This is a genomic window from Brachybacterium sp. HMSC06H03 (genome assembly GCF_001807385.1).
GTDB classification, from domain to species: domain Bacteria; phylum Actinomycetota; class Actinomycetes; order Actinomycetales; family Dermabacteraceae; genus Brachybacterium; species Brachybacterium conglomeratum.
Map to the genome: position 1 here is coordinate 1 of NZ_KV788909.1, position 51,565 is coordinate 51,565.

A 51,565-nucleotide genomic window follows, 5' to 3' on the forward strand; every position below is an offset into this window, starting at 1 on the left:
GCGCTCGTCGGCGTCCGGTCTCGTCGTGCCCCAGGCCTGAGCCTCTCGCACCTGACGCCGACGGGCGGGCCTGGTGGTCCGCGTCCCGGCGGCACGAGCGGCCGGTCCCTCCTCGGAGGGATCGGCCGCTTCGCGTTCTGACGCCGCGGTGCTCCGTGTCCGGGCAGACCACGCCCCGCATCCTGGAGGCCTGCCGCTCCGGGTGCGGGCTCCGCCCGTGACCGTTCCTCCCCAGCCCCCTGCCGTCCACAGGATCGGCCCCGCCCTGGAACGGGCGGCACCGCCCGGCGACGCTGAGGTCACTCGGCAGGGTGCCGAGGCCGGGGAGCTCCCCGGCAGCCAGGAAGGACAGCGCCATGCGCGACATCCAGACCACCGTCACGGTTCGCCAGCACGTACCAGCGCCGGGATGTCCCCACCAGGGGGCAGGATGCCGCCCACGAACGATGACGACCACGAGCTCTACTTCGCGCACCAGCGCGCCGTGCAGACCGTGCACGGCATCGCGATCCGGTACCGGCTCGCGCTCATCGGCCCACGCGTCGACGTTGCCCACTCCGAGCTCGACCAGTCCCTCCCCGAGCACTCCATCCGGGTCCGCGCTGGCGGCGCCGAGCTGCTGATCGACTCCGCGGACTGGGTCGGGCACCGCCCCGAGCTCGAAGAGCACGTCCTCGCATGGTTGCTCGAGCACGTCGACCTCCGCGCCGCCCGGCCCCGCCCCGCAGCGCGCCGCTACGACGAGGTGTGGATGCGGGCGTGGAGGGACGCGAACCCTGGACGCCGCGGGAGCCGGTAGCCTCCGGCCATGAGGAAGATCCTGGTGCGCGCCTCCTGCGCCGTCGCCCTGCCCCTGCTCGCGCTCACCGCCTGCGCCTCGACCCAGAACGAGCACGAGGCGTTCCGTGAAGCCCTCGAGGAAGGCGCGTCCTGTGCCGAGCTGTTCGAGCTCCGCAACGACATGGACCGCAGCGAGACGAACATCGACACCGTGAACGCAGAGCTGCGGGAGGTCGGCTGCTACAGCTCGTCGTCGATGCGCACGGACTCGTAGACGCACGAAAGCGCCCCCACCCGGCCGTCTAGGCCGGGTGGGGGCGTTCTCATCGTCGTCTCGCGGCGCGGTCGTCTTCGTCGTGCTCGCGCTGGCACATGTTCCGCGCCCACTCCGAGGGGTAGGTCGCGGTGCAGCCCCGGCACTGCCAGGACAGGCCAGCAGCCCACTCAGGCGTCGGCATCGTCACGGCCCTCCCCGGCGAGGAGCTGGCGGCGCTTCTGCTGCCGCTCGATCTCCTCGGAGACCTCGTCAGCGCTCAGGCCCTCCACCATGACGTTGTAGACGCCGTCGGCGCCCTGCTCAGCGGGGAGGGTCTCACGTCCATCCGGCACGGCACGGCCGAGCAGCGCGTAGGCGGCGCGGGACATCAGCGCCACGCCAGCGATCACGACCACGGCGGTGGAGACGACGTCGACGAAGCTGTCGGGGAACACGGTCGCGACGCCGGAGACGACGTACGCGACCAGCCCCAGCACCACGCTCACGGCGAGCGCGACGGTCTGGGATCGGGCCGCGGTCCAGCCGGGGCGCTTCGCGATCTGGGTGAGGATCGTCGCGGCGACGCCGGCGAGGATGACGATCGCGGCGATCGGGGAGAGTTCGGACACGGTCTGGATGGTCTCGGTCATGGGAGCTGGGGTCGCTTTCTGGTGAGGGCCTCGAGGCGGGCGTAGATGTCGGTCAGGGCGATCGGGGGTGAGCCGTGCGCGCCGGCCTCCTCCCACTCGACGAAGCGGCGGAGGTCGCGTGCGATGGACTCGAGCTCGGCGAGGACGGAACGCAGCTCGCCTCGGACGAGCTCGAGGTCCGCGGCGGTCTGCTGAAGCGCGGTCTTGGTCTGCTCGAGGTCGGCCTGGGTCGCCTCGAGGCTGCGCTGCGTGCCGTAGGCGAGCTTCAGCGCCATCACGCCCGGGTCCTCCGCGCCGCGCACCTGCTCGTTCGTGACCGGGGCGGTGCCGTCGCCGTCGGCCGAGGAGCGGGCCTTCACGGTGATCCATGTGGTCATCACGCCGATCAGCGCGATGAGGACGGCGGTGATCCCCTGCACTGCGGCGTCACTCATCCATCCCCCTCGACTCGTACGCGTGCACCTGGACCTTTGCCTGCTCGACCTTCTGCCACAGCACGAAGAACCGCGCGAACAGGGCGAGGGACAGGGCCGAGATGTCCGTGGCACGGGGGAGGTGGCCGAGCCCCTCCCCGCCGACGGCCATGTAGGAGACGAGGGCGTAGAGGAGGATCCCGCAAGCGACAGGGCCCGCGATCCGCCACTCCCACAGCGGCTTCCCCGCCGCGACCGCGATCACGCCGACCACGGCGAGGAGCTGCAGCACCCCCCACCCGGTCGTGAGCACATCAGCGACCTGCCCGTAGGAGCGAGGGGGATGCAGCAGCACCGTTGCCCCGGACACCGTGATCAGCGCGTACATCACGCCGCGGACCACGGCCTCCGCGCGGGAGAGCCACCGGGTCCTCATGCGACCACCGGCAGCAGCCAGCACGCATACCAGGTCGTGGGCCCGCACTTCTTGTCGCGGGTGAGGCCGGCGAGGCGCTGGATGTTGTCGATCGCGTTGTCCATCTGGGCGCCCCATCGCCCGTCGACATCGACGCTGTAGCCGCGCTTCACGAGTTGCCGCTGCAGCGTCATGAGGCCCTTCGAGCGGGTCTTCCCGCCGATGGTCTCGATCTCGCCGGGGTTCAGGGAGTTCGCGGACTTCCCGGACACGGACTCGATCGGGCCCGACGCGTCGCCGTAGTAGCAGAGGTGCCCCGGCGTGCGCAGGAGCGGGAAGTCGGGCACGTTCTTGAGCTGCATGAGAGCTGCCTTTCCGGAGGGGAGCTTCGACGAGGACGAGCCGCCCCCGCCAGACGGAGGGGCGATCACTGCGGTGGGGTCCCCGCCGGCGGCCGCAAGGATCTCCGCGATCGGGATGTCGCCGGGGTCGCCGTGGTCGTTCTCCGGGGCGTGCTGGTGGCCGAGCCACCCCGTGTACGCCTCCCACTGGGCGCCGGTGAGCCGCTGCGCGGCCTTCTCCCCGTACGAGCCCGGGTAGTTCGCCCAGACCACCGAGGACGTCAGCGGGATGCCCAGCGACTCCGAGACCGCGGCGAGCACGGCGGCGAGCGCGTCGCGCGCCCACGCCTCCTCGAGGAGGTCGGGGAGGTAGAGGTAGCCGTGCTTCTTCGCGAAGGTGAGGTCGCACGAGCCGATCAGCTCGATCTGGAAGACCCGGGCGTTGTTGGTCTGGACGCCGCCGGCGCGGTTGACGAGCGCGCGGGAGGGGCGGGTCGTGGAGTAGTGCTGCCGCGCCGCGATCGTCCTCGAGGCGGGGTCGAAGCGGACCGTGAGGTGCGGGGCGGAGGAGCCGGCGCCGTAGCCGGGCCAGGTGCCGGTCTCGGTGGAGTGGAGCAGCCCGATCGGCTTGCCGCCGGTGTAGGTCTGGTTCGGGTACTTGTCGTCCCAGAACTGGGTGGTGGCGTCGGCCCAGGGGAAGATCCCGTCGGCTGCGGCGGCGAGCGGCGCCGGCTTCGGCTGTGCGGCTGGGGCCGGGGCGGGGGCGCTGGTGCCGCCGCCGGCGGTCACGGGGACCGCGGGGGCGGCGTTACCTTTTCCCGTCAGGCCCAGGCCCTTCTTCGTCGCGGGGCCGACCTTGCCGTCGGGCTCGAGGCCGAGCTCCTTCTGCTTCGCCTTGATCAGCTGGACGGTGCCGGTGCCGATCTTCCCGTCGACGGTGGCGCCCACGGCGCGCTGCACGGCGGCGTGATCGAGCCACCCCTCGGCGGTGTACTGGTCGGTGCCGTTGTAGACGAAGTGCCAGGGCTCGCCGTTCCGCCGACCCTCGTCCCAGGTCCAGCCGAAGCGGGACCCGTTGGCCTGGATCCAGGACTGGATCGCGGAGGGAGCGATGTCGATCGCGATGCCGCGGGTGTGATTCGCGCCCGTGCCAGTGCCGTAGAGATCGGGGGACGCGACCGCGACGTTGGTGACGTGCCGCCACGCGGTGCCGCCGAACATCCGGTCCGACGACGCCTTCTTGCTCCTCGTGCCGCGGTCGCGGTAGTTCGCCTTGAACAGCGCCACCTGCTCGTCGTAGGACCGGTAGGCGTCGTTGAGCTGGAAGTTCACGCCGGTCTCTGCGACGGCGCGGGCGATCATCCTGGACAGCGAGCTGGCGGCCGCGGGAGTGAGCTTCTCGATCTGGTCTCGGCTGCCCCAGGACGCGGGGAGCGCTTGCAGGGTGGGTGTCATGCGGTGCCTCCTCGGGCATGGGGCGGCCCCGCACACCGTGAGGGTGGGCGGGGCCGTGGAAGGGCGTGCAGCGTCAGGCGGCGTCGGGGTCGGGGAACTCGGCCGCGGCGATCTCGTCCCACGAGTTGGAGACGACGTAGAGGATGTCGGTGTCCTGCACGTCGGGGTAGCCGCAGTCGACGCAGGCCGCTGCGGCGATCGCGGAGTTCGTCGCGATGCGGACGAGGAAGCTCGTCACCGCGAACTCGGGGTTCTGCAGCGCGGCGGACGCGAGTCGCCCGGCCGCGCCCTCGTCCCCGGCCCGTTCCGCGGCGGTCTGGCGGACGGCCGCGGTGGTGCGGGCGCGGACGGTCTGGTTGTCGATGATCTTCGAGGATCCGATCAGGTTGGACACGAGGGGGTTCTCCTTCAGGGGACGTCGAAGAGAGGACTGCGCGGGCAGTCCCCTCTTCGTGGTGGTGTTCAGTCGAGCCAGGCCCACGTCGTGCGGTGCACGACGTGATGGATGGTCACCTTGCCCACTCCGTACTCGGCCGCCAGCTGCTTCTGCAGCACGCCGCCAGCCGCGTAACGACGGCGGATCTCACGGACTTCGTCCTCGGTGAGTCGGTGGGCCGGCTGTCTCTCGCCGCGGAGCGAGGTGCCATGCATGATCGTGTCCGCGTGGTTCGCGGCCTCGGTGTCGTAGCGGAGGTTCCCGAGCCGATTGTCGGATCGCACCCCGTTGCCATGGCAGACGTGGAACCCCGGACCGGGATGCGGTCCGACGAATGCCTCCATGACGAACGAGTGCACCGTGCGTTGAGTCTTCTTCCCGTCGCGACGCAGGCTCACGTAGAGGTAGCCGTTCGCGGCGGGCTCCGAGCGCAAAATGCGCTCAGGCCATACCCGCGGCCCGGTGGTGCCGGGGCCGGTGCTGATTGTTCGGGTGAGCGACTTGACTCGTCCGAGGTCGCTGACCTCGTAGAAGCCCTCATAGCCGGGGATGGGGAGCCATCGTTCTTGGGTAGCATTCACTGCTATCCCCTCCTTGCTCAGATCAAGGTCTGAGGGTCAGGTCCCGGCTGGTGTTGGTAGCACCGCCGGGACCGACCTATTCTACCTGGTCAGCACACTATTTCCGATATGTGACTCGGAACTTGGTGGGGGAGCCCTTGAACTGGCCGTAGTAGGTCAGGCCGGTGTTCGTCGTGTAGACGCTGACGCCCTTGTAGGTGCCGTTCGCGATCTGGGTGTGCCACGACGAGGGGACGGTGACCCAGCGGCCCGCGTAGCGGGGCCAGTTCGCCGAGGTCGTGCCCGAGCCGAGGATCCCCTTGTAGGTGCCGTCGTTCGGGTAGAGCACCGCGGTGCCGCCCGATCCGTAGTACCAATGGGCGTTCTCGAGGTAGACCTCGAACTTCTCAATCGTCGAGCCTGCGAGCGCGCTCCGCATCGCGGGGTAGAACACCCAGCCGCCGTAGCGGTTGCCGTACGAGCTGTAGGTGCCCTGGTAGACGGTGCCGTTGCGGGTGTCCCCGCCGTAGGATGCGGCGTCCCAGGTCTGGGTACGGCGGACGACGATCGGGGTCGGGTCCGCGGGCTCGGTGGCCCCGCCTCCGCCGTCGCCGTCGTTCCACCGCTTCAGAGTCGACGGCATCGAAGGACCCACGTCCTCGATCGAGAGGACGGGCGAGTAGAACGAGGTCGCGAGGACCCGCACCGGACGGCCGGCGACCTCCGGGCGGATCATCCACATCAGCCAGAACCCGCGCCCTGAGGACCAGGAGCCGGTGTCGAGCATGAACTCCATCCCATTGACCGCCGTGGCGCTACCGGCGAAGACGGGATTGCGGGCGAAGATCCCGCGGTAGGTCCCCTCGTTCGGTGTGGTGCCGTGGAGGATGGGGGTGCCGTCGAAGGAGTAGCGGAGCTCCTCCACGATGTTCGTGTTTGTCCCACCGGTCACCTCGACGAAGTGCTCGGAGAGCCGGATCCGGTAGAGGCGTCCCGCCTCGAGCGTTGTCTGGATCTCGCCGCGGCGGGCGTAATCGGAGGTGTCACCGTCGAGCTGCGACGTCGAGGTCAGCTGCCCCCAGGCCCGCATCCCGCGCGGGTACTGGGCGAGGATGTCGCCGAGGGTGTCGCCGCCCACGGCGAGGCTGTCGAAGGATCCCGCCGGTGCCTGCACACCGGACGGCGAGATCATCGTGGACCCAGCCGTGATCAGGTTGTCGCCCGACGGGCCGATGCGGACCATCTCGTACTCGGCGCCGTCGTCATTGATCCCGTACAGGGTGATGCCCGTTGAGTCGATCACGACCCGCTGCCCCGACTCCGCAGTCCGGATCAGGCCCGCCGTCACCATCCGCGCGGCGAGCGCGACCGCGTCGATCAGGCCCGCGTCGACGGTGCCGGCGACGAGGCGGCCCGCGTCGAGGCCGACCTGGACCCAAGCACCGTCGACGAGCTGCCACCGGTCGGTCTCGACCATCGGGGGGCCGAGCTCGACGATCGTCCAGAACGCTCCCTCGGGGTACCCGTCGGTCTCGGCGGGGGTAGAGGTCGCGACGGTGTTGAACTTCGACGCTGTCGCGATGCCCGTGACAAGCTCCTCCTGGAGCCGCTCGAGAGCGGAAGGGATCGTGCGGACCGACTGCTGCTGCCCGTCGCCGTCCGTCCACACGGCGTCGCCGTGTTCGCCGAAGTCCTTCACTCCGGTGGGGCCGGTCTTCGACGAGCGGGCCTCCTCCCGCATCCGCTCCACGGTGGCGCGGAGTGAGTCCTTCGGGCGGGCGTTGAGGTCCCGGTACTCCATCAGGCGACCTCCTCGTCCTCGTAGTCGATCGGTCCGTCGTCCTGGAACTCCAGGTCGACCGTGGCGGAGGTCCAGTTGCCCTTCGCGGCGATGATCCGCTTCGGGGTCGTGCCCTTCGGGACGGTCAGCCAGTCGTCGCCCATCGTGAGGTTGGCGGCGTCGCCGACGTGCCAGTGGCCGATCTGGCAGCGCGGGTCGGCGCCGTCGATCTTCACGGAGATCTGGGTGACGGGAGCGCGGGCCGCGGCGAGCTCCGCCTCGGCGTGGGTGCGGATGAGATCGCCGTTCTCGGAGTCGCTCGTGGACCCGACGACTTCGAGGAGCGGCATCTGGTCGTCGAGGCGGGAGAGGTCCTGCACGACTCGGGCGAGGATGCCCGCGCCCTCGCCGGCGCCGGTCCAGTAGACGCGGTTCGCGATGCGGGCCGCGTCGGTCTTCACGTCCACCTTCGAGATCGGTGACCTCGTGGAGGTGGTGTCGAGGTCCATCGTCCAGTCCTGCGCGATCTGCGGCTGCGCCGCGGTGCCGTTGACCATCACCCACTCGAGATGGGTGCCGTCGTCGGTCCAGCGGGGCCGGAACATGATGTCGGGTCCGTTGCGGACCTTCGTCAGCTCGGTCAGGCGCTTCCATGCGCCGTTGTTCGAGAGGTTGAAGCCCTCGTAGTTGCGGCGGTTCAGGGTCGCGCCGGTCTCCCGCGGGGTGCCGTAGACGATCGGGAGTGTGCCGCCGACCTTCGCGACGGCGTGCTTCACGACCTCCTGCGCGATCGTGCCGAGCGACATCCCAGTCAGGGACACCACCGACTTCATCAGCGCGGTCTGCGGATCGTTCGGCGACGCGACCGGCTCCTGGGCGAGGACGACGCGCTTCTCGAACACGGCGCCGATCCCTCGGCAGGCGAGGGTCGCGGTCGTCTCCGACTCGGCGGGCGGGCCCATCACCGGGCCCGCCACCCAGGCGTCGAGCGTGCCGTCCTCGTGCTGCCAGGACACCGCGACGCTCGTTCGCATGTGCGACCACCACGCCCGCTCGAGCTGGCGCAGCTGGGTCTTCGAGGTCGCGACCGAGAAGTCCTCGATGCCGTTGAGGGGGATGGACCAGCTGCCGGGCGCCGCGAGGTCGAGCTGGGCGCCCTTCCGGCCGTCCATCGTGCGCACCAGGTGAGCGACCCAGGTCACTGCGCCACCCCGACATGCCAGACCTCGAAGCGGTTCCCGGGGTAGCCCTGGTTCGTGCCCTTGTGGTGCATCCAGCCCGGTCCGGACAGGCCCTCGATCTGGTCCTGGATGTAGTGGACCTTGTGCACTCCCTCCGACAGCTGCTTCGTGAAGCTCATGAAGTTGGTCTGCGGCGCGGCGCGGGTGACGCGCGTCGTGAACGCGAGCTCGAGGACGTCGTCGATGTAGACCCGCCACCGGATCGCTGCCGACGGCTGATCCGTCGTGCCCTCCTGGATCGCGGAGAGGCAGTGCGTCATGTCGAACCGCACCCAGGAGTCGGACGGCAGCGGGCGGGTGCGGCCCACCCCCAGCGTGATCGGGGAGACGTTTCCCTTGATCGCGTTCGCCGGATCATGGAACTGGTGCAGCAGCCCCAGCGACCCTCCGGCCGGGACCGCGAAGTTCCGGTCGACGGACTGCTGCGCCGACGTCGTCGCGGTGATCCCCGCGGGGACGACGAACAGGCCGAGGGTGATGCCGCCGCCCGGAGCGGCGCCCTGCGTCACGTACACCAGCCCGTCCCGGTCCATCACAATCCGGTCCTCACGCGTCCCCGTCGAGGGGGCGGGGAGGGTGTTCACCGTCTGCTGCTCGACCGCGTACTCGAGGCCGAGCCCTGCCGCGGTCTTCAGCACCACGGAGCCCGCCGTGACGAGGTACGCCATGCTCGACGTGCCCTTCACGGTCACGCCGCCCGTCGGCTTGATCCCGGAGGTGTGCCAGTTGGCGCCGATGATCCGCTGCAGCTCCGCCGGGGAGGTGCCCTGCAGGATGTCGACGACCTCGGGAGCGGGCTGCTCGCCGAGCTTGATGGGGGCCTTCGGCCAGGGATGCACAGCCATTGCGTGCTCCTCTCTCAGACGTTGATGTCGCGGTGGCGGACGATCGCCCAGCCGGTGCCGCCCTGCAGGAAGCTGAAGTGCACGGATTCGATCGACCGCGGCGGGACGGACGCCCAGCCGCGCTCACCGAGGAGGTGCGACTGGTCCACGCCGCCGACCGTGACCGCGCCGGCCATGTCGACGGTCACCGGGATGTCCATGAACGTGGGCCACGGGTAGGTGACGCGCTTGTCGCCGACCCCGACGGCGAACCCCGGCGAGTCCGCCCAGACCGTGAACTGCGGTGGCGACGCGGTGTTCCCGTCGTTCCAGATCCAGTCGTCCGTCGCCACCGCCGTGCCGAACGAGATCACCCCGCCCCTCGAGAAGGGGGCGAAGTCGAACCCGACGCCCGCCCCGGCCGGATGCAGGTACGTCTCCCGCCACGGCGTGTACAGCTCCGGATCCGGGGCCGTCAGCGGGATCGAGACCGTGAACGCCGACGGCGAGGTCCGAGCGATCAGCACCTCGCCGGTGCGCTCCACGACGGTCGTCAGCGCCGGCACCCCGGTCTCCTCGACCGTCAGCTCCCCCGCCTCACCATCGGCGAGCGCAGCGGACAGCTGCCGCTTCACGTAGTTCGCGTGCTCCCAGGAGTCGAGGGCGATCTTCGCCTTCACCTCGAGGGTGCGGGAGGAGCGGGTGCGGGTCGTCGGGAACGAGCCGTGGCCGAGTCGTTCCTCGTTCTCGCCCCGCATGGAGAACCCGCCGTACCAGCCGGTGGGCGTGCCGTCGACCCAGAACTCGGCGTGGGGGTCGAGCTCGCGGGACGACGCCGCCAAGGCGATGTCGCCCCGCGAGTTCGTGAGGAGGACCTTCTGGATCATCGGGGCCTCCTCACGCGCTCTCGAGTTCCATGGCGACGCGGCGCATGATCTCGTCGGCCAGACGGTCCACGTCTGCGTCGGAGAGCTGCGTCGCGGTGATCGGCACCGTCACGGACGGGCCGCCGGTGCCGCCGGCCTCGAGCATCTGGATGATGCTCTGGCCCTGCTTGCCGGTGAACACCGGCTCGGGCACCCCGGACTTGTTGTGCACGAGGGACAGGCCGGGCTTGAGCCAGCCGCCCTCGTCGTAGACCAGGGGCTCGATCCCGCCGACGAGACCGCCGTGCGCGTAGCCGCCGCGCCGGTTCCACCCCGCCGCGAGGGAGGGGTAGGTGGCGCGGGTGTACCGGATCGACGCGAGGATGTTCGACAGGGGGTCGAAGATGTCCTTGTCGTAGCCCGGTCGGGCGTAGGCACGGAAGGTCGGGCCGATGACCTGCATGAGGCCCTTCGACGGGGTGCCGCGCTTCGCGTTGCTGTCCCAGTTGTTCACGGCCCTCGGGTCGAAGCCGGACTCCTGGTTCATGCGGCGGAGCAGCGCCTGGAGGTTCGCTCCGGAGAACGCGCCCTCCATCGTCAGCGCCCGAGTCGCGGTCGGGGTCCAGCGCGTGGCCTTCACCCCGGCGACAGTGGTGTCGACCTGGTCCGAGGCCCAGTCGCCGATCTCGCCGAGCTTCCCGGTCGCCCAGTCGAGCGCCGAGCCGATCAGCTTCTTCGGCATCCCGAAGAGGATGTCGCCCCACAAGGTGTCGCCGACTCCGGCCCGGACGGTCTCCTTGATGGAGTCCCACAGGCCGGCGAACGGGTTCCACCATCCGCCGCCGTCGCCGCTGCCCGCCGCGCCGCCGGCGCCCAGGTAGGGCAGCGGGTCGACGTACTTCCCGTCCTTGCGGAGCGAGAAGTGGAGATGCGGGCCCGAGCTACGGCCGGTGGATCCGGCGTAGCCGATCACCTGCCCGGCCGTGACCGCTGCGCCCGAGGGCACTGCGAAGTCGGACAGGTGGTGGTATCCGGCCGTGAGCCCGTTCCCGATCGAGAGCTCGAGCTTCTTCCCCGCCGCAGGGTTCCGGGTCCGGGACGCGGACCCAGCTCCCACCGCGACGAGGCTCGTGCCCGACGGCATGGGCCAGTCGATGCCCTTGTGCCGGCCGCTGCGCGCCCCGAACCCGTCCCCGCGAGGGAACGAGCCACGGAACGGCATGCCGATCTTCACCAGGCCACCGCCGGCGAAGCCGGAGACGAAGTCCGCGAACGACCTGCCGGACGTGCGGGCCTCGTGGTTCGCGCGGAGGAACAGCGACTGGGACTCGCGGTCCCGCAGCCCCTCCGACACGAGCACGCCCTCACCACGGCGAGCAGCGATCAGCTGATCATCACCATCCCGCCAGGACGACTGCCCCGGCAGGATGCCGCCCGTGGTGTACCCCTTGAGGGCCGCGGGCATCTCGAGATGCTTCACGTCCTCGTAGTTCGGGTCGAACCACGCGCCGACCTTGTTGAACGGGTCGATGACGGACTTGTTGATCACGTCCTCGATCACGAACCGGACCGGCTTCGCGGCGAAGCCCTTCAGCTTGTCCCAGGCCGTGCCGATCGCCTCGACGCCCTTCTCGAAGCCGGGCGCGACGTCGTTGGAGATGAAGTTCTTCAGCGGCGTGAAGACCTTGTCCCGCACGAAGACCCAGCCCTTGTCGAGGACGTCCTGCACGTTCTTCCAGACCGGCTTGATGATCGACTCGTACAGCCACGAGAACACCGGGCCGACGACGTTCCGCACGGTCCAGTCGATGATCGAGAAGATCACCTTGATGACCTTCCAGGCCGTGTCGATGGCCCAGGAGATGCCGTTCCATGCCGGGACCACGACGTTCTGCCACAGCCACACGATCGTCGGACCGACGATCGCGGTCAGGAACCACTTCAAGGCGTCGAGCGCCGGGAAGATCACCGAGTTCCAGGCCCACGAGATGATCGCCCCGATGGTGGTGAAGGCCGGCGAGACGATGTTCTGCCAGAGCCACACGATGTTGGGGGCCAGGGTGTTGGTCAGGAAGCCGTAGAACTCGCCCAGGGCGGGCTTGATCACGGACTGCCAGGCGAAGACGATGAACGCGCCGATCGCGGCGAACACCGGCTGCACGTAGTCGGTCCAGAGCCGCTGCACGATCGGGAACATCTCGTCGCGGATGTAGCCGACGAGCTGCTGGATCGCCGGGACCACGACGCCCATCACGATCTGCGACCAGTAGTCGCCGAGCGTCTGGACCCACTGGACCACGACCGGGATCACCTCGCCGGCGACGGCCGAGAGGACATCCCACCCGGTCTGCAGCGCAGGCCAGAGCGTCGTCGAGAACCACTCCCCGACGGCGCCGACGGCCTCCTGCAGCCACTCGAAGCCCGCGACGATCACGGGCAGCGCCGTGGTGGTGAACCACTCCGTGACCGCGCCGATCGCGATCTGGATGCCCTCCCACGCCGTCTGCAGCACCTGCGCGCCGAGCTCGGTCTCGGTGAAGAACCACGTCAGCACGCCGACCGCGGCACCGATCGCGAGGGGGATCCAGCCGATCGCGGCGAGCGCCCCGGAGATCACGCCGCCGAGCGACATGATGGCGCCGACGACCGCGGTCCCGCCGAGGTAGAGCAGGAACCCGCCGACGCCGGACAGGATGGGGATCAGGTTGTCGCGCAGCCAGCCACCGACCTCGATCGCGGCGTCGCGCAGCATGAGGAGCGCCCCGACGGCGGGGTGGTCCTCCTCCCAGCCGAACGCGTCACGGAGCGCGCCGGTGAAGTCCCCGCCGACGACGAGGTCCCAGATGCCCTTGATCCCGTCCCGGACCCGGAACAGGAAGTCGACGGCGGCGGAGTCCTCTTCCCAGCCGAACGCCGCGGTGAGCGCGCCGGTGAAGTCCCCGTTGACCAGCAGGTCGTAGATCCCACGGACTCCCTGGGAGAACGTCTCGATGTAGGGGGTGACCTTCTCGCCGAGCCCGTCGACGAACGCGGTCACGCCGCGCAGCGCCGGGGCGATCAGGGGGTAGAAGTCCTCGAGCGCGGACGCGCCGAGGCGCGACACCGCGGCCTTCAGGTTCGCGAAGGAGCCGCGGACGGTCTCGCCGGACTTCTGGGCGGCGCCGCCGAGGTTCTGCTCCATCGCCTTCGCGAAGACGTCGAAGCCGACCTCGCCCTTGGACCCGAGCTCCTGCGCCTCGGCGGCGGTGACGCCCATGACGTCGCCGATCATCTGCCAGATCGGGATGCCCGACTCGAGCAGCTGCATCGCGTCGTCGCCCTGGAGCTTCCCCTTGGACGCGACGGACGACCAGATCAGTCCCATGTCGCCGATGTCGCGCTTCGCGATCGTGGCGGAGTCCGCGACGAGCGAGAGGGTGTTGGTGAGGTCCTCGCCCGGCTTGATGCCGGCGGCCGTCATCGTCGCGGCCACCGAGGCGGCCTCGCCCATCCCGAACGCGGTGCCCTTCACCGAGGCGAGCGCCGACTCCATCACCTTGTCGACCTCGGCGCCGGACATCTGCAGGCCCTCGAGCGAGGCCCGAGCGTCCTCGATGTCGGCGAGGCGGTTGAAGCCTCCGACCAGCGCACCGCCAGCGAACGCGGCGCCGCCGGCGGCGAGGCCTGCAGCGCCCCACTTCACGCCCTTCCCGATGCCGCCGAGGAGCGCGTCGCCGCGGGACCGGATCCGCTCGGCTTCCTTCTCGACCTCGCGGCCGATGCCCTTCATGCCGTTGACGATCTGCTTCTTCAGACCGCCGGTGCCGTCCATGCCGGACCAGAGCCGCTTCCACGCGGGGAGCGCCTTCTCGGCCTCCTGCGCTGCCTGGCCGGTCTCGCGAGCGAGGTCGTCCTGGGCGCGGGCGTGGTCGGCGGCGGCGTCGCGCGCTTCCTGGTGCGCGACCTTCGACTCGGTGATCGCGGCGCGCAGCGCGATGTCCTCGTTCTCGACCTTCTCGGTGGCCTGGCCGAGCTTCGAGCGCGCACCCTCGAGCTTCGCGGTGGAGGCGGTGACCTCGGCGTCGGCCTTCGCGGAGTCCGCGCGCTTGCCGGCGAGGTCCAGCTCCGCCTTCGCGAGCTCGTCGGTGGATGCCTCTCCGCTCGCGCGGCGCGCAGCGATGTCGCGCTCTGCCCGCTCGACCTCGGCGCTCTTCGACGCGGCGGTCGAGCGGCGCTTCTCGAGGTCGGCCTCGGCGCGCTCGACGTTCGCCGCGGCGGAGCGCTCCTTGTCGCGGGCGTCGATGATGCGGGTCTGGGACTTCCCGACCTCGGAGGCGGCCTTCCGCGCGGCGGTGGCCTGCTCGTCCGCGGCCTTCTTCGCGGCGCGCTCGACCTTCTCGAGCTCCTGCACGACGGGGGAGACATCGGCCTTCTTCGTCTCGGAGTTGATGCCGTCGACGAGCGCCCGGCCACCCTCGGTGCCGGCCTTCTTCGAGGCGTCCTTGACGCCCTTCATGAGGGGGGCGGCGAAGCCCTTCATCTGCGGGAGAACGTCCACCCATGCGGCATCCGAGCGCGCCATCGCCGCCCCCTCTCTATGAAGTTGTGGCGGGGCTCAGGGGCCCCACAAGCGCTCCAAGTTCGCGCTGATCTCCTGCTGCTCGACCTCGTCGAGCACGTCCCCGTCGGAGAACCCGCCATCCACCCCGGGGGCGGGAAGGAGGTCGGGCTGGACGGGCGGTGCGCCCTTCTCGCGAAACAGGTTCGCGAGCGCGGCGTTGAGGACCCGCAGCTGGGACGAGACGTCCCACGACAGGAGCGTCTCGTCGGTCCAGCCGTGGCCGGCTGCGGCGCGGTATGCCGGTGCGTTCAGGGGCAGGTGCTCGACCATCAGCCGCAGCTGACGCAGAGACACCCGCCCCTGGAAGTACTCGCGCAGAGGGTCCCTCGGCGCGTACGCCTGGAGGAGGGACGCCTCCACCGCCTCGGGGTGATCCCCGAGGAGGCTCAGTGCCGAGTAAGCCGCACCTTCTGGGCTTTTTCCTGCGACTCGCGGGAGATCACGCCGAACAGCATCCCCAGGTCATCGAGGCTGTTGCCGTCGGCGACGAACTCCTCGTACTGGTCGCCGAGCAGCACCTCGCAGATCTCGTACTTCGAGGACGCGTCGTCCATCGCCTCCTGCTGCTCGTCGTTCATGAAGAGGGGGTGCGGGAAGGTGTAGACCTTCTCGTTCTTCCCCTCGAACTCGACGGTGCCGCCCTCGGTGCCGACCGCCTCCTCATAGGCGGGCCGGACCTCCTCGAGGCGGTAACGCTTGCGGTTGTTCTTCTTCGACATGCTGGATACCTCCGGGATGCTGGTGTGCTGGTTGTTGAGTCGGCGCGCGCCGCACCAGCGAACGACGCGCGCCGACGATCAGGGGGAGCCGGCGGCGTCAGCCGCCGACCGGGGGCTCCGCGGGCAGGTAGAACGGGCCGTTCTGCGCGCGGCGGTAGGTGAGGTTCGTGGCCGGGTCCTTGTAGAGCCCGAACGTGAACTGGAAGCCCTCCGCGTCGGCGCGGGACAGGGTCCGCTCTCCGAGGTTGGTGACCTTCGCGCGGTACGCCTGCTCGACGCGGTACTTCGTCTGCGAGCCCGTGCCGTCCTGGGTCAGCATCAGCAGCCGGTAGAACGGCGGGTCGGACACCTCGCCGAAGCTGTAGTCCCAGGCCGCGGACTTCGACGCGGGCCACTCGGAGACGGGCAGGCCGTGGTACAGGCCGTTCACCCAGGCGTTCGCCTCACCGAACGTCGCGGCGAGGGTGCGAGCGATCGACTCGATGTCCGACCGGACCGGCTCGACGTCCTGGTCCATGTTGGTGTCGGTCGAGGAGACGTCGTTGCCCTGGGTCACGCCGTCGGTGGTGACGTAGCCCATCTGCCGGAAGTAGTCCGGCAGCGGAGTCGGCTCACCCTCCGAGGTGAAGAGCTCCTCGACCGGGGGCTGGTCGTAGTCGGCGAGCGCCAGGATCTTGTTGCCGTGCTTGAGGACGAGCCGGTTGTCGGTCTCGATGTTGTCGGTCACGAATGCCATGACAGGGGTTCCTTCCACGTGAAGAAGCCCGCCACGGGGATCGTGACGGGCCGGGGCGCCCGGGCAGGGGCGCGCTGAGGTGGGTCTACTGCGGGAGCGGGTGCGGGCGGACGGTGATGTCGAACGTTCCGACCTGCCGCTCGAGGTCGACGTCGTCCGCGGGGACGTCCGCGAACTCGGCCGTGCACTGCACGTCGTCGACGTGCGCGGTGGTGTCCGACTCGGACGGGAGGGTGAACATGTACACCTCGAGCATCTGGACCAGGGAGTTCAGCTCGTCGAGGTCGGGGTGGAACGCCTCCACGTCGAAGGTGTACGTCTTCGAGAAGCCGTCCGAGGGAGGGCCGGGGAGCCGGTCGACCCAGATGCACGGAGCGACCGACTGCCAGCCGTCATCAGGGCGGCGGGAGTAGACCGGCAGCCCCGTGCGGTCCGAGAGGTAGGCGATGAGGAGCCGTGTGGTGTTCGGCCACGCGCCGATGATCTTCGTCATCGCGAGCTCACCGCCCGTGCCGCCCGGAGCATCAGTCGGTACTTGTCGAACCGGGAGGTGCCCCGCTCGTACTTCGCGGCGCCCGGCGCGACGACCCGCGCGTAGGGCCGCTGGAACCCCTGTGCCTTCGTGCCCGGGCGAGTTCCCTCCTCGACCCGGATGTCGGCCGAGAGCTGACGGAGACCCTGACGGGCCGCCGTCGCCTTCGCCCGCGCCGCGACCTGAGTCGCCCGCGCCCGCAGCCGCCGGCGCACCGCCGGGGTCTGCGACGCCTGCTGCACGATCCTTCGCACGTCCACGCCATCACCCCCGATCGAGCTTGAGGAAGAACTCGGTGTGCGGGAACGCGCCGACGAACAGCTGAGGATGCCCATCGACCTGGTACTCGGTGCCGCGCCAGGTCACCCTGTCGTGCGCCTCGACCACGTACGTGAGCGGACCCGAGACCCGGTAGCGGGCCGTGATCACCTTCTCGTTCCCGACCGACTCGGTCGACCCGACCGGCACCACCGAGTAGCCCTCGAGCAGCGTGTCGACGGGCGTCCCGGTCGCGCGACCGTTCGCATCCGGGCGCCCGGTCGCCACCTGGTGCACCGTGAGCGTCTCCCCATGGATGTCGCCGTCGAACCAGCTCATCGCCGACCCTCCGGCCACTCCGGAAACAGACCCTCGAACGGGCCCGGATCCGGGAAGCTCCCCAGCGGGGTCGCCTGTCGGGCCGACGCCGAGCCGTCGAGGATGTCCAGCATCCACGGCGCGTACACCCACGGGTCCCGCGGGTTGCCCGCCTGGTCGAGGGTGATCGATCGCGACTCGGACCCGGAGGTCACCTGCCACGACTTCGCGCCCGGCGTCGGCGGGCCACCGAGGACCGGGAGCACCAGCCACGTCACCACATCGGCGACGTCGGCGGCGTTCACGGTCCCCGCAGCGACCCGCGCGCGCAGCGCCGGCCACCGCCGATCGATGTCACGAGACACCGACCCGATCAGCGCCTCGGCGCGCTGCTTCTCCGCGGGGGAGAGGGGACGCCACGGCGCCGACACCTGGTCGGGCGTGGCCCACGGATCGAGCTCAGCCATGACGCCCCCTCCCGGTCACTTCGCGGCGGCGCCGCGCGCGGCCGACTTCTCGGCCGCCGACTTCTCCGCGGCGGCCTTCTCGGCGGCCGCGCGCTCGGCTGCAGCCTTGTCGGCGGCGGCCTTCGCCTCGGCCTCGGCGACGTCCTGCGGAGAGTCCGCCTCGGGCACCTCGACCTCGGCGATCAGGCCGTTGTTCTTCAGCCGGGTCACGTCCTTGCGGTCGACGCCGGACGGCAGCACCGCGCCCTTGTAGAGGTAGCGCTCCTGCCCGGAGACGTTCACGACGACGCACGCCGCGATGACCTTGATCTGCTTCGCCATGATGATCAGACTCCCGTTCCGGTGATGCGGATACCTGCGTTGGGCTCGAGCACCACCGGGACGGTGATGCGGCGGGCCTGGACGGTGTACATGTCGCGCTCGTCCTTGCGGATCGACTTCCCCTCGAGGCCGTCGTAGCCGACGTAGCCGGGGGAGGTGATCTTCTCGTCGGCCATGCCGCCGAGCTGGTCCCGGTCCACGAGGATCGGGTCCGAGAAGGGCACGTGCTGGGACGTCACCCAGGTGAGGCCCAGGTAGTCCGGGATCACGCCAGAGAGGACGAAGTTCCCGGACTCGCGGGGCACCAGGTCGCTCTTGATGAGCGACGCGGCGACCTTCGCGAACTGGGTCGGCTTCAGCGCCACGACGGAGTAGTCGAAGCTCTCCTCGATGTGGTCCTCCTCGGCCTTCGCCTTCGCGGACAGCACGGTGTCCACGATCGCCTCGCCGCTGGTCCACTGCGCGGGCGCGGCGAAGGTCTGGGCGACCTTCGAGGCGATCACGCCGAGGGCGGTGCCGTCGATGTCGCGGATCATGCCGTTGGCGATCTTCCGCAGGCCGCGGTCGACGGGGTTGATCAGCAGGCGGCTGATCGCTTCGTCGGTCACGTCGGAAGCGAGACCCGTCTTGCGGGTCTTCGCCGAGGCGAGCTCGCCCGTGGTCATGACCGTCTTCGGGTACTCGCCGCCGGGAGCGATCGCCTCCGGGGAGTCGGCGGGGAAGATCTCCTCGCCGGTCTCGTAGAGGATCGCGCCGCCCTCGGCGGTGAAGCGGCCCGCGAGGAGGTAGTCCGCGATGAACTTGTGGTCGAGGATGGTCGCCAGCCGCTTCCGCAGGAGCGACGGGGTCTTCATCAGGTGGTGGATCTCCGTGGTGGTGAGGTCGGAACCGACCTTCACCGGAGTGCCGGGGTAGCTGTAGGCCACGATGAGCCCTCCTTTCAGGCGAGGTGGAAGCGGACCGAGGCGGTCGCGCCATCAGCGGCCGCCGCGAGCGCGAGGCCGATCGTGCCGGTCTCGGCGGTCGCGACCTTGCCGTCGGTGGCAGCCGCGACCCGATCACCCGCCGCGATCGCGCCGGCAGCGATCGGACGCTGCACGGCACCGGAGTAGACGGTGACGAGCTCACCCTCGGCGGCGTCGAAGCCGGCGACGCCGGCGACCTTGGTGGAGCCGGCGGCCGCGTGGGCGACGGTGCGTTCGCCGGTGATCTCGACCAGGCGGCCACCGGTCACGTCCGCCGAGGCGGTGAAGGTGACGGCGTCGCCGGGGCTGAACTGGGGCAGGTAGTCGGCCATGCTCAGGCCTCCTTCTCGGTGGTGGGCCAGTACTTCGCGTACACGGCGTCCTCGTCGGTCGACTCGTCGACACCGCCCGTGAAGCCCGCGGGCGCCATCGGGATCGTGCCGGGAGCCAGGGAGGCGAGCACCTCGGTGGCGCCCTCCTCGTCGGCGGCCAGCTGCGCGAGCCAGTGATCCCGGCGCGCCGGAGCGACCCGGCCGTCCTGGATCGCGGCATCGACGACGCCGGCGCGGCGGTCGGAGATCTGCTGGGCGCGGGCCTCGGCACCGGCCCGGGCGTCAGCGCGCAGCTGCTCGACCTGGTCGGCGTCCATGAGCACGGTGCCCTCGGGCGGGGAGAAGCGGGGCGCGGGCTCGGCACGCTCGGCGAGCGCCTCGTCGACGGCCGCGAGGATCGTGTCCTCGGTCGCGTCGGCGTCGGTGATGCCGAGCCGGTCGATCAGCCCCTTCTTGATGGTGTCCGACATGGGGTCGGGTCCTTCCTTCTGGGTATGGGTGGGTTCCACCGGCTCGGCCGGAGGCTTGTGGTCGCCGTCGGCGAGCGCCGCGGCGAAGTCGTGGTGATACGGATGCCCGAGAACGGACGCTCCGCCATCACGCTGAACGGCGCTGGCTGCTCGGCCAAGCGGCGGTGCGGGGGCGTCGGCGCGGCCGGCATGGGCGAAGATCGACAGGTCCAGGCTGTTCTTCACGTCGGACTTGTCGCGGTCGGTGTCGACGCGGTCGGCGAGACCCGCGGTGACGGCTTCCTCGGCCGAGTACCAGGTCTCGGCGAGCATCGCCTCGCGCCAGGTGGCAGGTTCGCCGCCGGCCTTCTCGGCGTAGATCGAGGCGATGTTCTCGCTGACGCGCGTGAGGTCGTCGGCCATCTTCTGCATGTCCTCGGCGGGGCCCCAGCAGAGGCCGGAGGCGTCGTGGATCATCAGCTCGCTGTTGCGGCCCATCACGACCTCGTCGGCGCCCATGGCGATGAAGCTCGCGGCGGACGCGGCGATCCCGTCGATGTGCGCGACGACGTGGGCCTCGGTGCGGCGGATGACGTTCAGGATCGCCATCGCGTCGAAGACGTCACCGCCGGGCGAGTTGATGAACAGATCGATGCGGTCGGAGTCGAGCGCGGTCCAGTCGCGGACGAAGTCCTTCGCGGTGACCCCAAACCATCCTCCGATTGCGTCGTAGAGGTAGACCTGCGCGGTGCGGGTCTCCTCGTCGGACGCCATACGGAACCAGCGCTCGGAGCGCGGGAGGGGCGGGGTGCGGCGGGTGTCGGTCATGTCCCCTCCTCAGGGGTCGGAGCGGGCTTGTACTCGCGCGCGGTGTCGGCGTCGGCCGGCGGGAAGGAGTACATCGTGCGGATGTGCTGCTCGAGCTTGTCGTCGGCGGTGAGCGCACCGCACTCGATGAGCGCCCGGATCCCCTCCGCCGTGGCGGGGTGGCGGGACCCGATCTCGTCGAACACGATCCGCGGGGCGGGCTCCTGCTCGCCCCAGTTCAGATCGACGAGGTCCTCGACGATGTGCTGCGTCGCGACGGACGCGATGTCCTGCGCGACGGTCTGCAGCGAGAGGGTGAAGAAGTCCGCGAACGTCTCGCCGAGCGCGTAGGAGCCCGTCGAGTTGTCTCCGCCGAGGTTCAGGAAGTTCGCGAGCACGGCGCGGGCGATCTGCTCGTCGTAGTAGCGGATCGGCTTGTCCGCGTCGGGCAGCGCACCGGACACCCCGGCGAGGGTCAGCTTCGCCCCGTGAGGGATCGACGCTCCCGCGTTGTTCCCTGACCGGACCGCCTTCGAGATCTGCAGGCCCGCGGTCACGTCGTTCTTCGCCCAGTCCTCACGCTCGGCGAGGGTGCCCATCACGGGCGGCTCCGCGCCCTCGTAGACGGGGATGCCCATGCCGTTGCGGTCGACGGTCTGCGCCTGGACCCGCAGCAGCCGGTCCTTCAGCATCCAGAACTTGTACGCCGGACGGAGCAGCGACGAGCCGAGCCAGTTCCCGCCCTCGCGGTCGTTGACGTAGACCACGAGCCGCTCGATGCCCATGCGGGAGTCGGTGCGGCGGTTGCCGAGGCCGTGCTGCTCGAGCGCGATCAGACCACCATCGGCGGCGACGTCGACCTTCGAGATGGTCCGAGGCGGGCGCCATCCCAGCTTCCGCAGCCGGGCCCGGCCCTGCTCGTCGAGCCGGTAGACCTGCTCGAACGGGGAGTGCCCGAACACGAGCATCAGCAGCGCGAGTCGGAGATGCTCTGACCACGCGAAGCGGTCCCTGGTGCGGACCACCGGCCGCGCCGGCTCGCCCTGCACCTGCAGGCCGAGGTCGTCAGCGATCAGCTGCACCACCTCAGGCCGAGCGCCGTTGGGGTCGATCCGCCACTCCGTGCGCCGGATCGGGAGCGTCACGGCGCGGAGCACCGAGATCACCTGCGCGTCCTGGCGACGCATCCGGTCGTACACCTCGAGGTTCTTCGGCCAGATCAGCTCCGGCGTCTCCTCGAGGTCGTCGATCGCCGACCACCACGAGTTGCTCGTCGAGGCGTAGCCCTTCTCCGTCTGCGGAACCGTCACGCTCCACCTCCTCTCAGAATCCGATCGTGTTCAGGTCGTCGGCCGGGTCCCACCGGTCGCCGACCTCGGCGAGTCCCGCGTCGTCGAGCGCGAGCGCCGCCGGCGGCGGCGGTGTCTCCTGGACTCGCTTCTTCATCAGCCACAGCGCACCGATCCACGCGATCAGCGGCGCCACGTCCACCGGCGAGCGCTTGCGGTCGATGACCCAGCCGTCGCCGAGCTCCTTCCGCTCGGCGAGCGCCGCAGCGTTGTCGAGCGGGGGCTGCTTGTTGTGGCGGACCTTGCCGTCGCGGACGTCCTCGAAGGAGTCGCCGTGCGCGATCAGCAAGTCGCCGCCCTGCCAGGGCTCGACGGGGATGTCGAAGCTGGGGTCCTCGTCGAAGTCCTTGAGCAGCCCGGAGATCGGGGCGCCCTTGGTCTGGCCGGTGACGGCCTGGAAGCGGGGCCGCCACTCGTGGGTGAGGAGCCAGTCCTTCACCCAGTCGTCGCCGTGGCGAACAGCGCGGACCTCGACCTGGGCGGTGCCGTCGGCGCGGGTGCCGGCGAACGTGACCCAGGTCTGCGACTGGTTCGCTGACTTGTCCAGGCCGACCCAGACCGGTCCGACGAGGCGGTCCGCGTCGGCGACCTGCTGGGTGCCGTCCGGCAGCGTCTCCGGCTCGTTGGTGGTCTCCTCCCACGACCCGGGCGGGAAGATCCCGTCGACGGTGCCGTCGGGCCACTGGCAGAGCACCTCGGTGCGGAACACCCACTCGGGGTCGGTGCGGCAGTCGGAGGCGAGCTTCTTCTCCCGAATGCGGTAGCCGAGGAGGGGGTTGGACTGGGCCCATCCGTCGCGGTCGCGGCGGTCGATGCCCGGCGTCGCGGAGTACTCGGCAAGGAACAGCGTCTCCTCGTCCTGCTCCCAGTCCTCCGGGTCGTCGTCCTCGTAGAGCTCGTCGTCGTCCTCGAGCGAGGCCTCGATGTCGAGCTCGGTCGGGCCGGCGGCGGGCAGGACCTTGTTCAGGCCGTCCGGGTCGCCGACGACGGCGTGCGCCATCTTCCGGAGGTACGAGAGGACGACGGAAAGGGCGTCGCCCGCGTTGGACAGGCCGAGCACGAGCGCGTAGTCCTGCGCCTGGGTCGTCTTGGTGATCGCGCCCCAGGCCGCCCAGTTCTTCTGCTCGCGGAGCTCGTCGAGCATGATCAGGTTCCCGGAGAGGCCACGGCCGGCGGAGCGGGATGCGGCCTTCACCTTGTAGCGGGAGCCGTTCTCGAGCACCAGGGTCTTCTTGCCGTTGACCCGGATGACGTTCGCGACGAGGTCGGAGAGGTCGTCGTCCTCGTCCTCGGTCTCCTCCAGGAGGAGGTTGACCGCGTCCTCCCAGATCTCCTCCGCCGTCTCGAGGTCCTGCGCGGTGCCGAGCACCAGCGGCCACTCCATCTCGAGCATGAACCACAGCGCGAGGACCTTCGAGATGGTGCTCTTGCCGTTCTGCCGGCCGACGAGCAGCACCGCGGTCTGGAACCGCAGCGACCCGTCCTCGTTCCGCTCCAGCAGCCGGATCACGAACGACCGCTGCCACGGGTACAGGTGCACCCGCAGCACGTCGGTCGCGAACTCGATCACGCGGAAGCCCCACGACGTCGCCGGGGTCAGGAGGCGCTTCGGCGGCGTGACGATGCGGGGCTCGGTCGAGCCGTAGCGCTTCCCGTCCGCCGGCGGGCCGCCGACCGCGGCACGGTACTCGGCGCCCACGTTGATCTCGTGGAGCGGCACCGTCGGCCGGTCGAGCACGGCGGTCACGCCGAGTCCTTCACGATCCGCATCGACGACGCGCGCCCGCCCTTCTTCGCGGGCTTCTTCGTCGCCTCAGATGGCGGGGTCGCTGGTGTCACCTGCAACGCGGCGCAGCCCTTGAGGTAGGACGGGATCGTGCCGTAGGCCGCGGACTGCATCGCGTGGAGCCCAGAGCGCTGCGCCTCGTCGATCAGCCACGCGAGCGTCTTCACCGCCTCGATCGTGCCGGCGTACTCGGCGCGCCCCTTCAGGTGCTCCGCCGCGGCCACGGACTTGCAGGTCGCGTCGTACATCGTGCCCCGACGCCGCTTCGGCATGCTGTTCGGCGGCGCGAACTCAGCACCCCACGTGTTCAGCTGCTTCGTCATGTCCTGCAGCGTGCTGATCGAGGGGTTCCGGACCATCCGCCCGGTCGCATCCTCGATGCGCACGCCGTTCTCCTGGACGTCCTCGGCGGCCTTCCGGAAGGCGTGCACCTGGGTGCAGTACACCTCGAACCGAGTAGCGTCCACCGAACGGCCCTCGGGCATGCGCCCCATGACCTCGTCCCAGATCGCTCGGACGTCGTCAGACAGGTGCTCGGGGGCCTCCATTCAGCACCTCCCGTCGAACGTGCCGGACACGAGCGGTGAACGCCGACATCGGGCCCGAGTAGCGGATCCTCCGCGCCACACCGGTCGCCGGCATCCGCGGGTAGGCATCGAGAGACTCACGGATCAGCGGCTCGAGCTCGTCGAGCCGGTCCATCGCATCCCGCCGGTACACCACCGGCCGAGACGGATCCAGAGCACGGCGCACCGTGTTCCGCGAGATCCCCAGGTCCCGAGCGATCGCCCGGATCGGAGTCCCCTCGGCGGCGAGCGCTCGGATCGGCAGCCGATCGTGCACCACGATCACCTCCCTGCCCGGGTCCACATTCCTGCATGGTCACTCATGACCAGGCATACCCCCTCACGCCCTCCGGGGGGAGAGGCCGGTCGCGGCGGTCCCCGGCCGGGAGGCGGGGGGCCGGATCTTCCGGCACCCCCTGCATGACTATGCATGCATGCGTGGGTCAGGTCACAGCTCAGCTCAGGTCATCAGGCCCAGATCGTCTGGCTCGTCCAGGACGCTCCACGAGACGAAGCGCGGCGCTGCGTCGTCGTGATCGAAGGCGGTCCACCAGCGGTTGATGCCCGCGAGCGTTCGGACCATGTCGTCCCGGCCACGAGCCCGGACCCGAGCAGCCGACACCTCGGCCGGCTCGAGCACGAGCATCACGTGCGTCGCGCGCACCAGCTCCGCCCAGCGGCGCCGAGCCGACGACGTCGCGCCCGCTCGGATCACCACCGCGTCGGCGTGCCGGCGGCGGCCGAGGTCGTCGAGCGCAGCCTGGAACTGGGACTCGGTCGTCCACGCCGCGTCGTCCCGATCGAACACCTCGAGCCCCGAGGCCCGGGCCGCGGTCGTCTTGCCCGCACCCGGCGGGCCGCACAGCAGCACCACTCGACGCACCGCTCCACCTCCGTCCATCGACCGGCTCGGCAGCAGAAGGAGTGGCCGCCGCCGAGCCGGCCGAGACGAGGGAGCACGACCGGGCGCGCCGAGCGAGGCGCCGCGACCAGGTGCTCGACCCCGAACCCCGGAGCAGGTAGCAGCACCCCGGGGCGATCAGGAAGACATGACCCCGAGGTCCGCCGGGTCCCCGGGCCCCAGCCCCGTGTTGCACAGCAGGTGGGCCGGGGCCCAGTTCGACGGCTCCCACCTCAGGTGAGGGAACGCGCTCTGCGACTTCACGTGCTGGACCGAGCACGACGACGGGTGCGGGTAGCGGAGCGAGTAGTCGATCGGCTGCCGGCAGATGCAGCACGGCGAGCCCTGGGCCTCACCACGCCGACGCACGAACTCAGTCGCCTGCTTCTTCCGCCGACCACCCCACGCAGGGAGGACAAGACCGTCACTCACATCGACCCCACCTCCTCGAGGACTCGCGACCATGCGAGAAAGGGGTGCCGGCGGCTCGGGTCCGAGCAGGGGACCAGGAGCGTGGCAGGGCTGGCCCGGCCGCCGGCAGACATGGCAACGGCCCGCTCCGCGAAGCGCGGACAGGCCGTTGGGTGCAGTACACCAAGATCACGTTCAGGATGGGATAAGCATGGGATAGCGTCAAGGACCCCCAAGTCCGCGCGGCGTGTCGCGCGGCCGGAGCCACCGAAGTGCACGCCCCGGAAGGCGCAGCGCCCAGCAGACCGCGCCGTAGATCGCCCACCACACCGGGTCGATCACAGGCACATGCCCGCGCCGGCGACGCACGCCCTCGAGGATCCCTCCGAGTAGCAACACGAGACCGACGACGAGGTAGAAGACCACGAGCCCGGCCATCATCGCCGCCTCCTCGGTCGAGCCTCCGACACACGGCGCACGACCTCGGGAGTCAGCAGGTGCAAGGCACGCCCACGGACGTACCCATGGACCGGCAGCTCCTTCCGCGACCACTCGGCGGACAGTCCGTACATCTTCGTGATCCACTCTCGGTCCACGACCAGACCTTCAGCCTTCTGTTCGGCGTGCACGAGCCACCTCCCGCATCTCCTCGAGAGTCCCGCCCGACGTCGCTGCCTCGATCACGAGATCCCGCATCGACCTCGACGGCCGCCACAGACCCATCAGCCCGCGAGCCTTCCGACGCAGCTCGAACAGCTCCGGCCACATCTCGTCGACATACCAGGCCCGAGCCACGACGAAGCCGGCGTTGCTCCTCAGCCACCGAGCGACCTCGGCGGTGTTCCCTCCCGTCGCGACCCAGGCGCCCGACGGTGTCCTCGTCCACGACGACCACGCTGGGTCGAGCTCCTCGAGCCCGCACTCCTCGGCCGCGAGGTCGCACCACGGCACGAGCACTGCATGGATCTCCCGCGCCAGATCGAGACCCGACACGTTCACCAGCACCGCGGAGCCTGAACCACCACCCGACGGCCCCTCCACCTTCCGCTTCGGCCACCGAGGTAACACCCGAGCAGCCTCCTCCAGATCATTGACCATCCCCAGGAACTGGTTCACCCGGGGATCCACCATCACCCTCACCGCTTGCCCCTCCTTCTCCGACCACGCTTCCGTCTCCTCCCAGGCGGGGCCGCCGTGCCGGCGGCCCCCTGCCCGGTCCTGCCCTGCCCTGCCCGGCCCGTCCCGTCCCTACCCGTCCCGGGAAATCCGGATCCTTCCGCCTCAGCTTCCAGAAGCGATCTGCCGGGAGCGTTCCGCCTGGCTGAATGCGGTTTCTGGACGACCTCAGGTGCGACCTGATCGAGCGTGAGGTCCGCGTCAGATGCCGCCGAGCGGTGACCTGCGCGCTGCTCGCCGCCGGTGTGCGGCGCCGCGTCAGCAGGCTCCTCGGTGGCACGCGCAGGCACCGCGTGCTCGTCGGCCGGGGCGTGCCCCCGCGCAGTCCCGTGTCGCTGTTCGCCGCTGGTGTGCGGCGCCGCGGGCTCCGGACGCGTCTGGGGGGCTGCAGGTCGCTGTTCGCCGCTGGATGCGGTCGCCGCGGTCCCTGTGCCCTCGGTGGCCGGCGCCGCCCCGGGGACGGGGCGCGCGTCGGGTCGGGTCTGGGCTCCCGGCCGGCGGTCCTTCGCGCCGCGCTGGCGCTTCGGGATCGTCAGGCCGAGCTCGGTGAAGACCGTGCCGTTCTCCGCGAACCACGCGAGCGTGGACTTCGAGAAGTAGCGGACGGACTCCTTCGGCGCGGCGAGCAGGGGGTAGCGCTTCGAGCGCTGCTCCCCGGCGTCCCGCCGACCGCCGTTGCACGACCGGCACGCGACGACGAGGTCGTCAGCGGACTGGGCGCGCTGGCCGGGCTTGAGGTGGTCGTACGTGCCGCCCCGGCCGCCCTTGCGGTCGAGCCAGTTCACGACCTCGCCGCAGTAGCGGCACGCATCGCCGTCCCGCACCCTGACGGGCAGGACCAGCGAGAGGTCAGCGACGTCGGCCTTCCGGGCGTTCTCCCAGTCGATCTCCTCCCGGGTGCGGAGGTGGTGGAAGTCCCCGTCGGCGACGAGACGGATCATGCGCCGGCCGTCCTCGACGACCAGCTCCAGCAGCCCCGTCTGCGAGGCCTGCACGAGCAGCAGCTCGTAGCGGGGGCTCAGCGCCATCGCGGTGCCCATCGACACCCGGTAGTCCGAGCCCTGCTGCGCCGCCTGGATGAACATCCGCGACACGAAGCCGTACACCTCGTTCACCGACCACGGCTCCGCCGTCTCGAGCTCGGCGATGTCGAGCACCCGCTCGTCCATCGCCGCGGTGTCACCCGTCTTTAACCAGGCCACAGGCCCATCCCTTCCTCAACTCGAACACGCACACTCGCCCGTGACGGGGTTGATCACCCGGTCACAGGACCCACAGGTCTCAGCCATCGCTCATCACCTCCTCCCTCCTCTGCTCGGTCCCCGCCCGTGCTCGAGCAGCTGCCGGCGAGCGCCGGCGCCGTCGCGCGGGGTGAGCGGGAGCGGGGTCGCCCGGGCCGCGAGGACCTGGACGAAGCCGAGGGCGTCGCGCACGGCGGCGCGGATCCGGTCCCAGATCGCGTCGAGCCAGTCGCGCGCGAGGCGGTTCGAGGGGGCCATGGCCGCGCGGGTGCGGCGGCGCTTCCGGATCGCGCGGCCGCGACGGCGCCGGCGGGGCTGCGCGGTGATCATCGAGTCGCCTCCCACGGGATGACGAGGCGGGTCATCGGAGCCCACACCTAGGGCAGGGCAGGCGAACGGGAACCATCTGCGGCGCAGGTGGCGACAAGTGAGTGATGTTGATCTGGCTCCTCGCCCGCTCCTCCTCGGCTTCGATGGGCACGAGAGCCGTCCAGCCGACCATCGCACCGTCGCTGACGAGACCGTCTGTAGACCGCCAGAAACCAGTCGTGGTGCGTGGATACGCGGGGAGCTTGTGGGCGTGGTCCATGCCGGCCCCTTGGGAGTGTCGCGCCAGCGTTCCGCTAGGCAGTGCTTCGGCCTGCTCGGCGCTGGTGATCGGGGTCGGGACGTAGATCGTCGTGGTGCTCATGCGTCACCGTCCTGGCGCTCGAGCGTGGCGGTGAGCTCGCGGACGGCGTCGGCGTGGTCGAGGATCGCCCACGCGATCATCGCGGTGGCGCCCACCTGGGCCTGCTCAGGGAGCATCGGTCGCGTGCCGACCTGCTCCGCGACGTCCGCTGCCGCTTTCGCGAACGGCCGGTCGCGCAGGTACTTCTTCATCTTCGGGTCCATCAGAGTCGGCTCCAATCGATCTCGCGGGTGTGGATGAGCATCGGCAGGCCCAGGAGGGTGCCGTGGAGGACGTTGTCGTCCGTGACCGGGAGGCCGAGGCCCTCCGCGCGGAGGCTGTAGAGCAGCACGCCGGGGGAGCGATGGAGACGCCACGGCTTCCCGTAGACACGGTCGGCCCAGTCGGTGATGCGGAACATCGCGGCGGGCTTCTCGTCGCCGACCTGGCTGTCTTTCGACAGCAGCGGGACGACCTCGCCGGCGTACGGGTGCGGGTCCTCATGAGGTGTGCGGGCCACGGGGCCTCCTTCGGGCAGGGCGGGAGTAGCAGGCGACGCAGTCCGGGTCCTCGACGAGCGCGGCGCGGTCGTCGAGGAGAACGGGGACGCCGCAGAGGGTGAAGCGGGCGCCGTCGTCGGGAGTGCCGATCGAGGCGACGACGTGGGCGACGCGGCCGCGGCGCAGCCGGACTCTGGTGCCGGGGCGGTGGCGGGGGATCATCGGTCACCCGCGTCGGCGCGGTGGACGAGCTGGACGAAGTCGGCGCGGAACGCGGTCTGCTCGACGGCGGTGACCTCGTAGTCCGCGCCCGAGAGGTGGAGGTCCGTGCCGAGCAGGTCCCGATCCCGGTGGATCGTGTACTTCCCGCCGTCCTCGGGACCACCGCGGAAGAGCACGACCTGCCGGCCACGATCCACAGGCTCCGGCAGCTCCGGGCCCGGGGGCTCCGGGGCCGGTGGTGGGGGCGGGCAGGAGTGCGCGGCGTATAGGAACGTCCACACCGCGGCGGAGCCGGCCCAGAGCGCGAGGATCCAGTCCTGCGCGAGCAGCGCGGGGATCACGTACCCGCCGGCAGCGATCCCGAACACGCACGGCGCGACGAGGCGCAGCACAGCACGGGCACGACGAGGTAAGCGGGTCATCTCTTCTCCTCGTCTCGTCGGGCGGCACGGGCGGTTCGTTGCGCGGCGATTCGCTCCCGGGTGCGGCGCATGTCCTCTGCGATTCGTGTCCCGGCGGCTTTGAGCCACGCGGCCTGCTCGTGGGCGGACATGGCGACGATCTGTTCTGCGCGCTCGCGTTCCTCGCGCTCGGCCTGTTGCGCGGCCAACCGCATATCGGCGTCGTTGGGGTGGTACGGCATCAGCGGGCCTCCTCGTCTCGTCGGGCGGCACGGGCGGAGTCGAGCGCCTGGATCGTGGGGCAGGGGTACGGGTAGTCCGTGCAGTCGAATGCGTCCTCGGGGCAGCACTCGGTGCAGAACTGCTGGCCGGTCGGCTCGTTGAGGCAGAGCTCGTCGCCGCCATGGCTCGCCGTGCTCCACTCGTGGGACTCGGACTCGGTGCAGTCCTCGGCGAGGGTGTAGACCTGCGCGGGGCGGTGCAGCTCGCGCACGGCCTTCTCGGCGTCGGTCGGCTCCTGCGCGGCGATGTGGGTACGCGTCCACAGTGCGCCGATCTCGAAGCCGATGCGTCGGTTCATGCGGGCGTGGGCGGGAAGCGGGCGGCCGTCCGCCTGGTCCCGGGACCATCGCCGCTCAGCTTCTGCGCGTGCGGCCTCGGTGAAGGGGTCGGTGGTCATCGGGGGTCCTCCTCGGCGACGACACGGACGCGCATCGCTGCGAGGTGGTCCGCGAGGGCGCGCCGTTGCTCGGGGGTGAGCGCCCCGCCGAGCGCGGCGGCGTTGGCCTGCCGCAGGGGCTCGTCGATCCCCTCGGATCCTTCGGGGCGCGGCGGGTCCAGGAGGCGGCGGCTCACGAAGCCGGTGGGGTCGGTGTCCGGGATCGCCTCGCCGTCCGTGAACGGGCCACGCATCCCGCCCGCATGGTTCCGGGTGATGTACTTGGCCCCGGCGGGGATCATGCCGTCCGCGGGGACGTGGGCGGCGTCCCACGCGGCGTCCAGGTGCTCGCGGGCCGTCATCGCGTCCGGGGTGAGGGGGCGGGGCTCAGCGGCGCGGAACCGCTCGTGGCACTCGATGTTCTCTCGGGCCAGCACTCGCACACTCGCCAGAGCCTCGTCCCGCTCCCGCTCGGCCTTCTCGCGCTCACGCTCCGCCTTCCACCACATGGCGTGGTAGTCCACCGCGGCGTCGGCGTTCTCGGCCTCCTTCTCGATCAGCGCCGCCGCGACACCGCCGTCGGCGTAGTCCGGGGATTCGTGGCGCTCGTACGCGCCGAGGGTCTTGTCGGTCATCGGGAGTCCTTCGGGATCGGGTGGTGGGTGATGGTCACGGCCGGCTGCTCGCCGGGGCGCTTGGTGACGGTCTGGGAGGGGTGGCAGGGGCAGTCGAGGGTCCGCTCGTGACGGCGGGTCTGCCGGGCGGGGATCTGGTGGAGGACCTGCATCACGCCGCCTCCGCGCTGGGCTTCATGCGGCGCCGCTCGCTATCGGACGTGCCGCCCCAAACACCGAACTCACTCCGCTCGAGCGCGAGGGCAAGGCACTGCGCACGGACCGGGCAACGGCGGCAGATCGCCTTCGCCTCCCGCGTCGAGCCGCCCTTCTCCGGGAACCAGAGATCCCCGTCGACCTGGGCGCACAGCGCGTTGGCCATCCACGGCTCGGGCCGGGCCAGGGTTCCGTCCATCACGACGCCACCTCCTGCAGGTGCTTGCTGATCCACTTCGCGAGCAAGGGATGGGCCTGCTCGTGCTCGTACGCCATCTCCGCCGCGCGGCGCCGCACCTCCGCGACGGGGCGGCGGGACACCGCGGCCTGCGAGACGACGACGAAGTCGCCGGCGCCGGTGCGGTCGATCCGGACCGTGGGGTCGCCGGGCAGCAGCTCCACGCCCTCCGCCTCGGCGAGCTCGAGGAACGGCCACCGCACATGCCGGGCCAGCCGCTCCCGCGTCAACCCGCCGTAGTACGGGAACGTCGCCACGAACCGGCCACGCGCCGTGACCTCCCCGGACCGGGCCTGCTGGGCCGCGCTCATGCCGCCACCTCCGACGCCTCGGGGGAACGGAGCCGGCCCGCGGGGTGGCCGTGGAGCACCGCGCGCCTCCGCGCCGTCTCCCACGACCCCCACCCCAGACGGCGCGCCGCCCGGTCGAGGTCCTCACCCGTCGACGCCAGGAACAGCAGCTCCTCCAGCCGCTCCACGACGTCGTCACCCTCCACCGACTCGACAGCCGGAGACGCGGCGGGATCGTCGATCTCCTCGTCGTTCCACATCGCTGGCGGAACCCAGCCGTGGCGCTCCGCCCAGCGGAGCGTGCGCGTGACCGCGGCGCGCTGCGGCGCGGTCGCCGACGGCGGCGCCACATCCCACAGCCCCTCGTACAGTGCCCGGACAGCACGAGCGAGCCGCCCCGACGCCGTCCCCGTCCGCTCGATGTTCGACAGCGTGTTGTGCTCGACGCCCAGCCGGATCGCGAGCGCCCGACGCGACCAGCCCCGAGCATGCAGCGCATGAAGCCTCCGCAACGTGCCCGTCGCATCAATCACCCCGCCATCAGCGGCCGTGTCGATCGACACCCGGACCGCGAGCAGCCGCCGCGCCGTCCCGGGCTCGATACGGCGCTGCGGCGCACCATCTGCCCGAGACGGGTCCCGGTTGATGATCTTCGCGACCGTCGACGGGGACACGCCCGCGAGCTCGGCCACGCGCCGGTACCCGATCCCCGCGGCCTGCAACGCACGGACATGCTCACGGACCGGGCCCGCGTCCACCCGCCGAGGCTCCGCACCGATGAACGCATCCAGCCGCCGACGGCGCTCCTCCGCGGTCGCGGCGTCCGTGCAGGGAGCGCACCGGCACCGGTCCAGCTTGTACATCGTCGCGGTGCCGTGCACGTGCCTGGCGTGCTTGTGGGTGCACTCCCGGGCGACCCGCGGCGCCCGCACCATGTTCGGGCCGGTCATCGGGCCACCGCCGTCTCCGTGAGCGCGTCCCACCAGGCCCGCGCCCACATCGCATCACCCATCGCGGTGTGCGCGCCGGCCACCGCCGGCGGCTGCTCCCCAGCGATCCGCGACAGCTCGTAGGAGCCCTCGGTCAGACCGACCGTCGCGAACGGACTGCCGGCCTCGCGGGCCTGCGTCCACGTCACGAGGTCGATCGGATGGTGATGCCAGGCAGGGGAGTGGCCCCAGCGGCCGAGCATCGCGGCGAGGATCGGCAGGTCGTAGCCGGCCACGTTCGAGCCCACGACCGTGCAGCCCGGCGTGAGCCGACGCGACAGCCACAGCGCCGCCATCTCCTCCGACAGCCACCGCGCACGGCCATCCCGCACCCGCCGATCCTCGAAGCGACCCACCTCAAGCGCGCGCGGGTCCGCGTCGGTGAGGTCGACGTCCGAGACCATGATCCAGGTGCGCTGCTCGGTGCCGTCGATGCGGCGCTCGATCGTGGCGATCTCCCACGGCCTCGCCGAATGCACGTCCAGGGACGTCGCCTCGATGTCGAGGAACACCAGCTTCCTGTCGACGCGGAGCATCAGAGCGCCCCCTCATCGATGACCTCGCGCAGACGCGCCCGCCACTCGGCGAGGGACCGCTCATCGATCCACGGCGCCCGGTGCTCCTCGTCCTCGCGGTGCTCGCTCGAGGGGACGTAGGCGACGAACTCCTCCGCAAGCGGGAACACCGCCACACGGCCCAGCATCCGGACATGCAGCTCGACGCCCAGCGCCGTCGCGGCTCGCGCCACCCGGCCCCACTGCGCCGGCGAGAAGAAGATCCCCGAGTCCAGAGCGACCGCCGGGCGCGGGTCCAGTCCGCGCTGCACCACCTCGAACGCCTGCAGGGCGAGGTCGAACGACGACTTGTCGCCCCGCTCGAGCGTCATCGGGTCCTCGGCCACGTCGACCGTCAGCGACGACCCATCGATCAGGCCCGACACGTCCCGGATCGTCATCTGCCGCTCCGACACCTCGACCGCGAGGCGGTACTCCTGCGCGGAGACCTCCTTCGGCAGCGTCACCTTGAACACCGAGCCGATCGCCTTCACCTGCGCGGCCGGGATCGAGAACGCCCCGAACCCGTCGACGTCCTCGGTCTGCACCAGGCCGGCCGCCGCCGCGCCGCCGTTCAGCGCCGCCAGCGACAGCCCGTCGTGCCGGGATAAGCAGCGCACCGCCGCGTAGGACGGGAAGTCCTGCGGCCGTGCCTGGAACAGCCCCACCGCGCCGAGCATCCGGCAGAACTCAAGGCCGTACACCTCGAACGAGATCGACGTGCTCATGCCGCCTCACCGCTTCCGGCGAGCGCGCGCTCGATCTCGGGGATTGCCTTGGCGAGAGCGTTCGCGGCGTCCTGGAGGCCCCCGATGGAGTAGCGGAGGTTGGCGAGTCGTGCTGCCTCGGTGCCGGTCGCGGCCGCGAGGCGGAGGGCCCGCTGGAAGTCGCGCACGCTGACCTTGCGCTTTTCGAGGTCGGACCGGAAGGACGAGAGCTCGAAGCCCAGCTCCTTCTCCAGACGTCCGAGGTCGTCGAGCCGGTGCTTGTCTTCGATGCTCATCTGGGCGGGGGCTTCTCGCTTCTTGAGGTACGCGGTGCGCTCTTCGACCTGGGCCTGGACGATGCGCTGGACCTCGTCGTGGCGCTGCTCGTGCTCGAGGGTCTCGAGGCGAGCCATGAAGGACCGCACGGCCCACCACGGCGGGGAGTGGTCGAGCTTCACGCGGGCCTTGACCGCGATCTGCATGCGGCGGCCGCGCGCGGTCCGGGGCGGGAGCATCAGGCCCCACCCGTCGGGGAGCTCTTCAGGCGGAACGACATCGGTCGAGGGCGCGACGATCCACCACTGGTGGCAGGCATCAGCCCAGGCGTCGGCCTTCCCGACCTTCGCGAGCTCGTTGCGCCAGTCCGCGCGCGAGACCTTGAGCTCGTGGCCGACGAGGATCCGCCCGGACGCTGAGGTGAAGCCCGCGTAGAGCGCGTCGGCGCGCCGGATGCCCGGGCCGCCCCACGCCCCGTTCGGCGACACCTCGTGCGCGAACACCCCGCCGCGGCGGGAGCTCGGCTGGGTCGTCTCCGCGATGTAGTGCCCTCGGAGCTGCTCGAGCAGCTGCGACGTCTCGCTCATGCCGCCTCACCGCCCTCGGCGAGCGCCTCGGCGCCGTCGGTGTCGTCGGCCGGGGTGGCGTCGTGGGGGATGCCGGTGGCGAGGAGGATCGCCTGCTGCTCAGGGGTCGACCAGGTGTAGCCGGTGCGCTCGAGGAGCTGGCGCAGGGTGTTGCTGGGCTCCCAGTAGGTGCTGCCGCGTTGGCCGCGGGCCATCATGCGGTGGAAGCTGTTGAGGTCGTTGCCGTGGTGGCTGAGCCAGATCAGGGCGCTGATCGGCCAGGTGGCGAGGGTCTTTGTGACCTTGGCCTTGCCCTCGGTGCCGGTGATGGCCTGGAGGAAGTCGATGCCGGCCTTGTCCTCCCAGTACTTGCCCCAGCCGATCCTGACGACGCTCTGGACTGCGAGGTCTCGGGCCTCGTCGTCGGGGTGGAGGGTGGGGAGGGTCTTGGCGAGGTGCTGCTCGCGGTGGATGCGGGCGGCGTCGAGGTCCTCCTCGGTGATGTCGTCCCACGGGTCGTGCTTCGGCTCCGGCTCGGCGTCGGGCTCCTCGGTGTGGGTGGTCTCGGCGTGCTGAGCGGCGACCTGGTCGCAGCCGGCCTCGAGATCGCCGCGGTACTCGCCGTGGGTGATGAGGCGTGCGGAGTGGCCGGGGCAGTCCTCGTGCTCGGCGATGATCAGCTTCGTCCACGCGTCGTCTTCGAGGCCCGCGGCGGCGGCCTTGATCGCGGGCGTGGTCCAGCCCTCGTGGACCAGCTCGCCGACGGAGACGAAGTCCGCGTCGTCGTCGGCGAGGCGGATTCCGAGCTTCTTCGCCTTCTTCTTCGCGTCGGCGAGCGCCTGCGCGGTCTCGCGGCGCTGCTTCGCGCGGGAGACGGCCCAGTCGAAGTTGTAGGTGCCGGCGGCGTCCTCGAGCTGCTCGACGGCGTCGGGGTCGTCGCTGTACTCCGCGATGATCAGGGCGTCGTCGACGGTGATCTGGCCACGGTGGACCTTCTCCCCGGTGTCGTCGGCGAGCTTGCCGAGCTTCACCCGCTCGGAGACGCGCTTCTTGCCGAGCGCGGTCTGCTTGGCGACCTCGGCCTGGGTCATGCCGAGGTCGAGCATGTCCTGGACGAGGCGGGCCTCCTCCACGGCCGTGAGCTGGTCGCGGAGGATGTTCTCCGTCGCCATGAATGCCAGCTGCGCCTTCGGGTCCGTGAGGTCGCCGCGGATCTGCACGGGCACCTCGGTCAGGCCGACCGCGTGCGCGGCGGTGAGGCGGCGGTGGCCGCCGAGGACCACGAAGTCCGTCCAGCTGTCGTCCCGCGGCGCGGCGACGAGGGGGACCTCGATGCCATGCTCCCGGATCGACTCGGTCAGGTCCTCGACCTGCGCGGCGTCGATGCGGGGGTTCTGCTCATGCGGGTGGAGCACGTCGACGTGCACCATCTGCACCTGCTCCATCACGCCCTGGGTCTGCTCCATCACTCCTGCTCCTCCTGGTCTTCGCCGGCCTCCATGGCGCGGCGCCTGATCTGTCCGGAGATCTCGTCTCCGAGCCCGCGCAGCCGATGGCCCAGCGCGAGCAAGTCCCTGTCCTCCATCACCGGGAGCGCCGCAGCGACCTCCCGGACGAGCCCCGCCGTGACCTCGTCCCGCCACCGCCCGCACTTCGCGTTGTGGTGGTTCCCGCGCCACGACTGCTCCATGTCGCCCCTCTGCCCGGCCGGCCACGACTTGCACAGCAGCCCGCCGTGCTGATCGCGCCACACCTGGAACAGGCCGACCCCGCCCTCGAGCGCGTACCGCTCGGGGACCAGCGGGGTCCAGACCTTCCCGTGCAGCCCCCACGCCCACCACACATCTGCACCGCAGTCCTCACAGACCGGTGCCGGACGCGCAGGACGCGGAGTCCCAGGGCGACGACTCCTCACCTGCCGGCCACCTCCCGGCGAGCGCGGCGCCGCACCTCGGCGGCGAGCGCGGCCGAGTCGCCGACTGTGCAGTCCAGGACCGCCCAGACCACGAAGCCGATCGCGCCGACGATCACGCCGGCGAGCACGACCTGCACGGCCAGGGTCAGCAGGAACAGGAGCGCGCTCATGCCCCCTCACCCCCGCCCGGGAGGGCCTTGCCCGCGGGGTGTGCGGCCTCGGCACGGCGGTGCTCGGCGTCGTGCGCGCGCTTCACGCGGGACGCCTCGGCCTTCACGTGCTCGACGCGGGAGAACCCGCACGAGCAGCCGACGATGAACCGCAGGTCCTCGTCCCGGAACCCCGCCTGCGTCACCTGGGCGCGGGGGAGACGGCGGCCGGTGGGGAAGGGGAGCAGCTGGCCGGTCATGCCGCGGCCCTCGAACGAGCTGCCGCCGCGGCGCGCCGGTCACGGATCGCCTGCTCGAGCTCCTCGATCGAGGGGCCGCCCGCGCACTTCGCCTGCCGCGCCGCGTCCTCCACGCTCGTGCCGTCGAGGCCGAGCATCCGCGCGCCGCCAGCAGCGAGGATCCGATCGAACTCCGTGCCCGTCGGGTTCGCGAGGCGGGCATCGATCCCCGCCTGCACCTGCTCCCGGATCTTCTGGGTCGTCTCGGTGATGGTCATGACGGGTCCTTCCTGTGCTTCGGGGCGGTCTCCGCGAGAGCTCGGACGATGTCTCGGGGGATGCGGCGGACGCCTCGGCGCCGGCCGCTGGGGCGGGAGCGGGGGAGCGCTCGGTGGCGCGGGGCGGTCATGCCGCGAGCCCCGGGAGCTCGATCTGGCCGTACCGGAAGCGGCGGAACAGGACGTCGAGGCCCTTGCCGGTGATGCGCACCTGGGGCGCGGACGACGCGCGGGTCTCGCCCGTCTTCTGGTCCGTGTAGACCCGGGCCTTCGTGACGAACAGGCCCTGCTCGATGTAGCGCTGGTAGGCGTGCGGACGCTTCTTCGCGTCGCGGTAGAGGTAGCCCCACTCCACGAGCTGGTCCACCAGGCGGTTCTGGCCGATCTTGGCGACGCCCTGCTCGAACAGGACCTTCGCGGCGCCCTCGTAGGACCAGGAGCCCGCCGACGAGACGATGTGGTCCCAGGCGGCGGCCTTCGGCTGCTGCTCGGCGACGGTCGCCTCGAGCGACTTGATCTTCCGGTTCGCGGACAGGACCGCGCGAGCCATCAGCTCGTCGTCCGACATCTCGACGTCCTGCGCCGCTCGGAACCGCTTCTCCGCGTCGATGAAGTAGCGACGCACCTGCTGCCCCCGCTCAGACCGCTGGAGCATCGCGATCTCCTTGGCGGTGTCGATCGTGAGCGCCCAGTCCCGGCGTGGCCTGCCGCCGAGGGGGTTCTCACCGGATCCGGGGAGAACCTCGGAGTAGTCAGTGCCGGCCTCGAAGCCGTACGTGAACATCTGCGCGGCCCACGTGGTGAAGTCGCGCCCGATGCCAAGCCCGGTGTGCAGGGCGCGCATGGAGACGGCGATGCTGCCGTCGTCGTTCTGCTGGATGGGGATGAGGTCGTTCATCGGGTAGCCTTTCGGTGAGAGCACTTCGGTGTCAGCGCCCCCGCCCTGTCCGGCGGGGGCGCTTCTGCGTTCAGGGCTGGTGGTGCTCGGCGCTCATCGGCCGCGCCGGCTCGAAGGGGAGCGTGGGAGCGGCGTCGCGCAGGGTGTTGTCGAGCTCGCAGAGGAGGTCGTAGACGTCGTGCTGGTAGCCCGGGTGCGGGAGCCCGAAGTCCCGGATCAGAGCCTCGGACGCGCGGTGCACCGCGACGAGGTCCGCCTGGATGTGGTCGGCGGTGCGCTGCCCGGCCTGCTCGTCGGTCTGGAAGCGGCCGCAGTAGATGCAGACATCGTCCTTCTCGAGGTGGGGGAACAGCTCGGCCTCGGTCGGCGAGCGGTGCGCGAGCGGGCGGACCGGGACCGTGGCGAACGGGGCGCGGATCGGGGTGATGGTCATGACGGGGGCTCCTGGTCGTCGTAATGGTTCAGGCGGCGGTCTTGCTATGCATGCCGGTCTGGCATACAGCAGTGGACTTCTCGGGCGCGAAAACGAGCGACATGGGCAGGCCCATCGCCTCGCAGATGAGCTCGGCGGTGCGCGGGTTGTTCACGCCCTTGGTTCGGCCGTTCATGAGGTTGTCGATCGTGCCGGGCGCGCACTCGGCGTACTTCGCGAGACGCCGGTTGCTCCAGCCGCGCATCTCCATCTGTTCAGCGAGCGCGGCGGGTGCGATCAGCAGCATCCGGTTCGGCATCGATCCCCATCTCCTGCGGTTGGTCCGGTGGTACTTGCGTGTCGTCATCCTGGCCCCCTTAGGCACTTCTGTCAATCGCTGGATGCCAGTATGTAATCAGACGTTAGGCAGTCTGGCAAGCCCCGTGCGGCAGGCGTCATGCGTGGTGGGGGCATTTGGCCGCTATCCTCGGGACCAGTAGTTAGGCGGCAACCGGTTCGGCGCGTCGCTCTGAGCCGTAGGCGGAGCTTGGAATGCGCCACTGGACACCGCTGTGTCCCCCGACCGAAGGTGTGCTCCGTGAACGTTGAGGACCCGACGCTGCAGGCGCTCGTGGCCGATCGGAAGGGCGATCGGTCCTATGAGCAGCTCGCCGCGCTCAGCGACGGTCGGCTCTCCAGAGCGCGCATCCAGCAGATCGCGACTCGCGAGATGAGGGCCTTCCCTGACGTGGCGACCCTCGCCGGGCTCGCCCAGGCTCTCGACGTTCCTGTCCAAGAAGTCGTGCTCGCGACGGCTCGCTCGCTCGGACTCGAAGTCCGCAGCGGCGCGAGCGGTGACGCGCTGCTCGTGCCCGGTGGGAAGAAGCTCTCCACGCCGGCGCAGGAGGCGCTGCTCACCATGGCTCGCGAGCTCACGAAGGCGGGAGCAACCGATGGTGAACGAGACACAACGAGCTTGGGCCGTGATGCTCAGCCAGATGGGCTTACCAAGCACGCCGGCGCGCAGCACCCCGCTTCAGGCGCTGATGACACAAACCAAGGCGGGTCCGACGCAGACCTGAATGCGTATCTCCCGCAGCGGGGATACGAGAGCGACGGCTCGCGGGACGACCGGCCGTGGGAACAGGACGAGTACAGCCTCGCCGCGAAGCGGGGCCGGAACCGCGGCCGCGAGGCCCGACAGCAGCAGGACCAAGACGCAGAAAGTGGGGGTGCCTGATGGCTCGGAGGACTCTGGGGGTCTCGATGGTGGAGGTGCGCCTACTCGGGCGGCCCGGCGACGGAAAGATCCCCCTCGACGAGATTGGGCCCAGTGGGCTCCTCGACCTCGTCCGTTCGTGGGCGGGCAAGCAGCCGGACCTCACCGACCCGAGGCGCAAGATATACACCGAGGTCCGCGACGTCCATCACCTGTCACGCGCGGTCCTCCTCCGAGTGAGTACGGGTTCCTGGGGAGACGACCAGCGCGAGATCGTGAACATCGGCGGTAAGGGCTCGCGCACCCCGGTCGATGCTGATGATGCCTCGACTGTCGGCACAAGAGCGCTGTTCCTGTGCCCTCCAGGCGCAGACACGGCGCTCTACTTCTCGGAGCGCGAGGGCAACTTCGTTGGAGGGACACGTGCCTGGGATGCGATCGATGTCTTGATCGCCGGCCAGGGCAAGGTGCCGGATCGCAACGGGATCCTTCGGAGCCTGAACGCGGAGAAGGTCTCGGTGACCCTCGGCAAGGAGTGGTTGGCTGCTGCGGAACTGCGAGAGGTCGGAGTGCGACGCCACAGGCCGGCTCAGAGCTGGGGCAGTGACGAAGGCCCAGACGAGCTCGTATACGAGCAGACGCTTCGCCCGAAGCAAAAGGGGCATCTGCCGAAGAGGATCTTGACGCGAGTCCTCGAGTCGTCCTCGAAGATCGAGGCCGCCGACATCGTCGGACTGCCAGGCGACGGGGAGGTCGACCGGGTCACGTTGACGGTGGAAGACGGTGAGCGGACGAAGACCTTCGAGATGTCGAACCCGAAGTCCCCAGCACTACGTGAAGTGCTCAACGAGCACGGTGAGGACGTGCTCGACAACGATCAGTTCATCGACGTCTGCGGGGACCTCGCGGAGACCTTCTACACCGGGCTCGAGGAGGCCTTCGCATATGATTGGCTGAGGTGACACGAGGGGCAGGTGACGTGGCGATGCTTGAGTCCATCGACATCCGCAAGCCCGTCACGAAGCACATCCAAGGCTTCGAGAACCCCACCACGGGGAAGCTCCGCAAAGGCGACCTGTGCTTGCACTACGGGCTCCCGCTGATCCTCGGTGCCCTGTGGGCTCTCTGGGGACCGAACACGGCCGCTCACGGCAACCTCGTTCAGGGCCTAGCTATCCTCACGGGTCTGTTCATCGGCTTGCTCGTGTACGTTTTCCAGCTGCGGCTCGACATCGACGAGAAGGTAGAGCATCAGCGGTCAACGCGACTCATCGGACTGATCGACGTGCTGTTCTGGAACACTGTCTACGCCACGCTGGTCGGTGGACTAGCCACGGTCGCCGTACTCGTTGTGGATCTCCTCGGCGGCGTTCGCGGCACACCCATGGCAGTCGTCATTGCGCTCGGGGCCCATCTCGTGCTCACGACCTTGCTACTCGTCCGACGCGCCAGCTCCGCGTACAGCCTGCTCGTCAAGGACAAGCGGCGTGCGCTTGGGAGTCGCTAAAGGCGAGAGTGTCTGCCTCCTCTCGTAGCCTCCTGGGCATGCGTCCACCGGAGATCATCGATGCGGCCCTGCCCGAGGGGATCCTCGGCTACACCGACGGAGTCTCCCGGATCTGGCTCGACCGTGAGCTCACCGCCGTCGACCGCCGCGTCGTCCTCGACCACGAGCTGATCCACTACGTGCGCGGCCACCGTGGGCACTGCATCGCGGTCGTCGAGCACGGCATTGATCGTGAGGTCGCCCTCGGCCTCATCCATCTCGACGACCTCGGTGAAGCAGCCGCCTGGTCCGAGCACGTGGTCGTCATCGCCGAGGAACTCGACGTTATGCCCGAGACCGTCATTGATCGCCTCCACGCCCTCACCCCCGGCGAGCGCGCCGTGCTCCGGGCCCGCCTCACTGACGCGCACTGGGTCGCGTGATGGGGGAGCGGGAGGAGCCGGAGCAGCTCGAGCTCGGCCTCGAGCTGTCGGAGCCGGTGCCGGCGCCTTGGTGGGCCGAGATCATCGAGCACGAGACCGAAGGGAACCAGGACACCGGGTGGTGGGGTACGTGATCGACTACACGTCCTGGGGGGTCACGGAAGGACTACGGCGCCTTACGAATGTCCAGAGCCTGCCTACGATCCAGACATCAACCACCAGCGCCCCGAGAGGACTCTGCCATGACCAGCCCCACCAGCCCGACCCCGCCCGACGCCCGCGACCCCGAGGGCGCCCCTCCTGCATCCGGACCGAAGAGCTGGAGCAAGGGGAAGCTCGCCGGCGTCATCGGCGGCGGCTGCTGCGGGCTCATCCTGCTCGCCGTGATCGGCATCGTCATCCTCGGCACCATCATCGGACCGGACGACGACGCCGAACCCTCGGCGAGCGCCACGACCACCGAGGAGCCCGCCGCGCCCGAGGAAGAGCCCGCAATGGAGGAGACCACCGAGGAGGAGGCTCCCAGCGAGGAGCCGACCAGCGAGGCCGCTGAAGAGCCGACGGAGGAGGAGACCACCGAAGCTGAGGCCGAGGCGCCGGCCGAGGACCCCGAGGCTTGGGCCTCCGAGGTGGAGGAGACCGCGCTGATGGGCTCCGCCGACTGGCAGGAGATGTGCGGCGGTGACTACTCCCTCGGAGCGTGCTGGATCAGCGACGTCACCTCGACCAGCGTCGGCACCCTCGACGTCACGCTCCAGCTGAACGGCAGCGACGCCGAGGCGAAGGGCCTCGCCGAGGGCGCCGCGAACATCATCTTCTCCACCGCCGGCCCCGCCCACGAGGACCTCGAGTGGGTCGTCGTCTACGACGCGTCCGGCGTCGTCATCGACCAGAAGAAGCGCAGCGACTACCCCCTCCTCGAGGGCTGATCGGCACGCTGCACGACCACGGCCCTACGGCCGCCAAGCACGGCGCCGGAGGGACGCGCCCTACGCTCAGCACCCCGGCGAGCGCAGCGGCGCGGGAGCCTGGGCCGGGGGAGGGGGAGTGCGTGATGGTGGAGAAGGGGCGGCGGGAGCGCGCCGCGCTGTATCTGCGGCAGTCGACGTTCCGTGAGGAGTCGATCAGCCTCGAGCTGCAGGAGACCGCGGGCCGGGAGTACGCGGCCCGGCACGGGTACGAGGTCGTCGATGTGCAGTCCGATCCGGGGCTGTCGGGGCGGACGTTCAATCGGCCCGGCGTCGCGGCGGTGATGGAGGCCGTCGAGTCCGGTGCCGCTGACGTCGTGATCCTGTGGAAGTGGTCGCGGCTGAGCAGGAACCGGCTCGACTGGTATCTCGCGGCGGATCGTGCGCAGCAGGCTGGGGGTCGGATCGAGTCGGCGACCGAGCCGATCGACACGTCGACGTCGATCGGGCGGCTCGCGCGCGGGATGATGATCGAGATCGCGGCGTTCGAGTCTGAGCGCGCCGGCGATCAGTGGAAGGAGACCCAGGCGCGGCGGGTGCGGAACGGGCTGCCGCACGACGGGAAGCCGCGGTTCGGGTACGTGTACGACCCCGAGCAGAAGATGTTCTTCCCCGACCCGGTGACGGGGCCGGTCTTCGCCGGCCTGTACAGGCGGTTCATCGCGGGGGAGACGATGTACTCGCTGTGCGTGTGGCTGAACGCGCAGGGCATCCCGACTGCGACGGGCAGCAACGTCTGGACCGCCGGGAACCTCCGCCAGATCATGGACCGACAGTTCGCGGTCGGGAGGGTGTTCCACCAGGGCGTGTGGCATCCCGGCGCGCACGAGCCGCTCATCACCGAGGCCGAGTTCGCGGCCTACCGGCAGGCGCGGAAGACCCGGGCGGCGGCCCCGAGGCGGGAGGCGTCGGACTACCTCCTCGCCGGGCTCGTGCGCTGCGGCGTGTGCGGACGGGCACTCACCGGCGCGTCGGCGCGCGGCCGCTGGTTCTACTACCGCTGCTTCGCCTCCCGCTTCACCGGCGGGCACAGCTACGCCCAGGTGCCCACGCGGGTCGTCGAGGACGCCGTCTACGACAAGCTCGTCGAGACCGCCGCGAACATCGAGACCACCGCGATCCCCGAGACCCGACCCGTGGCCGTGGACACCGCGGCGCTGAAGCGCACGATCCAGCAGCACAAGACCTCGCTCGGCCGCCTCGCCATGCAGCTCGCCGAGGACGTCATCAGCGCCGACGCCTACGCCGCCGCGTCGCCCGCGATCGAGCAGAAGCTCGCCGCCGCTCGCGACGCGCTCCAAGCGGCGACCGCCGAGCACGCGGTCCCCCCGATGCATCACGCCGTCGTCAGCCTCGTGGAGGACTGGCACATCCTCCCCACCACGCACCGGCGAGCGCTCCTCGCGCGGGCCGTCGAGTCGGTCGAGGTGGACTTCAACGACGAGCGCCGCGTCGACGTCGTGATGCGAGGCCGCCCCACCCCTTAGTACGAGTTGGCGAAGCTTGACGACGCTGATGGGGAACGTCACCGCCGATCCCACCGAGCACCGGCAGGAGGACGGATCCACCAGCGTCAAGCTTCGGATCGCCGTCACCGGCCGCTACTACAACACCGCCACGCAGGACTTCGCCGACCGCAAGACCGAGTTCGTCACCGTCTTCGCCCGCCGCGGGCTGGGCCAGAACGTGATGCGCTCGATCCACAAGGGACAGCCGCTGCTGGTCACGGGCCGGCTGAACACCTCGGAGTGGCAGGGCACCGACGGCATCACCCGCTACTCCCTGAACCTCCAGGCTGAGTCCATCGGCCACGACCTCACCTACGGCTCTTCCCAGTTCACCAAGCCGCTGCGCGCGCAGGACGTCCCGAACCTGGACCCGAACTCGGGGGAGATCCTCACAGAGGCGAGCTCGGCGAACCCCGAGGATGCGGACGAGACGGAGGGCGAGGACTCGCTCGCGCCGGCCTTCTGAGCCGCACCGCGGTGCAGGCGGACGAGGCGGCGGTCGACCGACGGGACGCGCTCCGTCGGGTGAGCCCGTCAGCGGATCCCGACGGGGGAGGGGGTCAGCTCCCGGACTGCAGGGTCTGCACCAGCGCCTCGGAGATCTCCGGCAGCAGCGCGGCGCCGAGGACGTAGCCGTCCTCGCCGCCGCGGTGCACCGCCGACCAGGTGGTGCCGTCGCCCAGCGCCGCGACCACCACGCGCAGCACACGCCCCGACGGCAGCGCGGCACCGCCGGCGCTCTGCTCCCCGTCGCGGACCGACCAGGCCGCGGGCGCGAGATCGCAGGCGATCGCGCCGCCGGCGGCCATGTCCGGCCACTGCACCTTCTCGAGCGCCGCGAGCGGATCCTCCTGCCCGTCGGACGGACCGGAGGGAGCGTCTCCCGCCTCGAGGTCGATCGGTGTGAGGTGCAGGTCGTCGTGGGCGTTCGCGCCCTCGCCCTCAGCCCCCAGCAGCGCGGCGAGGGCGGGGGAGGCGGCGATCAGCTCGGCGCTGCGGGCGAGCGCGAACAGGCGTGGCGCGGGCAGCGGGCCGTCCTCGACATGGCGGGCGACCTCGAGCACGGCGGCGGCGAGCGCGGCCGTGGGCGCGTCCAGAGGGTCCTGGGCAGGAGTCGTCATCGGATCGAGAGGTCCCTTACAGGTTCGGCCTGACAGAATGGGGTGACCGCCGTGCGACACGGCGGCACCACACTGTACCCGGGCCGCGTTCTGGGACCCCACGACGTCGGGGGCCCCGTGTGCGCTCCGACTTCGAGGCACCAGAGGTTATCTGTGAGTTTCTCCGCCCAGTTCGGCGACATGCCGCGGCCGCGCCCACGACCGGCCCCCGATGGAGTCTCCGGCGAGCCCCGGAGGATCTCCCCTCTGATGATCACGGTGATCGCGCTCGGCGTGCTCATCGCGCTCCTCGTCCTCGCCTCGGAGGTGTGGACGAAGTACCTGTGGATGGACCAGCTCGAGTTCACCGACGTGCTCGTCACGCGGTGGGTCACCCAGGCGCTGCTGTTCGTCGCCGGCTTCGTGATGTTCGCCGTGCCGCTGTTCCTCAGCCTCCGCATCGCGTACTCCAAGCGCCCCGTCTACCCGCCGATCACGCGCGAGCAGGAGGCGCTGGAGCAGTTCCGCGCCGCGGTGGACCCGCTGCGCCGCGGCCTGACCTACGGCGCGCCGATCGTGATCGGCGCCTTCGGCGGGCTCGCGCTGTCCCGCCGCTGGCAGGACGTGCAGCTGTTCCTGCACCCGCAGGACTTCGGGCAGACCGACCCGGTCTTCGACAACGACATCTCCTTCTACGTCTTCACCCTGCCGGTGATCGACGTGCTGGTCTCCTTCGGGCAGTTCGTGCTGCTGGTCGCGATCGTCGGCGCTCTGATCGGCCACTTCGTCTACGGCGGCGTGAGCTGGGGCCAGGAGAGCGGGCTCGAGGTGACGCGCACCGCGCGCCGCCACCTCGGCGTGCTCGCCGCGATCTACGTGCTCTTCCTCGGCGCAGGGCACTGGTTCCAGCGCTACGACCTGCTGACCGCCTCCCACACCCGCTTCGAGGGCGCCTCCTACGCGGACGTCCACGCGATCCTGCCCGCGCAGACGATCCTCGCGATCGCCGCGGTGGTGGTCGCGGCCCTGTTCGTGGTGTGGATCTTCCGCTCGGACTGGCGCATCCCCGCGATCGGCGCCGGGCTGATGATCCTGTCCACCCTCGCCGTCGGCAACCTCTACCCCTGGGCCATCCAGCAGTTCCAGGTCCAGCCCAACGAGCGAGCGCTCGAGCAGCCCTACATCCAGAACAACATCGACGCGACCCGCACCGCGTTCGACCTCGACGACGTCACCGAGGTGCCCTACACGGCCAGCACGGACGCGACCTCGGGTGCGCTGCGCGAGGATGCCTCGACCACGGCGCAGATCCGTCTGATGGACCCCAACGTCATCTCGCCCACCTTCGAGCAGCGCGAGGCCAACCGTCGCTACTGGGGCTTCGACGACGTCCTCAGCGTGGATCGCTACCAGATCGACGGCCAGCTGCAGGACACCGTGATCGGCGTGCGCGAGCTGCGGCCGGACAAGTTCGGTCTCTCGGACCGCTCCTGGGTGGACCAGCACATCACCTACACGCACGGCTACGGCGCCGCCGCCGCGCACGGCAACCGTCGCAACTCCGACGGCGAGCCGAGCTTCCTGCAGTCGGGCGTGCCCGGCGAGGGCGCGTTCGGCGAGTACGAGGAGCGGGTCTACTTCGGCCGCCACTCCCCGGACTACTCGATCGTCGGAGCGCCCGAGGGGGCCGACCCCCAGGAGTTCGACTACCAGCAGGGCAGCACGGACGACGAGCAGGGCGGCGAGCAGGTCTACAACACCTTCCAGGGCGACGGCGGGCCCGCCGTGGGCAGCTTCTTCAACCAGCTGCTGTACGCGATCAAGTTCCGCGACCCGAACATCGTGATCTCGAACTACCTCAACGAGGAGTCGCAGATCCTCTACGACCGCGACCCGCAGCAGCGTGTCCGCGAGGTCGCGCCGTTCCTGTCACTGGACTCGCAAATGTACCCCGCCGTCGTGGACGACCAGATGGTGTGGGTGGTCGACGGATACACCACCACGACCGAGTACCCCTACGCGCAGTCGGTGGACCTCGAGCAGACGGTGAACGACTCCCAGACCGATCCGAACGCCTCGGCGAGCAACCGCGAGCGCTCGGCGAACTACATGCGCAACTCCGTGAAGGCGACCGTGAACGCCTTCGACGGCTCGGTGACGCTGTACACCTGGGACACCGAGGACCCGATCCTGAAGTCCTGGGCCGAGGTGTTCCCGGACGCCCTCCAGCCCGCCTCGGAGATCAGTGGCGAGCTGATGTCGCATCTGCGCTACCCGGCGGACTACTTCAAGGCGCAGCGCCAGATCCTCTCCACGTACCACGTCACCGACGCGGACGACTTCTTCACTCAGCAGGACTTCTGGCAGGTGCCGCCGGACCCGACCGTCCCGGCGCCCACCAACCCCGACGGCAGCGCCGGCCAGCAGGCCCCGCAGCCGCCGATGTACCTCACCATGCAGATGCCGGACGAGGAGCAGCCGCGCTTCACGCTCTCCTCCAGCTTCATCCCCTCCGAGGGGCAGAACGTGCTCACCGGCTTCCTCGCGGTCGACTCGGAGACGGGCGGCACCGAGGGGAACCCGGCGGACAGCTACGGCGACATGACGCTGCTGCGGCTGCCGTCCTCGAACCCGGTCAACGGTCCCGGACAGGTCCAGGCGACCTTCAACGCCGAGCCGAACGTGTCCCAGGCTCTGAACCTGCTGCAGCAGGGCGCCTCCGAGGTCATCAACGGCAACCTGCTCACCCTGCCCGTCGGCGGCGGACTGCTCTACGTGCAGCCCGTCTATCTGCAGTCCTCGCAGTCCGGCGGCGGCACCCAGTACCCGCTGCTGCAGATGGTGCTGGTCTCCTTCGGCGACCGGATCGGCTTCGCGCCGACGCTGGACGAGGCGCTCGACCTGGTCTTCGGCGGCGATTCGGGAGCCTCCGCCGGCGATGCGGAGGTCACCGACTCCGATGCCCCCAGCGGCACGGCCGACGCCGAGACCGGCGAGGGCACCGTCGAGGAGGGAGACGGGGAGGCCCCCGCCGAGGGAGAGGAGCCGCCCGCCGAGGGCGAGCAGCAGGCCCCCGCGGCCGACGGCACCCCCCAGCAGCGCCTCGACCAGGCGCTGACCGACATGGACACCGCGGTCGCCGACTCCGAGAAGGCGATGGCCGAGGGGGACTGGGCCGCGTACGGCGACGCGCAGGACCGCCTTGCCGATGCGCTGAACCGGGCTGTCCAGGCCAACCAGGAGCTCGGCGGGTCCGGCACGCCGGCGGCTTCCGACGGCGGCGGGGAGGGCTGACCCCTCGCCTTCGACTGCCGGGAGCATCCCGGATCCGAGGACGCCCGTCGCGGCGCTGGCTGAGGACGGTGCGCGGCGGGCGTCCTCGTCGTCGTCGGAGGGGCGCGGAGCTGCGCAGCGGAGGCCGCGGACGTGGTGCGCGAGGCGGGCCGCGAGAGTCGCAGCAGGGCCGTTCAGGCACGAGAGCGCAGGTGAACTGCTCGTGAACGTGGCATGGCCCACGTCGGAGGCCTTTCGGCTGGACTCGGAGGCCGGGTCGTCCTAGAGTTACTGATGTCGCCGCGGGGTGGAGCAGTTCGGTAGCTCGCCGGGCTCATAACCCGGAGGTCGTAGGTTCAAATCCTGCCCCCGCTACGAAGTGAAGGCCCTCGATCAGCAGAAATGCGGATCGGGGGCCTTCGTGTTCTGCCGTGTTCAGCGCCGGGGGCTCGTAAGCGATCCTGTCGGTGCCGCCGAGCACCTCGACCTCGGCCGAAGCTGCCTTCACCAGGCAGGCCTCGACCGGACCCAGGACGACGCTCCCTCGCTCACCCGCGAGAAGAACCACCCCGCCGGCGCCGGCATCCTGCCCAGCACAGCTTGCGGCTGAACGACCCACCGCCGACGATCACGAGTCCTCCTCGGTGTACTTCCGCTGGCGCTCCCTCTGCCCATGGGTGAGCGTCTTGAGGTCGGTGCGCTGGTCGAAGCTCGAGCCGAGCGCGCCGGCCACGACGCCCATGGCGGCGCTGAGCCACGCGATGTCGAGGTAACGGGTGAAGACGGGAGGCTGCCCGGTCACGTCCTCCATGTACTCGGGAGCGATGACGATCAGGCCTCCGGCGAGGATGAGCAGGACCAGCGCCGCGTAGAGCACGAGGACGCACAGCACCAGAGTGACCACCGTGGAGAGGTTGTAGAGCAGGACGACCCGTGCGAGATTCTCCCGCTCCGGCGAGTCCCAGAGCCCGTTGCTGGCGATGAGCCATGCCGTCATCGCCGCGATCGCGAGGAGCCCGACGCCGATGAGCCGCGGCGTCGACAGGTAGGTGGACATGACCCAGATCGAGTTGTAGAAGATGCCGAATGCGCCGGTGGCCGCTGCCGCTGCGAGGGCGCTCGAGAGGCGCGGCGCCGTCTTCACGGGCTCGTTGCCGGCGACCATCCCGAGGACCGTGCGGAGACCGCCGGTGAACCGGCGTGCCCGGAGCGTCGAATGGTCGTTGCCGTCCGGGCTCTGGGCCCAGCGGAGCCAGGACCGGTCGAACATCGAGGGGTCCCGGGGCTCGCTGGTCGGCTTCAGCCGCACGGTGCACGCCATCAGTGTGTCGAGGATGCGGCGGCGGCTGAAGAACGCTCCGAGCGTGGGGCACGAGACGACGGCGATCCTCTCGTCGGGGAAGATCTCTGCGATCAAGGGATGGCCATCGTCCAGTCGCGGGATCTCGGTGAGCAGCAGCACCGACTCCGGTGATCCGTACTCGCGTGCCAGCTCGACGGCGTCGGAGAGATCGAGGGAGTTGTCGGGCCGCAAACGGAGCATCGCGGTCTGGACGTTGAGAGTGATCGGGGGGCTGAACGCCTCGTCGAGCAGCTCCTGCAGGTCATCCTGGATCGATCGCGCTCGGGCCGTGGGCAGGCCCGGGTCGGCCACCAGCAGCACGTTCACCCCGGACTTCGGGCTGTCGCCCATATGATCCCCCCCCCATGGCCTCGGATCCTTGCAGGGTACGTCACAGCCGGAGGGTGCGCCGAGTCGTCGACCGGCCGGTGGGGCCGGCCTGTCCGGAACGCTCTGCGCGCTGCTCGCGGGGATCGAGGGTGGCATCGGGTCTGCCATCCCCACGGCACGACCGCGGACCGGGCAGTGTGCACGGCGTCGGTGGTGAGAGCGACTGCTGGCACGACGAGTGCCTTGACCGCGACTCTCCCTTCCACCGCGCGCACGCGCCTGTTCAACGGTGATTCGATCACCGCGGAGCCCATCATCAGGAGCGGACGGCCCGATCCGTCACCGCAACGGTGCGGTGACGTCGACGGACAGGAACCCGCGCCGGAACGAGCGCGCATCGAGCATGAGAAGCTCCGCCGGCCGCACCGGGTTCCGCAGATGCAGATGTCCGCTCGTCGCGTCGGCGCCCACGACTGCGAAGACATGGTTCGGCGGCAGGGGACCGGCCGCCGACGGCACCCGCACGCTCAGCGGATGCGTGGAGGCGCAGAGCGCGCGCCCCTCGGCCCGCCAGGCGAGGACCTGCCCCGCATCGGGCAGGCGCAGGTTCGTGCGCACCCGCTCACCCAGCAGCACCGCGAAGCCGTAGCGGGCCAGGCCCCGCTGCAGGAAGGCGTAGTCCCCGGCGATGTGACCGGCGATCGCCTTCTCGAGCACGCCCACCCAGCCGGGGTTCGCGCCGTCCCGCCTGCCGTACTGGAACACTCCGCGCGCATCGACGGGGAAGCGACGGTCCACCCGCAGCGGCTCCTCCAGGCCCGGCAGGCGGACGGTCACGATCCCGTCCGTCTCCTCGCCGATCAGTGCCCGCAGCCGTTCCGGCGCGGTCTCGTGGAGGGCGAGCATCGGCGCCATCAGCCAGCAGTCGCCGAGGCGTCCCTGCCGGGGGCGCAGCAGCACCGGAGGGGCGAGCGGGCCGCGGTCCAGGGCGAGCGCTGTGGTGTGCGGGCCGGAGGAGAGGTGCAGCACGCCGTCGGCGCCGGAGATCACGTGAGCCGCCCCGCCGGTCTCGCCGTCCGGAATGCCTGGCCCAGCGAGATTCCGGGCACGCTCGTCGGCGCCGGGACGCGCTGCGCGCGCCCGCCCCTCCAGG

68 protein-coding genes and 1 tRNA gene are annotated in these 51,565 nt (G+C 70.4%); 12 read left to right on the plus strand and 57 right to left on the minus strand.

The genetic code is table 11. From position 1 onward, the window contains the following. The first annotated feature begins 430 nt into the window (after nt 1-430). Nucleotides 431-799 carry a hypothetical protein gene (locus HMPREF3159_RS12970; RefSeq protein ID WP_010549692.1) on the plus strand — a complete coding sequence of 123 codons (369 nt, stop codon included), beginning with the start codon at nt 431-433 and terminating at the stop codon, nt 797-799. A gap of 9 nt (nt 800-808) precedes the next feature. Beyond that, a complete protein-coding gene (locus tag HMPREF3159_RS12975) occupies nt 809-1,054 on the plus strand; it encodes a hypothetical protein (protein ID WP_010549691.1) in 246 nt (81 codons plus the stop codon). A 170-nt stretch (nt 1,055-1,224) separates the two neighbouring features. Here the strand turns inward: HMPREF3159_RS12975 and HMPREF3159_RS17205 are convergent, their stop codons facing one another. The 54 genes from HMPREF3159_RS17205 to HMPREF3159_RS13240 all read right to left on the minus strand — a co-directional run bounded on the left by HMPREF3159_RS17205 (nt 1,225) and on the right by HMPREF3159_RS13240 (nt 39,110). Next, nucleotides 1,225-1,686 (minus strand): hypothetical protein, encoded by a 462-nt coding sequence (locus HMPREF3159_RS17205; RefSeq protein WP_010549690.1) that lies wholly within the window; start codon nt 1,684-1,686, stop codon nt 1,225-1,227. Next, nucleotides 1,683-2,120, minus strand: coding sequence for a hypothetical protein (locus HMPREF3159_RS12985; RefSeq protein WP_138983758.1), 438 nt, complete (start codon nt 2,118-2,120; stop codon nt 1,683-1,685). The genes HMPREF3159_RS17205 and HMPREF3159_RS12985 overlap by 4 nt, the downstream gene beginning before the upstream one ends. After that, entirely contained in the window at nt 2,113-2,535 is a 423-nt protein-coding gene (locus HMPREF3159_RS12990) for a hypothetical protein (RefSeq protein ID WP_010549688.1), read from the minus strand. Before HMPREF3159_RS12990 ends, HMPREF3159_RS12985 begins: the two co-directional genes overlap by 8 nt. Next, nucleotides 2,532-4,310, minus strand: a complete 1,779-nt coding sequence (locus HMPREF3159_RS12995) for a peptidoglycan-binding protein (protein WP_010549687.1) — start codon at nt 4,308-4,310, stop codon at nt 2,532-2,534. The genes HMPREF3159_RS12990 and HMPREF3159_RS12995 overlap by 4 nt, the downstream gene beginning before the upstream one ends. A gap of 73 nt (nt 4,311-4,383) precedes the next feature. Then, nucleotides 4,384-4,704, minus strand: a complete 321-nt coding sequence (locus HMPREF3159_RS13000) for a hypothetical protein (RefSeq protein WP_010549686.1) — start codon at nt 4,702-4,704, stop codon at nt 4,384-4,386. 68 nt (nt 4,705-4,772) lie between these two features. Continuing rightward, nucleotides 4,773-5,327, minus strand: coding sequence for an NUMOD4 domain-containing protein (locus tag HMPREF3159_RS13005; RefSeq protein WP_083305950.1), 555 nt, complete (start codon nt 5,325-5,327; stop codon nt 4,773-4,775). A gap of 97 nt (nt 5,328-5,424) precedes the next feature. Next, nucleotides 5,425-7,107 carry a hypothetical protein gene (locus tag HMPREF3159_RS13010; protein WP_010549684.1) on the minus strand — a complete coding sequence of 561 codons (1,683 nt, stop codon included), beginning with the start codon at nt 7,105-7,107 and terminating at the stop codon, nt 5,425-5,427. Then, a complete protein-coding gene (locus tag HMPREF3159_RS13015; RefSeq protein ID WP_010549683.1) occupies nt 7,107-8,288 on the minus strand; it encodes a hypothetical protein in 1,182 nt (393 codons plus the stop codon). The genes HMPREF3159_RS13010 and HMPREF3159_RS13015 overlap by 1 nt, the downstream gene beginning before the upstream one ends. After that, a complete protein-coding gene (locus HMPREF3159_RS13020) occupies nt 8,285-9,172 on the minus strand; it encodes a hypothetical protein (protein ID WP_010549682.1) in 888 nt (295 codons plus the stop codon). Before HMPREF3159_RS13020 ends, HMPREF3159_RS13015 begins: the two co-directional genes overlap by 4 nt. 14 nt (nt 9,173-9,186) lie before the next feature. Further along, entirely contained in the window at nt 9,187-10,038 is an 852-nt protein-coding gene (locus tag HMPREF3159_RS13025) for a hypothetical protein (protein ID WP_010549681.1), read from the minus strand. A 10-nt stretch (nt 10,039-10,048) separates the two neighbouring features. Then, on the minus strand, nt 10,049-14,578 hold the full coding sequence (locus HMPREF3159_RS13030; protein ID WP_083305951.1) for a peptidoglycan DD-metalloendopeptidase family protein: 4,530 nt from the start codon (nt 14,576-14,578) through the stop codon (nt 10,049-10,051). 33 nt (nt 14,579-14,611) lie between these two features. Continuing rightward, nucleotides 14,612-14,977, minus strand: coding sequence for a hypothetical protein (locus HMPREF3159_RS13035; RefSeq protein WP_070501488.1), 366 nt, complete (start codon nt 14,975-14,977; stop codon nt 14,612-14,614). 26 nt (nt 14,978-15,003) lie between these two features. Beyond that, nucleotides 15,004-15,336 (minus strand): hypothetical protein, encoded by a 333-nt coding sequence (locus tag HMPREF3159_RS13040; protein WP_010549678.1) that lies wholly within the window; start codon nt 15,334-15,336, stop codon nt 15,004-15,006. Nucleotides 15,337-15,433: 97 nt separating this feature from the next. Continuing rightward, a complete protein-coding gene (locus tag HMPREF3159_RS13045) occupies nt 15,434-16,072 on the minus strand; it encodes a hypothetical protein (RefSeq protein WP_070501490.1) in 639 nt (212 codons plus the stop codon). Between the two features lie 85 nt (nt 16,073-16,157). After that, nucleotides 16,158-16,565, minus strand: a complete 408-nt coding sequence (locus HMPREF3159_RS13050) for a hypothetical protein (RefSeq protein WP_010549676.1) — start codon at nt 16,563-16,565, stop codon at nt 16,158-16,160. After that, nucleotides 16,562-16,864 carry a hypothetical protein gene (locus HMPREF3159_RS17555; protein WP_166844212.1) on the minus strand — a complete coding sequence of 101 codons (303 nt, stop codon included), beginning with the start codon at nt 16,862-16,864 and terminating at the stop codon, nt 16,562-16,564. Before HMPREF3159_RS17555 ends, HMPREF3159_RS13050 begins: the two co-directional genes overlap by 4 nt. 4 nt (nt 16,865-16,868) lie before the next feature. Then, on the minus strand, nt 16,869-17,201 hold the full coding sequence (locus HMPREF3159_RS13060; protein WP_070501493.1) for a hypothetical protein: 333 nt from the start codon (nt 17,199-17,201) through the stop codon (nt 16,869-16,871). Next, nucleotides 17,198-17,647: a Gp19/Gp15/Gp42 family protein gene (locus tag HMPREF3159_RS13065; RefSeq protein WP_070501495.1), complete on the minus strand. Its 450-nt coding sequence runs from the start codon at nt 17,645-17,647 to the stop codon at nt 17,198-17,200. The genes HMPREF3159_RS13060 and HMPREF3159_RS13065 overlap by 4 nt, the downstream gene beginning before the upstream one ends. Nucleotides 17,648-17,662: 15 nt before the next feature. Next, entirely contained in the window at nt 17,663-17,968 is a 306-nt protein-coding gene (locus HMPREF3159_RS13070; protein ID WP_070501497.1) for a hypothetical protein, read from the minus strand. Nucleotides 17,969-17,973: 5 nt separating this feature from the next. Next, nucleotides 17,974-18,894, minus strand: a complete 921-nt coding sequence (locus HMPREF3159_RS17700; protein ID WP_070501499.1) for a phage major capsid protein — start codon at nt 18,892-18,894, stop codon at nt 17,974-17,976. 14 nt (nt 18,895-18,908) lie between these two features. After that, nucleotides 18,909-19,265 carry a capsid cement protein gene (locus tag HMPREF3159_RS13080; protein ID WP_070501501.1) on the minus strand — a complete coding sequence of 119 codons (357 nt, stop codon included), beginning with the start codon at nt 19,263-19,265 and terminating at the stop codon, nt 18,909-18,911. A 2-nt stretch (nt 19,266-19,267) separates the two neighbouring features. Beyond that, nucleotides 19,268-20,542: a head maturation protease, ClpP-related gene (locus tag HMPREF3159_RS13085; protein ID WP_070501503.1), complete on the minus strand. Its 1,275-nt coding sequence runs from the start codon at nt 20,540-20,542 to the stop codon at nt 19,268-19,270. After that, nucleotides 20,539-21,831: a phage portal protein family protein gene (locus tag HMPREF3159_RS13090; RefSeq protein WP_070501504.1), complete on the minus strand. Its 1,293-nt coding sequence runs from the start codon at nt 21,829-21,831 to the stop codon at nt 20,539-20,541. Before HMPREF3159_RS13090 ends, HMPREF3159_RS13085 begins: the two co-directional genes overlap by 4 nt. A gap of 13 nt (nt 21,832-21,844) precedes the next feature. Next, on the minus strand, nt 21,845-23,617 hold the full coding sequence (locus HMPREF3159_RS13095) for a hypothetical protein (protein ID WP_070501506.1): 1,773 nt from the start codon (nt 23,615-23,617) through the stop codon (nt 21,845-21,847). After that, entirely contained in the window at nt 23,614-24,204 is a 591-nt protein-coding gene (locus HMPREF3159_RS13100; RefSeq protein WP_010549666.1) for a P27 family phage terminase small subunit, read from the minus strand. Before HMPREF3159_RS13100 ends, HMPREF3159_RS13095 begins: the two co-directional genes overlap by 4 nt. Further along, a complete protein-coding gene (locus HMPREF3159_RS18215) occupies nt 24,179-24,526 on the minus strand; it encodes a helix-turn-helix domain-containing protein (protein ID WP_010549665.1) in 348 nt (115 codons plus the stop codon). Before HMPREF3159_RS18215 ends, HMPREF3159_RS13100 begins: the two co-directional genes overlap by 26 nt. Nucleotides 24,527-24,682: 156 nt before the next feature. Next, on the minus strand, nt 24,683-25,105 hold the full coding sequence (locus HMPREF3159_RS13110) for an ATP-binding protein (RefSeq protein WP_141748227.1): 423 nt from the start codon (nt 25,103-25,105) through the stop codon (nt 24,683-24,685). 651 nt (nt 25,106-25,756) lie between these two features. Beyond that, complete coding sequence (locus HMPREF3159_RS13120) at nt 25,757-25,975, minus strand: hypothetical protein (protein WP_070501512.1); 219 nt, start codon at nt 25,973-25,975, stop codon at nt 25,757-25,759. A 165-nt stretch (nt 25,976-26,140) separates the two neighbouring features. Beyond that, nucleotides 26,141-26,674: a hypothetical protein gene (locus tag HMPREF3159_RS13125; RefSeq protein ID WP_070501514.1), complete on the minus strand. Its 534-nt coding sequence runs from the start codon at nt 26,672-26,674 to the stop codon at nt 26,141-26,143. Then, on the minus strand, nt 26,671-27,912 hold the full coding sequence (locus HMPREF3159_RS13130) for a hypothetical protein (RefSeq protein WP_070501516.1): 1,242 nt from the start codon (nt 27,910-27,912) through the stop codon (nt 26,671-26,673). Before HMPREF3159_RS13130 ends, HMPREF3159_RS13125 begins: the two co-directional genes overlap by 4 nt. Before the next feature lie 93 nt (nt 27,913-28,005). Continuing rightward, nucleotides 28,006-28,281, minus strand: a complete 276-nt coding sequence (locus HMPREF3159_RS13135; protein WP_141748228.1) for a hypothetical protein — start codon at nt 28,279-28,281, stop codon at nt 28,006-28,008. Nucleotides 28,282-28,312: 31 nt separating this feature from the next. Then, on the minus strand, nt 28,313-28,642 hold the full coding sequence (locus HMPREF3159_RS13140; protein ID WP_070501520.1) for a hypothetical protein: 330 nt from the start codon (nt 28,640-28,642) through the stop codon (nt 28,313-28,315). Beyond that, nucleotides 28,639-28,845, minus strand: coding sequence for a hypothetical protein (locus tag HMPREF3159_RS13145; protein WP_070501522.1), 207 nt, complete (start codon nt 28,843-28,845; stop codon nt 28,639-28,641). Before HMPREF3159_RS13145 ends, HMPREF3159_RS13140 begins: the two co-directional genes overlap by 4 nt. Then, complete coding sequence (locus HMPREF3159_RS13150; RefSeq protein WP_070501524.1) at nt 28,845-29,141, minus strand: hypothetical protein; 297 nt, start codon at nt 29,139-29,141, stop codon at nt 28,845-28,847. Before HMPREF3159_RS13150 ends, HMPREF3159_RS13145 begins: the two co-directional genes overlap by 1 nt. Next, on the minus strand, nt 29,122-29,343 hold the full coding sequence (locus HMPREF3159_RS13155; RefSeq protein WP_070501526.1) for a hypothetical protein: 222 nt from the start codon (nt 29,341-29,343) through the stop codon (nt 29,122-29,124). Before HMPREF3159_RS13155 ends, HMPREF3159_RS13150 begins: the two co-directional genes overlap by 20 nt. Then, the gene (locus HMPREF3159_RS13160) at nt 29,340-29,765 is read right to left on the minus strand and encodes a hypothetical protein (RefSeq protein WP_141748229.1); all 426 of its coding nucleotides are present in this window, start codon (nt 29,763-29,765) and stop codon (nt 29,340-29,342) included. Before HMPREF3159_RS13160 ends, HMPREF3159_RS13155 begins: the two co-directional genes overlap by 4 nt. Next, the gene (locus HMPREF3159_RS13165) at nt 29,762-29,986 is read right to left on the minus strand and encodes a hypothetical protein (RefSeq protein WP_070501530.1); all 225 of its coding nucleotides are present in this window, start codon (nt 29,984-29,986) and stop codon (nt 29,762-29,764) included. Before HMPREF3159_RS13165 ends, HMPREF3159_RS13160 begins: the two co-directional genes overlap by 4 nt. Continuing rightward, nucleotides 29,986-30,423 (minus strand): hypothetical protein, encoded by a 438-nt coding sequence (locus HMPREF3159_RS13170; RefSeq protein ID WP_070501531.1) that lies wholly within the window; start codon nt 30,421-30,423, stop codon nt 29,986-29,988. The genes HMPREF3159_RS13165 and HMPREF3159_RS13170 overlap by 1 nt, the downstream gene beginning before the upstream one ends. Then, entirely contained in the window at nt 30,420-31,037 is a 618-nt protein-coding gene (locus HMPREF3159_RS13175; RefSeq protein ID WP_070501533.1) for a hypothetical protein, read from the minus strand. Before HMPREF3159_RS13175 ends, HMPREF3159_RS13170 begins: the two co-directional genes overlap by 4 nt. Beyond that, nucleotides 31,034-31,189 carry a hypothetical protein gene (locus tag HMPREF3159_RS17560; protein ID WP_168165432.1) on the minus strand — a complete coding sequence of 52 codons (156 nt, stop codon included), beginning with the start codon at nt 31,187-31,189 and terminating at the stop codon, nt 31,034-31,036. The genes HMPREF3159_RS13175 and HMPREF3159_RS17560 overlap by 4 nt, the downstream gene beginning before the upstream one ends. Further along, nucleotides 31,189-31,431, minus strand: coding sequence for a WhiB family transcriptional regulator (locus HMPREF3159_RS13180; RefSeq protein ID WP_070501578.1), 243 nt, complete (start codon nt 31,429-31,431; stop codon nt 31,189-31,191). The genes HMPREF3159_RS17560 and HMPREF3159_RS13180 overlap by 1 nt, the downstream gene beginning before the upstream one ends. Then, nucleotides 31,431-31,781 carry a hypothetical protein gene (locus HMPREF3159_RS13185; RefSeq protein ID WP_070501535.1) on the minus strand — a complete coding sequence of 117 codons (351 nt, stop codon included), beginning with the start codon at nt 31,779-31,781 and terminating at the stop codon, nt 31,431-31,433. Before HMPREF3159_RS13185 ends, HMPREF3159_RS13180 begins: the two co-directional genes overlap by 1 nt. Then, a complete protein-coding gene (locus tag HMPREF3159_RS13190) occupies nt 31,778-32,641 on the minus strand; it encodes a hypothetical protein (protein WP_141748230.1) in 864 nt (287 codons plus the stop codon). The genes HMPREF3159_RS13185 and HMPREF3159_RS13190 overlap by 4 nt, the downstream gene beginning before the upstream one ends. Before the next feature lie 65 nt (nt 32,642-32,706). Continuing rightward, on the minus strand, nt 32,707-33,285 hold the full coding sequence (locus HMPREF3159_RS13195) for a 3'-5' exonuclease family protein (protein ID WP_070501538.1): 579 nt from the start codon (nt 33,283-33,285) through the stop codon (nt 32,707-32,709). Further along, the gene (locus tag HMPREF3159_RS13200) at nt 33,285-34,031 is read right to left on the minus strand and encodes a hypothetical protein (protein ID WP_070501540.1); all 747 of its coding nucleotides are present in this window, start codon (nt 34,029-34,031) and stop codon (nt 33,285-33,287) included. The genes HMPREF3159_RS13195 and HMPREF3159_RS13200 overlap by 1 nt, the downstream gene beginning before the upstream one ends. Next, on the minus strand, nt 34,028-34,873 hold the full coding sequence (locus tag HMPREF3159_RS13205; RefSeq protein ID WP_070501542.1) for a hypothetical protein: 846 nt from the start codon (nt 34,871-34,873) through the stop codon (nt 34,028-34,030). Before HMPREF3159_RS13205 ends, HMPREF3159_RS13200 begins: the two co-directional genes overlap by 4 nt. Continuing rightward, complete coding sequence (locus HMPREF3159_RS13210; protein ID WP_070501544.1) at nt 34,870-36,318, minus strand: ParB/RepB/Spo0J family partition protein; 1,449 nt, start codon at nt 36,316-36,318, stop codon at nt 34,870-34,872. Before HMPREF3159_RS13210 ends, HMPREF3159_RS13205 begins: the two co-directional genes overlap by 4 nt. Beyond that, the gene (locus HMPREF3159_RS13215; protein WP_070501546.1) at nt 36,318-36,695 is read right to left on the minus strand and encodes a hypothetical protein; all 378 of its coding nucleotides are present in this window, start codon (nt 36,693-36,695) and stop codon (nt 36,318-36,320) included. The genes HMPREF3159_RS13210 and HMPREF3159_RS13215 overlap by 1 nt, the downstream gene beginning before the upstream one ends. Nucleotides 36,696-36,763: 68 nt before the next feature. Beyond that, a complete protein-coding gene (locus HMPREF3159_RS17565) occupies nt 36,764-36,937 on the minus strand; it encodes a hypothetical protein (RefSeq protein ID WP_168165433.1) in 174 nt (57 codons plus the stop codon). After that, complete coding sequence (locus tag HMPREF3159_RS13220) at nt 36,934-37,176, minus strand: hypothetical protein (RefSeq protein ID WP_070501548.1); 243 nt, start codon at nt 37,174-37,176, stop codon at nt 36,934-36,936. Before HMPREF3159_RS13220 ends, HMPREF3159_RS17565 begins: the two co-directional genes overlap by 4 nt. Then, a complete protein-coding gene (locus HMPREF3159_RS13225; protein ID WP_070501550.1) occupies nt 37,173-37,433 on the minus strand; it encodes a hypothetical protein in 261 nt (86 codons plus the stop codon). Before HMPREF3159_RS13225 ends, HMPREF3159_RS13220 begins: the two co-directional genes overlap by 4 nt. Nucleotides 37,434-37,560: 127 nt before the next feature. Beyond that, entirely contained in the window at nt 37,561-38,331 is a 771-nt protein-coding gene (locus HMPREF3159_RS13230) for a phage antirepressor KilAC domain-containing protein (RefSeq protein ID WP_070501552.1), read from the minus strand. A 70-nt stretch (nt 38,332-38,401) separates the two neighbouring features. Beyond that, the gene (locus tag HMPREF3159_RS13235; RefSeq protein ID WP_070501554.1) at nt 38,402-38,764 is read right to left on the minus strand and encodes a hypothetical protein; all 363 of its coding nucleotides are present in this window, start codon (nt 38,762-38,764) and stop codon (nt 38,402-38,404) included. 28 nt (nt 38,765-38,792) lie between these two features. Further along, nucleotides 38,793-39,110: a helix-turn-helix domain-containing protein gene (locus HMPREF3159_RS13240; protein ID WP_141748231.1), complete on the minus strand. Its 318-nt coding sequence runs from the start codon at nt 39,108-39,110 to the stop codon at nt 38,793-38,795. 231 nt (nt 39,111-39,341) lie between these two features. Here HMPREF3159_RS13240 and HMPREF3159_RS13245 point away from each other — a divergent pair, with 231 nt between their 5' ends. From HMPREF3159_RS13245 to HMPREF3159_RS13275, 8 genes are all read left to right on the plus strand, one after another. Next, a complete protein-coding gene (locus tag HMPREF3159_RS13245; RefSeq protein ID WP_070501558.1) occupies nt 39,342-39,983 on the plus strand; it encodes a hypothetical protein in 642 nt (213 codons plus the stop codon). A gap of 26 nt (nt 39,984-40,009) precedes the next feature. Then, entirely contained in the window at nt 40,010-40,924 is a 915-nt protein-coding gene (locus HMPREF3159_RS13250) for a hypothetical protein (RefSeq protein ID WP_141748232.1), read from the plus strand. 23 nt (nt 40,925-40,947) lie between these two features. After that, nucleotides 40,948-41,469: a hypothetical protein gene (locus HMPREF3159_RS13255; protein ID WP_141748233.1), complete on the plus strand. Its 522-nt coding sequence runs from the start codon at nt 40,948-40,950 to the stop codon at nt 41,467-41,469. A 38-nt stretch (nt 41,470-41,507) separates the two neighbouring features. After that, nucleotides 41,508-41,891: a hypothetical protein gene (locus HMPREF3159_RS13260; RefSeq protein ID WP_070501564.1), complete on the plus strand. Its 384-nt coding sequence runs from the start codon at nt 41,508-41,510 to the stop codon at nt 41,889-41,891. Further along, nucleotides 41,891-42,025, plus strand: a complete 135-nt coding sequence (locus HMPREF3159_RS18100; RefSeq protein ID WP_256374548.1) for a hypothetical protein — start codon at nt 41,891-41,893, stop codon at nt 42,023-42,025. Before HMPREF3159_RS13260 ends, HMPREF3159_RS18100 begins: the two co-directional genes overlap by 1 nt. Nucleotides 42,026-42,133: 108 nt before the next feature. Next, complete coding sequence (locus HMPREF3159_RS13265) at nt 42,134-42,820, plus strand: hypothetical protein (RefSeq protein WP_070501566.1); 687 nt, start codon at nt 42,134-42,136, stop codon at nt 42,818-42,820. A 125-nt stretch (nt 42,821-42,945) separates the two neighbouring features. After that, entirely contained in the window at nt 42,946-44,346 is a 1,401-nt protein-coding gene (locus HMPREF3159_RS13270; protein ID WP_070501568.1) for a recombinase family protein, read from the plus strand. A gap of 28 nt (nt 44,347-44,374) precedes the next feature. Continuing rightward, on the plus strand, nt 44,375-44,833 hold the full coding sequence (locus HMPREF3159_RS13275; RefSeq protein ID WP_070501570.1) for a single-stranded DNA-binding protein: 459 nt from the start codon (nt 44,375-44,377) through the stop codon (nt 44,831-44,833). A gap of 94 nt (nt 44,834-44,927) precedes the next feature. Here the strand turns inward: HMPREF3159_RS13275 and HMPREF3159_RS13280 are convergent, their stop codons facing one another. Then, on the minus strand, nt 44,928-45,488 hold the full coding sequence (locus HMPREF3159_RS13280) for a PPA1309 family protein (RefSeq protein WP_070501572.1): 561 nt from the start codon (nt 45,486-45,488) through the stop codon (nt 44,928-44,930). A gap of 249 nt (nt 45,489-45,737) precedes the next feature. On the opposite strand from HMPREF3159_RS13280, the gene HMPREF3159_RS13285 reads away from it, so the two are divergent. Together HMPREF3159_RS13285 and HMPREF3159_RS13290 are read left to right on the plus strand one after the other, a co-directional pair. Continuing rightward, nucleotides 45,738-48,761 (plus strand): UPF0182 family membrane protein, encoded by a 3,024-nt coding sequence (locus HMPREF3159_RS13285; RefSeq protein WP_246821636.1) that lies wholly within the window; start codon nt 45,738-45,740, stop codon nt 48,759-48,761. A 280-nt stretch (nt 48,762-49,041) separates the two neighbouring features. Then, nucleotides 49,042-49,115: transfer RNA gene (locus tag HMPREF3159_RS13290), tRNA-Met, on the plus strand. Nucleotides 49,116-49,368: 253 nt separating this feature from the next. On the opposite strand, the gene HMPREF3159_RS13295 is transcribed toward HMPREF3159_RS13290, so the two are convergent. Both HMPREF3159_RS13295 and HMPREF3159_RS13300 read right to left on the minus strand, forming a co-directional pair. Further along, nucleotides 49,369-50,433, minus strand: a complete 1,065-nt coding sequence (locus tag HMPREF3159_RS13295) for a hypothetical protein (protein WP_070501574.1) — start codon at nt 50,431-50,433, stop codon at nt 49,369-49,371. Nucleotides 50,434-50,751: 318 nt separating this feature from the next. Then, the coding region (locus HMPREF3159_RS13300) for a C2 family cysteine protease (RefSeq protein ID WP_168165434.1) at nt 50,752-51,565 on the minus strand (814 nt) is incomplete at its 5' end.

Bases quoted from the DNA above. Each gene is read 5' to 3' on its own strand.
- HMPREF3159_RS12970 (WP_010549692.1), top strand. From the start codon at position 431: ATGCCGCCCACGAACGATGACGACCACGAGCTCTACTTCGCGCACCAG.
- HMPREF3159_RS12975 (WP_010549691.1), top strand. From the start codon at position 809: ATGAGGAAGATCCTGGTGCGCGCCTCCTGCGCCGTCGCCCTGCCCCTG.
- HMPREF3159_RS17205 (WP_010549690.1), bottom strand. From the start codon at position 1,686: ATGACCGAGACCATCCAGACCGTGTCCGAACTCTCCCCGATCGCCGCG.
- HMPREF3159_RS12985 (WP_138983758.1), bottom strand. From the start codon at position 2,120: ATGAGTGACGCCGCAGTGCAGGGGATCACCGCCGTCCTCATCGCGCTG.
- HMPREF3159_RS12990 (WP_010549688.1), bottom strand. From the start codon at position 2,535: ATGAGGACCCGGTGGCTCTCCCGCGCGGAGGCCGTGGTCCGCGGCGTG.
- HMPREF3159_RS12995 (WP_010549687.1), bottom strand. From the start codon at position 4,310: ATGACACCCACCCTGCAAGCGCTCCCCGCGTCCTGGGGCAGCCGAGAC.
- HMPREF3159_RS13010 (WP_010549684.1), bottom strand. From the start codon at position 7,107: ATGGAGTACCGGGACCTCAACGCCCGCCCGAAGGACTCACTCCGCGCC.
- HMPREF3159_RS13020 (WP_010549682.1), bottom strand. From the start codon at position 9,172: ATGGCTGTGCATCCCTGGCCGAAGGCCCCCATCAAGCTCGGCGAGCAG.
- HMPREF3159_RS13025 (WP_010549681.1), bottom strand. From the start codon at position 10,038: ATGATCCAGAAGGTCCTCCTCACGAACTCGCGGGGCGACATCGCCTTG.
- HMPREF3159_RS13030 (WP_083305951.1), bottom strand. From the start codon at position 14,578: ATGGCGCGCTCGGATGCCGCATGGGTGGACGTTCTCCCGCAGATGAAG.
- HMPREF3159_RS13040 (WP_010549678.1), bottom strand. From the start codon at position 15,336: ATGTCGAAGAAGAACAACCGCAAGCGTTACCGCCTCGAGGAGGTCCGG.
- HMPREF3159_RS13045 (WP_070501490.1), bottom strand. From the start codon at position 16,072: ATGGCATTCGTGACCGACAACATCGAGACCGACAACCGGCTCGTCCTC.
- HMPREF3159_RS13050 (WP_010549676.1), bottom strand. From the start codon at position 16,565: ATGACGAAGATCATCGGCGCGTGGCCGAACACCACACGGCTCCTCATC.
- HMPREF3159_RS13060 (WP_070501493.1), bottom strand. From the start codon at position 17,201: ATGAGCTGGTTCGACGGCGACATCCATGGGGAGACGCTCACGGTGCAC.
- HMPREF3159_RS13065 (WP_070501495.1), bottom strand. From the start codon at position 17,647: ATGGCTGAGCTCGATCCGTGGGCCACGCCCGACCAGGTGTCGGCGCCG.
- HMPREF3159_RS13070 (WP_070501497.1), bottom strand. From the start codon at position 17,968: ATGGCGAAGCAGATCAAGGTCATCGCGGCGTGCGTCGTCGTGAACGTC.
- HMPREF3159_RS13080 (WP_070501501.1), bottom strand. From the start codon at position 19,265: ATGGCCGACTACCTGCCCCAGTTCAGCCCCGGCGACGCCGTCACCTTC.
- HMPREF3159_RS13085 (WP_070501503.1), bottom strand. From the start codon at position 20,542: ATGACCGACACCCGCCGCACCCCGCCCCTCCCGCGCTCCGAGCGCTGG.
- HMPREF3159_RS13100 (WP_010549666.1), bottom strand. From the start codon at position 24,204: ATGGAGGCCCCCGAGCACCTGTCTGACGACGTCCGAGCGATCTGGGAC.
- HMPREF3159_RS13120 (WP_070501512.1), bottom strand. From the start codon at position 25,975: ATGATGGCCGGGCTCGTGGTCTTCTACCTCGTCGTCGGTCTCGTGTTG.
- HMPREF3159_RS13135 (WP_141748228.1), bottom strand. From the start codon at position 28,281: ATGATCACCGCGCAGCCCCGCCGGCGCCGTCGCGGCCGCGCGATCCGG.
- HMPREF3159_RS13140 (WP_070501520.1), bottom strand. From the start codon at position 28,642: ATGAGCACCACGACGATCTACGTCCCGACCCCGATCACCAGCGCCGAG.
- HMPREF3159_RS13145 (WP_070501522.1), bottom strand. From the start codon at position 28,845: ATGGACCCGAAGATGAAGAAGTACCTGCGCGACCGGCCGTTCGCGAAA.
- HMPREF3159_RS13155 (WP_070501526.1), bottom strand. From the start codon at position 29,343: ATGATCCCCCGCCACCGCCCCGGCACCAGAGTCCGGCTGCGCCGCGGC.
- HMPREF3159_RS13160 (WP_141748229.1), bottom strand. From the start codon at position 29,765: ATGACCCGCTTACCTCGTCGTGCCCGTGCTGTGCTGCGCCTCGTCGCG.
- HMPREF3159_RS13165 (WP_070501530.1), bottom strand. From the start codon at position 29,986: ATGCCGTACCACCCCAACGACGCCGATATGCGGTTGGCCGCGCAACAG.
- HMPREF3159_RS13170 (WP_070501531.1), bottom strand. From the start codon at position 30,423: ATGACCACCGACCCCTTCACCGAGGCCGCACGCGCAGAAGCTGAGCGG.
- HMPREF3159_RS13175 (WP_070501533.1), bottom strand. From the start codon at position 31,037: ATGACCGACAAGACCCTCGGCGCGTACGAGCGCCACGAATCCCCGGAC.
- HMPREF3159_RS17560 (WP_168165432.1), bottom strand. From the start codon at position 31,189: ATGCAGGTCCTCCACCAGATCCCCGCCCGGCAGACCCGCCGTCACGAG.
- HMPREF3159_RS13180 (WP_070501578.1), bottom strand. From the start codon at position 31,431: ATGGACGGAACCCTGGCCCGGCCCGAGCCGTGGATGGCCAACGCGCTG.
- HMPREF3159_RS13185 (WP_070501535.1), bottom strand. From the start codon at position 31,781: ATGAGCGCGGCCCAGCAGGCCCGGTCCGGGGAGGTCACGGCGCGTGGC.
- HMPREF3159_RS13195 (WP_070501538.1), bottom strand. From the start codon at position 33,285: ATGCTCCGCGTCGACAGGAAGCTGGTGTTCCTCGACATCGAGGCGACG.
- HMPREF3159_RS13200 (WP_070501540.1), bottom strand. From the start codon at position 34,031: ATGAGCACGTCGATCTCGTTCGAGGTGTACGGCCTTGAGTTCTGCCGG.
- HMPREF3159_RS13205 (WP_070501542.1), bottom strand. From the start codon at position 34,873: ATGAGCGAGACGTCGCAGCTGCTCGAGCAGCTCCGAGGGCACTACATC.
- HMPREF3159_RS13210 (WP_070501544.1), bottom strand. From the start codon at position 36,318: ATGGAGCAGACCCAGGGCGTGATGGAGCAGGTGCAGATGGTGCACGTC.
- HMPREF3159_RS17565 (WP_168165433.1), bottom strand. From the start codon at position 36,937: ATGAGCGCGCTCCTGTTCCTGCTGACCCTGGCCGTGCAGGTCGTGCTC.
- HMPREF3159_RS13220 (WP_070501548.1), bottom strand. From the start codon at position 37,176: ATGACCGGCCAGCTGCTCCCCTTCCCCACCGGCCGCCGTCTCCCCCGC.
- HMPREF3159_RS13225 (WP_070501550.1), bottom strand. From the start codon at position 37,433: ATGACCATCACCGAGACGACCCAGAAGATCCGGGAGCAGGTGCAGGCG.
- HMPREF3159_RS13230 (WP_070501552.1), bottom strand. From the start codon at position 38,331: ATGAACGACCTCATCCCCATCCAGCAGAACGACGACGGCAGCATCGCC.
- HMPREF3159_RS13235 (WP_070501554.1), bottom strand. From the start codon at position 38,764: ATGACCATCACCCCGATCCGCGCCCCGTTCGCCACGGTCCCGGTCCGC.
- HMPREF3159_RS13240 (WP_141748231.1), bottom strand. From the start codon at position 39,110: ATGACGACACGCAAGTACCACCGGACCAACCGCAGGAGATGGGGATCG.
- HMPREF3159_RS13250 (WP_141748232.1), top strand. From the start codon at position 40,010: ATGGTGGAGGTGCGCCTACTCGGGCGGCCCGGCGACGGAAAGATCCCC.
- HMPREF3159_RS13255 (WP_141748233.1), top strand. From the start codon at position 40,948: ATGCTTGAGTCCATCGACATCCGCAAGCCCGTCACGAAGCACATCCAA.
- HMPREF3159_RS13260 (WP_070501564.1), top strand. From the start codon at position 41,508: ATGCGTCCACCGGAGATCATCGATGCGGCCCTGCCCGAGGGGATCCTC.
- HMPREF3159_RS18100 (WP_256374548.1), top strand. From the start codon at position 41,891: ATGGGGGAGCGGGAGGAGCCGGAGCAGCTCGAGCTCGGCCTCGAGCTG.
- HMPREF3159_RS13265 (WP_070501566.1), top strand. From the start codon at position 42,134: ATGACCAGCCCCACCAGCCCGACCCCGCCCGACGCCCGCGACCCCGAG.
- HMPREF3159_RS13270 (WP_070501568.1), top strand. From the start codon at position 42,946: ATGGTGGAGAAGGGGCGGCGGGAGCGCGCCGCGCTGTATCTGCGGCAG.
- HMPREF3159_RS13275 (WP_070501570.1), top strand. From the start codon at position 44,375: ATGGGGAACGTCACCGCCGATCCCACCGAGCACCGGCAGGAGGACGGA.
- HMPREF3159_RS13280 (WP_070501572.1), bottom strand. From the start codon at position 45,488: ATGACGACTCCTGCCCAGGACCCTCTGGACGCGCCCACGGCCGCGCTC.
- HMPREF3159_RS13285 (WP_246821636.1), top strand. From the start codon at position 45,738: ATGATCACGGTGATCGCGCTCGGCGTGCTCATCGCGCTCCTCGTCCTC.
- HMPREF3159_RS13295 (WP_070501574.1), bottom strand. From the start codon at position 50,433: ATGGGCGACAGCCCGAAGTCCGGGGTGAACGTGCTGCTGGTGGCCGAC.